Source organism: Klebsiella sp. 2-CIP_Kleb. (genome assembly GCF_050378715.1).
GTDB lineage: Bacteria > Pseudomonadota > Gammaproteobacteria > Enterobacterales > Enterobacteriaceae > Klebsiella > Klebsiella quasipneumoniae.
Genome location: NZ_JBNRLG010000008.1, coordinates 1 through 52782, shown reverse-complemented (window position 1 = coordinate 52782; position 52782 = coordinate 1). Strand labels below are relative to the sequence as shown.

Here is a 52782-nt window from a genome sequence, read left to right as displayed (position 1 = left end):
GTTGATCAGGATAATATCCCGACTGGTCAGGCCCACTTCGTCCAGCTGGCTGCGGGAAAGGGCGTTAATGACGGAGGGTGAACCGGCGAGCTGACGAGCGTATTGGGTGATCTGCGCCAGACGACGGTTGCTCTCGCGCGAAGAGTCGGGCCCCGGCAGGGGCGCCAGGCGGGCGGCATAGTGGTTACACAACCGCTGGACGCCGTAGACCTGGGCGACGGTGAGCGCAGTGCTCAGGCGATCGTAGGCGGTAAAGGTTTGCAGGCGGCTCACCGCCACCTGGTCGGGAAACAGCCGCTCGGCCAGCTGGCGCGCGGGGCGTAGCCAGCCTGCGTGGGCGTGTAGCCAGGCGTCCGGCAGCGTCAGGTCCAGCAAAAAGCGGTCTTCAACATGGGCGGCTTCAGGGACGAGCGGCAGGACATCCACCGGGCAGATTGTTGACTGGGTTTCGTGATACCAGTGGTTTTTGCCATTCACGCGGCGTGGCTCCATGGGCTTTCCTTGTTCGGTATGTGGCGAACCGCCGTTCCGCGGATCGTTTATGCAGAACTATCCTGGCGTAACCCGGAAGCAGGAGAAAATATTGATACGTGCTAACAAATAGCCGATTGGAATAACAGGGGGTGCACAAGGCCTCGGAAGGGAGAGCCCTCCTCACCGGGGCGAGGAGGGTAAGGAACTTATTTCAGTTCCAGCTCGTTCATGGCGGCGATGCTGAACCCGCCATCAACGTGAACGACTTCACCGGAGATACCCGCAGACAGGTTGGAGCACAGGAAGGCTGCGCTGTTACCCACGTCTTCAATGGTGACGGTGCGACGGATCGGGGTGACCGCTTCGCAGTGCGCCAGCATTTTACGGAAATCTTTGATACCGGACGCGGCCAGGGTACGGATCGGACCGGCGGAGATAGCGTTGACGCGAACGCCTTCCGGACCCATCGCGTTCGCCATATAGCGCACGTTAGCTTCCAGAGAGGCTTTCGCCAGACCCATGACGTTGTAGTTCGGGATCGCGCGCTCGGCGCCCAGGTAGGAGAGCGTCAGCAGAGCAGAGCCCGGGTTCAGCATTGTGCGGCAGGCTTTGGCCATCGCCACGAAGCTGTAGGCGCTGATGTCGTGCGCGATTTTGAAACCTTCGCGGGTGACCGCGTTGACGTAGTCGCCGTCTAACTGGTCAGCCGGGGCATAACCGATAGAGTGGACGAAACCATCGAATTTTGGCCAGACTTTTTCCAGCTCGGTGAACAGCGCGGTGATGCTCTCGTCTTCAGCAACGTCGCACGGCAGCACAATGTCAGAACCCAGCGCGGCAGCAAACTCTTCAACGCGACCTTTCAGTTTTTCATTCTGATAGGTGAATGCCAGTTCCGCGCCTTCGCGGTGCATTGCCTGCGCAATACCGTAGGCGATGGACAGTTTGCTGGCGACGCCAGTGATCAAAATGCGCTTACCGGAAAGAAAACCCATAGCTTTAATCCTTATCGTTATTGCTTATTTTTACTTTAACAATCATAACGTTAACATTGTTATTTCAAAATAACTCAAATTTAGCCAGGAATTATATCCCACTGACGACCCCTTGTGTCACGATATTTTTCAGCCGGCCCGCGCCGCGCGGGGCAAAAGCCGATCGTGATGGTTCAAGTATACCCTTTTCTCAGCTGATTATTTGAGCGCAATCGTTGCCAGCAGGAGGCGCCCATCGGCACCGAGAGGCCGCAGCTCGCCCGGGGCGTTGCCGCGCCAGCAGAGACCGCTGCCGGCGGCGCAGCGCCGCCCGGCCAGATCCCACTCCCCCTGCAGCACATAAGCGACGCCTTCGGTGGCCGCTCGCTGCCGGTCGCTCACCACTTCAACCTTCGCTGAGGCTCGACCCCGCTGGGTCATGACATTGAAGTCCAGTCCAGGCTCAACGATCCCGACGCTGGACAGCTCCCATTCGCCGGGGAATGCCCACGGCTGCCAGAGCGCCAGCGGATGGTCGATCTCCTCCCCGCGCAGCCGTAGCGGTTGCCCCGCCAGCAGGACGATCGTCCGGTCGACCCCGGGAAAGGGGGAGAAAGGGCCATCGGCCTGCAGGGTGGCAATGCTCGCGCGCCAGAGAAAAGGGGCATCTACGGAAGGAACGGCGATAATTTCCCGCGTGGCGCCGGCACCGTTCTTCCACGGCGTGACGGGTAAAGTAGCGTAATCAAAATACGTGATCATAGTTTGCTCGGCGGAAATCTGGAGTGGATAGTATTTGTTACACGCTTGTCTCAATGTGCTTACAAATTATTTACAACAGGGCTCACAAATCCATCATTGAGCGCGTGTGCGTGTTTGTCAATGCTTGTATATACATGAGCAGTCATCTGCGAATTATCTTATCGCCGTGACCAGAGCCATCATGACAAAACGCGATCGGGAGAATGAAAATGCAACAGCGTATTACTTTCCGCCAGGCCTGCCTGGTCACCCTGTTTTCGGGGCTACTGCTGTCTGGTGGCTCAACATACGCTAAAGAGTGGAAATCGATCACCATCGCTACGGAAGGCGGCTATGAGCCCTGGAATCTGACGCTTCCCGGAGGGAAACTCAGCGGCTTCGAGCCCGAGCTAATGGCGAATTTATGCCAGCGAATGCAGATCGAATGCAAACTGGTGGTGCAGAACTGGGATGGCATGATTGCCGGACTTAACGCCGGAAAATATGACGTGATCATGGATGCTATCGTCGTCACCCCAGAGCGTTCGAAGGTAGTGGCGTTTACCCAGGCATACGCTGCCACGCCGGCCTCTTTCATTGCGGTAAAAGGGTCGCTGCTACCGCCGTCCCCGGCGGTCAAACTTCATGATGATGAGAAAGAGATTCAGGCGGCGATTGCGCCTCTGCGCGCGGCGTTGAAAGGGAAAACCATCGGCATCGCTTCCGGCACCGTCTACACCCCGTTTATTGATAAGTATTTCAAGGATATCGCTGACGTCCGGGAATATAACAACTCAGCGGATGCGATCCTCGACCTGCAGGCTGAGCGCATCGATGCGGTGTTTGATGATATTACCTTTGCCAACACCACCCTGTCGCGTCCGGAGAATAGCAATCTGGCATTGAGCGGTCCGCTGATGAGCGGCCCAATCTGGGGAGGCGGTGAGGCGATGGGTGTGCGCCTTACCGATACCGATCTCAAAGCGAAACTGGATAGCGCCATTCAGGCGGCGCTGGCCGATGGGACGGTAAAAAAACTGAGTGAGAAATGGTTTAAAAGCGACGTGACTCCCTGAGCGAGGCAACCATGTTAAATCTTCTGAGTTTGGGTGAAAACGGGTGGGGGACGCTGATCCTCAGCGCAACGCTGACCACGTTGCTGCTGTCGCTTGCAGCGCTGGCCGTCGGTGCGGGCGTGGGCGGCGTCATCGCCGCCGCAAAATTGTCCCGGCACGCGCCAGCGCGCTGGTTCGGCGCCGCCTGGTCGGTGGTATTCCGCGGTATCCCTGAATTACTGGTGATCTATCTGTTCTATTTTGGCGGCTCAGGGATGATTTCATGGCTGGGCCGCCTGTTTGGCGCAGACGGCTTTATTGAGGTGCCGCCATTTCTGATTGGCGCCCTGGCGATTGGTTTGATCTCCTCCTCGTATCAGGCGGAAGTCTACCGTGCTGCTCGCCTGGCGTTGATGCCCGGTGAAGTGGAGGCAGCTACCGCCATTGGCATGCCGCGCTGGCGGATCCTGCAGCGCATCCTGCTGCCGCAGATTGTCCGTTATTCGCTGCCGGGGTTGTCCAACGTCTGGCAGATGAGCCTCAAAGATTCGGCGCTGGTATCAGTGACCGGGATGGTTGAATTGATGCGCGCCAGCCAGATTGCCGCTGGCTCTACCCGCGATTATTTCCTGTTCTATCTCATCGGCGGCGGTTGCTATTTGATCCTGACGCTGCTCTCTAACCGCGCGTTTACCCGGGCGGAGAGCCATCTGAACCGCGCCTGGCTGCGTCGCAGCGCCGCGCAGGCGTAAGGAGCCTGTATGATTATCGATTTTGCCTTCCTCGGTGAGACGTTGTTGAAGCTCGGCGCGGCGCTGCCGGTGACGCTGGGGCTCTTTATCTGCTCTTTTATGCTTGGCGGCGTGCTGGCCCTTGGCGTTCTGGCGCTGCGAATGAGCCGCTGGCCACTGGCAAGCGGCTTCGCCAAAGGCTATATCCTCATCTTTCGCGGCTCGCCATTGCTGATCCAGTTGTTTCTCATTTATTACGGGCTGGGTCAGTTTGGGGTGATCCGCCACAGTTTCCTGTGGCCGCTGCTGCGCGAACCCTTCATCTGCGCCGTTCTGGCGCTGGCGCTCTGTACGGCGGCCTATACCGCGGAAATTCTGCGCGGCGGGTTGCTGGCGATACCGCCGGGCCAGATTGAAGCCGGCCAGGCTTGCGGTATGTCGCGCTGGCTGCTGCTGCGGCGGATCATTGCCCCGGTGATGCTGCGCTATGCGCTGCCAGCCTACTCCACGGAGGCCATTTTGTTGGTCAAGTCGACGGCGCTGGCAAGCCTGGTGACCGTCTGGGACGTCACGGGGGTGGCCCAACAGATTATTCAGCGTACCTACCGGACGATGGAGGTATTTCTCTGCGCGGCGGCCATCTACCTGCTGCTCAATTTCATCATTGTGCAGTTGTACGCCCTGCTTGAACGGCGTTTAACCCCGCATACCAGGCCAAATCCGGCGACCGTGTCGCTCAAGCCGATAACCAAAGGAGAGTAAGATGCTCGATTCACGTCCGGTGACCTTATCGGTCAGCGATATTCATAAGTCCTTTGGCTCCCTGGATGTCCTGAAGGGGATCACCATCCAGGCGCAGCAGGGCGATGTGATTTCGATCCTTGGCGCCAGCGGCTCCGGTAAAAGTACGCTGCTGCGCTGCGTTAACCTGCTGGAAACGCCCGATGCCGGAGTGGTCAGCGTCGGCGGGGAGACGATTGAAATGAAACACCACGCTCGCGGGCATCGGCTGGCGGCGAATCCCCGGCAGATAGAGCGCCTGCGCTCGCGGCTGGGGATGGTCTTCCAAAGTTTTAACCTGTGGTCGCATATGACGGTCCTGCAGAATGTCATTGAGGGGCCGCATTATGTGCTCAAACGCGATAAACGGACCTGCATTGAACAGGCCGAGCAGCTGCTGGAGCGGGTGGGGATGTTGAACCGAAAGGATTTTTATCCGGCGCAGCTCTCCGGCGGCCAGCAGCAGCGCGTGGCGATAGCCCGCGCGCTGGCGATGGAGCCGGACGTCATGCTCTTTGATGAACCCACCTCAGCGCTGGATCCTGAACTGGTCGGCGAGGTGCTAAAGGTGATGCGCAGCCTGGCGGAGGAGGGACGGACGATGCTGGTGGTCACCCACGAGCTGGGATTCGCCCGCCATGTCTCCAACCGGGTGGTCTTTATGCACCAGGGGACGATTGACTGCGACGGCGCGCCTGAGGCGCTGTTTGGCAGCCAGGGATCCGCGCGCTTTAAGCAATTTATCTCCAGCCATCAACAGCCAGGACAGGTCGTATGAAAATGATCCAGTGGGGCGATGCGCCGATACGCTGGCAGGAGGTGGCTTGCGTCGCCCGGGGTGAGGCGACCTTGAGCCTCAGCGACAGCGCCTGGGCGCGTATCGCGCAAGGACGGGCGATCGTCCAGCATATCGTTAAAGCCGGCCAGGTAGCCTATGGGATCAATACCGGGCTGGGGGCGCTGTGCAATATTACGTTGCCGGAAGCGCAGCTGCACCAGCTGTCGCGCAATACGTTGCTCAGCCATGCCTGCGGGGTGGGACCGTTGCTGGAGGTCGCCCCAACCCGGGCAATTATGTGCGCCGCGGTGGCCAATTTCAGCCACGGTAAATCCGGGATCTCCGCCGGGATAGTGCAGCAACTGTTGGCGTTTTTGCAGCATGGCGTCACCCCTCAGGTGCCCTCCCAGGGGTCAGTTGGCTATTTAACGCATATGGCGCATATTGGCCTGGCCCTGATGGGGGTTGGCGATGTGCTGTGGCAGGGGCGAACGTGGCCTGCGGCAGAGGTCCTGTCGCAGCTGAATCTGCAGCCCATCGCGCCGGGAGCGAAAGAGGGGCTGAGTCTGGTCAACGGTACGCCGTGCATGACCGGTCTGGCCTGTCTGGCGTTAGACGACGCCGAGCGCTTAATGGACTGGGCCGATGTAACCGGCGCGATGAGCTTTGAAGCGCTGCGCGGCCAGCTTGTGGCATTCGATGCCGAGATCCTGGCGCTGAAAGCCAGCCCCGGTATCCAGACCAGCGGCCAGCGGCTGCGTGAGCTGCTGGCGGACAGCCCTCTGCTGGCCGAAAGTCAAGGACTTCGCACCCAGGATGCGCTAAGCCTTCGCTCGATGCCTCAGGTGCATGGCGCCTGCCGCGATCAGTTTAGCCACGCGCAGACGCAGATAAATATCGAACTCAACGCCTGTACCGATAATCCGCTGATCCTGGGGACCGTTGAGCAGTGGCGGGTGGTCTCCCAGGCGCATCCGCACGGCGAATCAGTGGCAATGGCCTGCGATTTGCTGGCCATTGCCATGGCAGAGCTGGGCGCTATCGCTGAACGACGCCTTGACCGGCTGGTGAATCCTCTGGTGAGCGGGCTGCCGGCGTTCCTGGTCGCCCGACCGGGCGTGAATTCAGGGATGATGATTGCCCAGTACGTCGCCGCGTCGTTGTGCGCGGAAAACAAGCAGCTGGCGCAGCCAGCGGTGCTGGATAATTTTGTTACCTCGGCGTTGCAGGAGGATCATTTAAGTCTGGGCACCAGCGCTGCGCTGAAACTGCAGCGCCTGCTGGGCAACCTCTATCAGATCCTCGGCATCGAATATTTACTCGCTGCCCAGGGGCTCGATTTTCACGAGCCGCAGAAGCTGGCCGCGGGCACGCGCCGGGCGCGAGACCTGCTGCGCGAAAGCGTGCCTGGCTGGGAGGACGATCGTTGGCTGGCGCCGGACATTGCCAGCGCGGTGGCCATCCTTAAGCGAACCGCTGGCCACGCGCCGGCGTGAGGTCAGCGGGCGAGGTGAATGAGACGACGCTATTTGCCGTCTTTGCGCCAGGCGTCGGCGGTGAGAGCCTCACCGAAATGGCCGGCAATCAGACGTCGGGTCAGGTCGTGCAGCGGTGAGGCCAGCACATCGGCGGTGCTGCCGCGCTCAACCACTTCCCCGTTATGCATCACCAGCACCTGATCGCTGATGTGCTTCATCATGCCCAGGTGCTGGGTGACATAGATGTAGGAGATGCCCTGTTTCTCCTGCAGCTCCAGCATCAGGTTGATGAGCTGGGAGCGCATCGACATATCCAGCGAGGCCAGCGCCTCATCGCAGACGATGACCTTCGGGCGCAGGATCAGCGCCCGGGCGAGGCCAAGACGCTGCTTCTGACCCGGGGCCAGCATATGGGGATAGTAGCTGACGTGGTCCGGCAGCAGGCCGACCATGCGCAGGGTGTCGATGATCTGCTTCTGTCGCGCTTCGGCGTCGAGATCGGTATTCAGCCGCAGCGGAAAATCGAGGATCTGCGAGATGCGCTGGCGCGGGTTTAGCGACGTCGACGGATCCTGAAAGATCATGCGAATTTTCTGGCTGCGGTAGGAGTAATCCCCGAAGGTCAACGGATGGTCGTCGATCAGCACCTCGCCGCTGGTGGGCTCCACCATGCCCGCCAGCATCTTCGCGAGGGTGGATTTTCCGGAGCCATTCTCGCCGATAATCGCCAGCGTCTGCCGTTCGCGCAGGGTAAAACTCAGCGGCTTAACCGCCTCCACCGTCTGGCGGTGAAACCAGCCGGTGCGGTAGCGAAAGGTCTTACTGAGTTGGCGCACTTCCAGCAATGTTTCGACCATTTCACTCTTTCTCCATGTTCAGCGGGAAATGACAGGCGTACAGGTGATTGCGCACCCCGGTAAGACGCGGCGTTTCAATACACTCGCGCTGGGCGTACGGGCAGCGGGGCCCCAGCCGGCAGCCGATGGGCAGCTGCTCCAGCAGCGGGATCGCCCCCGGCAGGGTGTTGAGGCGGCTTTTATGCGGCATGGCGCTGCCAAAATCCGGGATCGCGCGGATTAACGCCTGGGTGTAGGGGTGATGCGGCAGGGTGATCAGCTCTTCACTGGGCCCGCTCTCCACCGTCTGCCCGCAGTACATGACGTTGATTTTATCCGCCCATTTGCTGAGCATCTGCAGGTCGTGGCTGATCAGCAAAATGGTGGTGTTGTTGTTCTGGTTGAGCCGCGTCAGCAGGCGGATAATCTGCGCCTGAGTCGTTGGTTCCATGGCGTTGGTCGGTTCATCGGCGATCAGCAGGCGCGGCTGGTTGGCCAGGGCGATGGCAATCATCACCTTCTGGCACTCGCCTTCGGTCAGCTGATAGGGGAAGCTGCGCATGGCGTCTTTGTGATCTTTAATTCCGACGCGGTGCAACAGCTCGATGGCCCGACGCTTGCGCCAGCCCAGCCGCTGCCACCAGCGCCCTTTGTAGGTCCAGCCGGGGATACTCTGGATCAGCTGCTGGCCGATGCGCTCAGAGGGATCGAGGCACGACTGCGGCTCCTGGAAAATCATTGACACGTTGTGGCCGATCAGCTTTCGGCGCTCGCGGTTCGACAGCCGCAGCAGGTCGATGTCGTCGAAGCGCATGCGGTCGGCCGTGACCCGCCAGTTGTCCTTTGTCACGCCGCAGATAGCTTTGGCGATCAGGCTCTTTCCGGAGCCGGATTCCCCGACCAGGCCACGGATTTCGCCTTCGGTCAGGGTCAGGCTGACGCGATCGACGGCTTTCACCCAGCCTTCGTTGGTTTTAAATTCGATGGTTAAGTGACGAATATCGAGTAACGGCATTATTCTACCCCGGCAATGATCGCCCGGCGAATACCGTCGCCCAGCAGGTTGACCAGCAGTACGCTGAGCATAATCGCGGCCCCGGGCAGCATCACGGTCCACGGCGCAACATAGATAAGCTCCAGCGCATCGCCCAGCATCGCTCCCCATTCCGGCGAAGGCAGCTGAGCGCCGAGGTCAAGAAAGCCCAGCGCGGCGATATCCAGAATAGCCATCGACAGGGCGCGGGTGATCTCGGTCACCAGGCCGGAGGCGATATTGGGCAGAATGGCGAACAACAGAATATTCAGCGTCGACGCCCCGTCGAGGCGGGCGGCGATGATGTACTCTTTCTCCAGCTCATCGTGGACCATGCTGTAGACGGAACGCACCATCCGCGGCAGCAGCGCCAGCCAGACGGCAAACATCGCATGGCTGAGGTGCGGCCCGGCAAAGGCGACGACGATGATGGCCAGCAGTAGCGAGGGGATGGAGAGCAGGGTATCGAGGATATGGTTCATCACCGCCGAGCGCAGGCCGTGGGTCGATCCGGCAATGACGCCCAGCACCAGGCCAAACAGCGTGGCGCCGAGGGTGACGACAAAAGCGCCGCCGACGGTCGGCGCCGCGCCGCTCAGTAGCCGGCTGAGCACATCGCGCCCCAGGTCATCGGTCCCGAGGAAGAAAGAGACTTCGCCATAGCGCGACCACGATGGCGGCAGCAGCTGGTAGCCGAGGAACTGCTGGTCGATGCCGTAGGGGGCGAACCAGCCGCCGAAGACGCAGAGCAGCAGCAGCCCCGCGCAGCCGTACAGGCCGATCATCGCCGTGGTGTCGCCATAGAATTTACGCCATACGGTGCGCAGCGCGCCGGGCGGACGCTTTTCCAGATAAACGCTATCGTAGGGCATATGAATCCGTTTTAAGTTTGTTAGTCATGCTTTAAGTCTTTTCAAAAATCCCGCTAATACCAACACCTTGCCAGCATTGAGTGCTTTAATTTTGTGTGTTCTGCATTGATTTGAAGGTTATCAATTTAACCAAAATGTGTACACTGATGTGTATATCATCTTCCGGAGTGTACACATTGCTTACCGACACAAAATTAAGAAAAGCTCTTGGCAAAAAGAGAGACCAGATCGAGGTCATATCGGACGCCCATGGTCTGAATGTCCGGTTGTCTACTTCCGGCAGTATAACATTCTTTTACCGCTACAGATGGAACGGGAAAGCCGCTCAGCTAACGATTGGCGATTATCCCACCACCTCCTTATCTCAAGCTCGCGAACGTAGACAGCAGTTCAGGGCCTGGTTGACAGAAGGACTCGATCCGAGACGGCAAACAGTTCTGGAGAAACAGAAAAAAGTCGAAGCGCTCACCGTTAAAGAGGCTTTCGATTACTGGGAAAAGTATTACTGCATCCCCGAAGGTCTTGTGAAAATCAAGGTTAACCGACGGGACTTCAATAACCATATAGCGCCTGTGCTGGGGAACATGATTGTTGATCAGACCACTAAAGCGCACTGGCTTAACCTTTTTGATGGCATGGGGCGAAGAGTTGTCACTGGTCAGATGCTTGGGCTGATGCAGCGTACGTTCCGTTTTTGCTCCAATCGAGGGGTAATTAATGTGAACCCAATTGAGAGCCTTAGGCGCTCTGACGTAGGTCTCACAGCATCCGTCAAAGATCGCAGATTGAGTGATGAGGAAATCAAAACAGTTTGGAACATCCTTCCTGAAATGAAGTACCGACAACAACTGATAATGAAGTTTCTCATCATGACTGGCTGCCGGAGTACAGAGATCAGGACAGCAAGATGGGAGTGGTTCGATTTCCATGAGCAAACGTGGACCATTCCGGCAAGCGATTATAAAACCGGGAAATCGGTCAGAAGGGCACTTCCCGAGGCAGTAGTAAGAATGATGTTAGCAGAGAAGGAAACGTCAGTTTCAAAACACGTTGTGACACTGTCACGCTACAGGGGGCCAGAAGATGACCGACCGCCACTACAACCAAACGTCGCTCTGTTTTCTGCTCAGATTATAGCTAAAACAGGCATGAAACCCTGGTCTCTCCATGACCTCAGGCGAACAGTGGCGACACGCCTTTCTGAATTAGGTGCGCCGCCACATGTTGTGGAAAAACTGCTTGGCCATCATATGGCAGGTGTCATGGCACGTTATAACCTGCATGATTATCTGGATGATCAGCGTCACTGGCTTGCTGTTTGGCAGGATCACCTTGAGAAGCTGGTTGGTCAGCCTCTGGTTTGATCCCCACGTTATCCTCCCAGGCCAGCAGGTCTGAAAGTCTCCACCTTTTAGGACTGCCATTTATTTTAGGCTGCGGGAATGGCTGAGCAAAGTAAGAGGGCATCCGGGATGGGGTGCTCCAGAAATAGAGTGTGCTGCGCGATATTTTGTATCTGGACAGAACGTCATCGGTTATCAAAATTTCATCTGATTTATGAGATGTATTAGTCATAAAAACCCCTTAGTTACATTGTCCAGGCAGATGGTGTAGCCGGCGCGCGCAGCTCATGGCTGTGGCCACATAGCTACTTTTTCTGTTAACAACTTCTACAGTGATCTTTGAGCCTTGAACCACCACCGTATAAGTTCTCTTTGTTTTCTGTCGCCCGTAGGCTCCATAAAGCTCAACGTGTTTTGCCAGTGCCGCATCGCACGCCTGGCGGCCCAGAGGGGAGTGTCTGCTTCGGTTAATCAATCGCATATACATTCCTTTATCGGGAGAGTTTCCCCTCCCAATCTGGTTAACCCACGTATTCCGGTTTCATGTCGTCCAGGGCGATGCGGAACTGGTCATACAGTTCATCACCGAGGTGGCGGCGCGATGAGGTCAGGGTGCTTTCTGCCTTCGCGAATAACGCTTCGGCTTCCGGATCCCCCGGGTTAGGAAGTGAATTTATGGCGGCCTCAACTTTGTTCTTCGCATCAACAAGGTAGTAGCGTTTAACCGCCTTACTCTTCAGTTCGGTATACAAAGCAGTACCCAGCAGAGCTTTCTGTGATTCGATGTCTACACGAATGGCTTTGGCCTGGTCCACTGAGTCAGCTGTATCAATCCGCTCTCGGAGTTCGTGAGCAACAGAGTCAACGTTAGATGCAGGCTCTTGCGTGCTGGTGGAATCGCCAACGGAGTGTGTTATCTCATTTAGCGTGACCTTTTCTGTCTGCGCCGGGTTGATAACCCTTTCTTCGCGTTCGTCAATTTCATCGGCGGTATAGACCCCGAGGATCACATCCGGGCAGTACAGTCGCGCCCAACGTTTAACGGCGAGATAGGCCAGTTGCTGACGGGGGTCGCTCGCCCACAGTGTAGAGTTGCGGACTTGTGCCTGCGAAAGCATCAGCACAAGCTCGCGAGGTTCTGATTCTCCTTTGAGCGTTGCCCAGGCGCGGACGCCCACGCCAGCTTCATCTTGCAAATCCCAGCCCGGGGCGATGTAGTCGTTACCTTTGCCGCTGGTTTTTTTAATGAAGCGGCCAACGATATTTTCCCATGCACCAAACCATTCAAAATGGATCCGGTCTTTGGTTGGAGCCATGGTGTTAATTACCGCATTCACCAGTTGTGCCTCATAGCCAAGCACACCGGAGTTACCCACGATGAAGGTTTTCTGTGCCACTGCAAACGGATCCATACCCCAACGCGCTGCCTGCATCACTACAGCCATGCACGCATCTGGTTTCCCGCGATAATGCTCAGGCACGAAGTTTCCACTATTGGCCATTACTTCCGAGAGCGTGCGCAGGCGGTTGAACAATTCACCGTTCGTCAGGATAGAAACGTTATCGATCTTCTGGGTCTGGTTTTCAGTAGTTGCGACTAAATTGGACATTGTTATTCCCCCTTATGCCTGTACGCGCAGCGCTTCGAGACGGCGCATATCAAAATCGTTAAGTTCTTCGGTGTAGTCTTCGGTAATCGGCGCCGGCCATTCGCCAGTGTCGAAACCGTTCGCGATGGCACGCATTGCTTTGCGATATTCCAGCATGCCGAGTTCCAGCAGTTCTTCGGATGCCTCGATGATGGCGATCCAGTGGTAGTTCTCGTCTTTGTTGACGAATATCCAGAAGAACTGGTCAAGGGCTGCGGTTTCGCAGTACATAGCCGCGCTCAGGTGGTAATCGCGCTCGATGATTTCCCGGTGCAGCTTCGCGCGCAGGCCTTCCTGCTTAATGTTCCACATACTGATGGTTTTCAGGTCCGCACCAATGCGCAGGCCGCCCATGTCTATCTCAAGGTCAGGGCGCACGCGAACTTCCAGCCCGGTTTCCTCATCAATGCCGAAATAGCTCACCTCGACGGCACGGCTCGGGTGCGTCAACAACTTGCCAGCGGTCGGGTGATTCAACAGTGCTTTCTGAATGGCCAGTGCCGTAGCCAGCTGCTGGCGGGTAACCAGCACTTTTCCTTCCGGGTTCTCGCGCCATGCATCCAGCAGCTCGTCGGCAAACACGGCATCCGGTTTTACCGATTTCACGGCCTGAATCAGATCGGCCTTTGTGCCAGAGACTTTCAGGGGCTGCGCCTTCTGTGCTTCCTGAGCAACCATGTCAGGATTAATAAGCGCCAGCTGTTCCAGTAAGGCATCGCGGCCACCGCTGGTTTTCACTTGGGCGGGCAGGGTGGCGTTGTATTCTTTGATGCAGGCCTTCATTGCGGTGGCGGTTTGCTTCTGACCGTCTTCAATGCGCTGGAACTCAGCAGGTAAAGACATATAACCCTGGCCGGTTTCTTCAACTGATGTACCCAAGGGGACCTGGGCGGGCAGGTTCGCGTTGTATTCCTCCAGGAATCTTTTGATGTCATCTGCGCTGAGTAAAACCGGAAGCCCGTTGTTGTATTCGTCGATAAATGCGCGGATCGTCGCCGTAGTGGTGAAGGCGCCTTCCGGGATTTCCGGCTCGATACTGAATTCTTTTTCCAGCTGATCAGGCTGCAGCGCCAGTGCATGCACCAGATTTCCCATATCCAGAACAGGGGAGCGTACCTTCTGGATGGTCTTGGATACGTGGCGCACCTCGAAATACATCAGCGATACCCGCGCATCTTTAACCATCGTGGAGCTGATGCCGTTAGCGGCGTGGTAGACCTCATTTGGCACGCCTTCATATCGACCTGGCTCGAAATACTCCGGCCATGCTGACGCTGCTTGTTCAACATCTTCCTCATCATCACTGTGAGCATTCTCAGAAACCTGGCTTTTCAGCACTTCGGCGGTAAGATCCGGGCAGCGTTCAGCCAGTATTTCGCTCATGTTCACGGCAGTTGTTTGCGCAGGAGGTTCATCAGCGCCTTCGCCTGTTGATACCGCATTATCATTTTCGTCTTCGACCGGCTGAGCCGTTTCCATCTGCACATCGCTGGTGGTTTCCCCGGAATTAGCTGGATGTAATTTTTCTTCTGCAGCGCGCTGGCGCGCCTGGTCCACGATAGAAAGTGCTGGTGCTGGCTGGCTATCCATCAGACCATCAATCGAAAAAACACCATTGCCCATGTTTGAAACTTCAGGCTGTTTGGGTTTGGTCAGGTCTTCGGTTATCCACTTCGGATCCGTGGGGTCACTGATGCCTTCGACATATTCGCCACGTTCGGCGGCCAGAACCTGATTAGCGTCAGGGTGTTTCTTTTGAGCTTCTTTCACCAGTTCGGTGCCAATTACCTGAAAGTCAGTTGGGAGAGTTTCCAGGTCAGGGACACCTTCATCTCCATCGATAGCCTTTTTCACAGCGTCCAAAGTGACGGCGGCAGATGAAACATGACCAGCTTTTACAAGCGTCTCAGTAGAAGGGGCGTCATGCTTATGCTCGGTCAGGTTCGCATTGATATAGGTCTGCAGACTTACCGGGAAATGGTGAATATCGCTGGTGGCGCCACGAATAAGAGCAAAAATGGCAGCGCGGGAATAATCCAGGATGCCTGCAACCTTGCGCAGCGCTGCAGACCATTCCTTGAACGGACTTTCTTTCTTCTGGACGATCTCTTTGGCCCGGCGGTGAATTGATGCCGGGAAATTGTAGATATCGAAATCCATCGGCATTGTGGCCAGGGCTATTTCAACATCGAGCGTATCGAGGGTATGGGTGTAGTCAGGATTACGATCGGTTTTATTGCCGCCGCCAGCATTCGTACCTGCATCAGTTTTCATAACTGAAGTAATGCAGTTACCGGCAGCCCATTCCCTGGTGAGAATGCCGCGGTCGATCGCGTTAGTGGCAAACCACAGCTTTGCAAACTGGATACGCTTGCCGAGCTCATGCCGCTTCCCTTCCGGGAAGACTTTTTTATTGGCACTGGTGAATTTCCAGAGCGCCGGCATATCGTATTTTTTGATTTCAGGGACATTCTCGGCGGCCAGGATCAGGTCCTGGACGGCCGCATTATCAGTGTCCATTTCAAGAGCTGACAGCTCCTGCCGGTGAGGCATGCTGATATGATAAACATGACGTTCTTCAGCCATGTACTGCGCCAGCAACTGAGCGCGAAAGGGGAGTTCTGCCACGTTAAAAAGCGCGCTGGAATCGTCCTGGTATTCATCACTACCGAAAGTTTCCACGGTCTCATCTTGTACCGAGTCGATAGGCGTATTGGCATCAACCAGCTCGCCAGTAACGGCTCCGGCATCATCGATGTGATGATTCGCAGGCGCCTGACCGGGTTTCAGAGCCCAGGTGCGACCATCGTCGCCGAGCTGGTAGCGTTCGCACCATGAGTAATCGAGAACACCTTCCGCCGGCAGGTCATTGAATACCGGGAAATCGGTGCGAATAGGTTTTTGATAGTCTTTGCCACGGCCTGTTTCGATCCCAGCGTCTTCGAGATCGACGTCCAACTGCAGAAGGGCGCGAGCTTCTGATTTATTAGTGCGCCAGATTACGGCATCAGCTTTACCCGATTTTTGAGTCGCTTTTATCAGATAAAAATATTCCATGTGATAGCCTCTATTTTGGATGTAGAATCCCCCGGGCCATTGGTAGCGCCCATTCAGGGTGGTCATTGGTTTTGGTAATTTCCGGTGTAACTTTGGTCGGTGGCACCGGACGTACAGCCCGCTTCGGCGGGTTTACGTTAGCTTTCGTGCGCCATCTGGTCGTAAGAGGCGCAGCGTTCAGAGCAGTACTCTTTTTCTTTCCGTGCGAGCTGGTTCCCCTGGAGGTATAACAGGGTGCTTACCACTGGTTTTCCCTCGATTGCTTTACGGCAGTAACCGCATTTCTTCTGCATTCTTCCCCCTACATTTGCACCGTGAACCCTGCCGGATGCTCGTCCAGTACACCTTTCAGCGGATAACATTCAGCTTTCACGTGTTGCTCTTCTGCAGCTGCCTTGCAGTCATTCTCAGTGTCGTAAACGCCGAGCAGGACATCCTGATTACCGCCCGTCAGCATGCTGACGGTGAGAACCAGGGCAAACATCGTGCTCATGAAGGGTCTCCTTTTTGCGCGAGCATGTACACACCCGGCGGATGAAAGCTGACAGCGGACTTAAGCGAACAGCCTGCTGACGAGCGGGTTTGCGTGCGAAATCAATCATAGAAATAACTCCCTCAGTGCGCTGATAAACGCGATCCAGATGAAGAGTCCAATTACTGCCGAAATGACCATGGCTCTGATGCCTTGTTTACTCATTTCAACCTCTGCCTTGTCGCCGGCCAGCGGAACGTTTACCACCTGACAACAATGCGTTTGTTGTCGATGTGATAAATAATGCAACATAAAGTTTCGGTTGTAAAGTGAGTATGAAAGTATTTATTTCGCTGGCGGGCAAAAAAAATGGCACCGCAAAGGTGCCATTGGTTGGAGGGGGTTACGTTTTCTATTTTTTTTGATTGTTTATGAGGTCGTAGACGTCGTTCTTAAGCAACTCGATATCGTGCAGGACACCTTTGGTGTGAAGGATAAGACGCAACTTCTCGGACTCAGGAAGTTGGTTAAAGAGCGAGAGTATCATTAGCTCCTTTTCGTCCAGGTCACGATTTGATGATAACGTCTGATCAGGCTTATCATCAGTTTCATCTGAGGGAAGAAAGAACCAGTGCTCTGGTTTTCCTGTTGCTGCAGCAAGCCGCTTTAACCTCTCACCACTCGCAACACTTTTCCCTTTAGCCCAATTTTGCACAGCAGTGTGCGAGAGCATGACCTTCTTGGCTAGATCGGATTTATTCCAGCCATTTTCAGTCATGACTTGTTGAATTCTTTTGGCAAAAACTGGGTAAGTGATCTCATTCATAAGTGCATTTTACAACCTAAGGTTTCACTCAGCACTAAAACAATTTCTTTCGTTTGTTGAAACGTAAACTTTCGTCATGTATGCTTCTCTCGATCAAACCAAGGAGAGCACATGAACAAAGAGACGCAACAAAAAATCAGTAAGGCAGCATCTCGTGCCTGTATCGGAAAGCACTTTGGCATCAGCGGTCAGGCTGTTGGTAAGTGGATTTACGAGAATGGAGTGCCTCAAAAACGCATCGTCCCACTATGCCGTTTTCTTAACTGGGAAGTAACGCCTCATGAAATTGATCCTGAGGCGTACCCAAACCCAACTGACGGCCTGCCGAAACAGGAAGGCTGAACATGCAAACACTTCCCTTTCAACAAAATACCGGATTCAACACCGGCGCTCTGATAAAGCGAAATCAACAGAAAGAGGCAGATCACGACGCAATTCGTTCTGCCGTTCGCGCCTGGGCTGCCGCTGAGGGCCAGGATGTTGTGTCGGCACATATCATCGATGAGTGGCGCCAGCAGGGTGGCGAGGAGATCGCGTTCCCTGATGATATCAGCCGTGCCCGACAGAAGCTTTTTCGCTACCTGGACAACCCGGCCGAGTCTGAGCGCTATCGCGAGTACGTTCGCCTTCTTACCCCGGCAATCATGGCCGTTCTTCCGCTGGAGTTCCGACATCGTCTGATGCCTCAGGACGATATTTTGTCGCGCCTGTCTTCGGCCATGAAGGAATGCGCTGAAGCAAAGCAGGCGGTGATGCTGAACGCGCCAGAGCACCAGAAACTGAAGGAAGTAAGCGAGGGGATTACGTCACTTTTCAGGCTAATGCCCGAGCAGACAGGAGCGCTGATGACGATCGTGAGCTCAATGCTCGGCGTGATGTAAGCGGGGTATCCATGAATCACATCGAATTTATTGAGAAGAACGTCCGCGAGGAACTCCTTCGCCTGGGCTTCACGCAAGCAGTGGCTCAGGGGGGGGATACCAGGCGGTCGATATGTACAAGCGGATGTCACAGGCAAGCCGCAAAGGGGGAATGTTTGACGATGTTATGCGATACGCAAAGTTATGGGCAGAGAAGCAGACCAGCGCAGCTGAACGTCGGGAAGCAAAGCGCAAAGTGCGAAAGGGCGGCGACCAGGCTGGGTTGTTCTGAAAGGGTGAAGACTGTTGTGCGCCAACACAGCCAGTCTTCGGGGTGTGAAAAAAGGGCTCTTAGTTCACGGAGTGAGTATGTCAAATACCGCTGAAGTTATCAATTTTCCGATTAAAACCGAGCGTTCGGGAGGTCAAATGGCCGACCTGGCTAACGGGTATACCAAGATCGCAAACGAGATACAGAAGCTCAAGCCGCGTCTGCGGATGTCAGGTCGTGAGTGGCAGTGTCTTGAGGCTGTTATCTGGCTTACCTATGGATGGAACAAGAAGCAGGACCGAGTAACAAACACGGTGATTGCTGAGCTGACAGACCTCGGAGAGTCGCATATTTCCGACACAATCAAATCTCTCGCGGAGCGGAAAATTATCATCGCTCATAAGCAGGGGGTGATGAAAATTGTCGGTATAAATACTGAGCTATCTGAGTGGATTTTAGACAAGCCGAAAACGGGAAAACTCTTCCCGGAATCGGGAAAAGTGTTACCGAAAACGGGAAAACCTTTCCCGGAAACGGGAGACACCCAATACAAGAACAAGAACAATAGTAAAAGATCTTCTTCGTCTCGGAATTCTAAAGAATCCCGAAACGAGGAAACTTTTAAGTTTCTCTCTCGTCATCCAGAAGCGGCCGATGGGATTTATACCCCTGCAGGTAAATCCTGGGGAACAGCTGACGACCTCAAAGCCGCGCGATGGATTTTCGATAAAGCCCTCACCGTGAATGCCTCCCTCTCAGAGCCGAACTGGGTTGAATGGGCGAATGCCATCCGCCTGATGCGCCTGCAGGACAAGCGCACGCACTATGAAATCTGCGAACTGTTCAAGTGGGCAAATGAGGACGGTTTTTGGCAGGGAAACATCCTCTGCCCCTCAAAACTACGTAAGAAGTGGGACCAACTCACAACTCAACGCCTGCGCAGCCATGGCCCATCAAAAACCAAATCAGGCGCCAGTGCGCTGGACAATACCGACTGGATCGACGGGGTACTCGAATGAAATCTATCGCAGAAAGCATGCATAACTTCGACCGGGACAACTTCCAGCGAGTAGCTGCCGGGCTTCCGGAAATGCAGGACGAGCAGGCAGTAAAGCGCCAGGCAGCCAAGACTGCGGAGATCTTCAACGAGCTGTTCCGCCAGCTGCTTGCCGTATTCCCGGTCCTGGCCAACAAATCTGTGGAAGACCTCAACGAGATGCGTCGCCAGTGGTTGTTGGCGTTCAAAGAGAACAGGATCACCACAGTTGAGCAGATTAACGCAGGAATGCGGGTTGCGCGCAAACAGGAAAAACCCTTCATGCCGTCGCCGGGGCAGTTCGTAGCCTGGTGTCGTTCTGAGGAAGTGGTTGCGGCTGGTCTTCCTGACGTGAACGAGCTGATGGACATGGTTTATCGCTACTGCCGAACCCGAGGACTTTACCCTGATGCTGAATCCTATCCGTGGGAACGTAATGAGCATTACTGGCTGGTTACGGGGCTGTATACCGACATGCGCGCAAATGCACTGAGCGATTCCGAACTGCGCCGTAAAGCTTCTGATGAGCTGCTGCGTATGGTTCGTCGCATGAATGCCGGGGAAGTGATTCCCGAGCCGGTTAAACAGATCCCAAAGCTTGGCGGACGTCCGCTGAGCAACGAACAGGGCTTAAACAAAATCGCGGAAATCCGCGCGAAATTCGGTTTAGGCAGAGGGCGGAATCATGGCTAGAGCATTGTCAGCAGTTGAGCGCAGAGAGTACGTCCGCGCAGTGATTCGGATCACCAGGCATCAGGGGCGACTCACGACCGCCGAGGCAATGAAAAAACTGGGGCTGAGCCGCGCTACTGTCCAACGGTATTTTTCCGAAGCACAAGCGACCGGCGAGGTTGTCCGGCATGGTCGTTTGGGGCTGTTCCGCGATCAGCGGGCCGTCATCGACTTTGACATGAAGCGTTTTGGCCTGGTGCCGAAAGTTGCTGTTGGGATGAATTACAGCCTGCTTGGCAGTCCTGTTTTTCAGCGAGTTTTAGATGTTCAAGAGGCTATTCATGGCTAAGAATTCAATCGATGTATACGGTGCCAGCGGCAAAACAAACGTGCTCAATTTCGAGCCTGAAAACCTGCACCTGGTCACCGATAAGACCCACCCACTTTACGATGAACGTGTACACCTGCCGCTCGAGGAAGGGATGGTACTGAACATTGCGGAGCTGGGTGTACTGGAGCCGATCATCGTCTGGAAAGACCCTGAAACGGGGCTCACCTGCGTAGTTGTTGGCCGTCAGCGCGTTAAACATACCCTTGAGGCAAATAAACTACGTCTGAAAGAAGGCAAAGATCCACTGCTTGTTCCCGGAGTCGTTAAGCGCGGATCAGCAAATCAGATGGCTAAATACATGGTCAGCGAAAACGAAATTCGCCGTCCTGATACACCGCTGGGCCGGGCTAAAAAAATGTCAGACGCGCTCGACCGCGGGCTAGATGAGGACGACATTGCGGTGTTGTTTGGCTGCAGCGTTCAGACCGTTCGAGCAACGCTCTCCCTCCTCGATGCTACTCAGGCCGTCAGGGAAGCGGTGGAGGCTGGCACAGTCACCGTTACCCAGGCGCGTCAGCTGGCATCGCTTAAACCAGAAGAGCAGCGGGATAAGGTCTCTGAAATCGAAGCGGCAATTGCTGGCGCAACCGGCCATGAAAGAGCCCGGCGTCAGCGTCAGATCCTCGGTGATGCAAAGCCTCGCCTGAAAACCCGCAAAGAAATCACAAAAGCCCTGGAATCTGCCGATGGTGAGTATGCGAGCGCACTCCGTTGGGTGCTTGGGGAGGCCGTATGACAATTATCAAAACCCATACAGGCACCGTGATCACCAAAGACGGTCCGCAGGTAAAAAAACTGCACCAGACAGAGCGGATGTGGGTCGTCGGCAAAAACGAGTTTTACCACAAAGAAACCGGGCGCCGTCACTTTGCAGAAAATACGCGCCGCCGGTTGTTGTTGGAAACGATTGAGGCGATAGGTGGTTCACATGACTGAACACGTCGAAAAATACACAAACAAGGCTATAGAAATCATTGCCGACTATATCCAGCGCACTAACAAGAAAAACGAGCAGTTGCAGGAAGCGAAGGTGCGCTTGGATAAAAAAATCGCTCTGTTCGCAGACGATGAGAACTGCAACACAAACAGGCTGATGTCCGTATTTTTACCAGCAATGACCAGCCATACCCGAGATGGCTTTTTCGAAGAGATAGCAGCGGCGTTAGAAGGAGCCAACCAATGACCAAATATGAATTACTCGACTCAAAAATAATGAGCAAAATTGATGCGCATCCTATGCCATTTTCCAGCCTGTACGTCATGGATGTAGCAGAAGAATGCAGCCGCATCGCAAAGGATGAGAATAAGCCAGAACCTTTCCGCATTCTCGATCGCCGGCTTCAGGCGTTACGTAAATCTGGAAAAATCCGCAGTACATCCAAAGGCTGGGTGAGGGCTTAACTAATGACCAGCAAATTAACCAGAGAGCGCCTGCAGGAAATCGCTGAAGATGGATTCCTGAAGCATGGCGAAAGCAAAGAACTGGCCCGTATGGCGCTGGCCGAAAAGGCCAGCGAGCCGGTGATATTGTACCGGGAGCGCAATCCCTACAACGGCTTAACCACAGGCTGGCAAGAGCTTACCGAAAACGAGTTCTCATTCCTCAAAGAGAATGCCGGGGAAAATGCAGAGTTCCTCACGCTCTATCGCCACGCGCAGCCAGCGCCGGTAATACCTGATTTCAAAAAACTGGCTCGCGAACTGGTTGTTAATCTCGTCGATTGCGGCGGACTGGATGAAGGGGTGAAAGAGAAGTATCTGGAGTGGGTGGAAAAAACCTGCCGCGCCGCCATGCTCGCAACCGCCCCGCAGGAGGCATCAGATTTGACGTAATAGCCGATAAATCATTGTCTGTCGCATGTTTTTATTCAAACCAAATGCTAATGTGGTCAGCATAAATGGGCAGCTGCCTACTATGCGGAGGATTTATGGAAGTCGATTTTTTGCTTATAGGAAAAGGTCTAACAGGGCAAATTAAACGGTATGATTATCCAAGAGATAAATTAAGGGTTACTGAGTTAACGGTTGAGTCTGCCAATGAGCCAGTTATAGTTAGACCAGTCCTAGTGTTTGACGTTATTCAACATAAGTTTGATGGGAAAACATATGCAGTTGCCATCGGGGCATCAACAGATTCAGTACAGATTAATGCTCTTATTGACAGGTTAAAACCTCAACCCATACCCGAAAGTTTGCTTATGAAAGGCGACCCTTACGAACAAAAATAAATTATAACCCCCTCCATCAACCGAGGGGGGTATGTCGAAGTGGAGCATTGCAGACAAACCGAAAGACGAGCAGAACAAGGTTAACGTTGACCTTGCGTTATCCGGCGTTGCATGCAAAATGCGTATTAGTGAGCTCTGGACGTATGGAAAACAACAGTTGGTATCGTTTATGAAAAAAACATCACTTCTGGTTTGTGCTTCCCTTATATCAACCGTGGTGTTTGCTCTTGATAATAAACAAGAAATAGCACCTTCGCGTATAAGTTGTCCCACGCCAGTGATGCCAGTCAAGGCTCAGGCAATGAGAACTGAAGGGCGTGTCGATTATGCAGCATGGGTTAATGATAAAGGCGAAGTGTACTCAGTAGACATTAAGGGCGATGAGGTTTTCTTCAGGGAAACTGAGGTTGCTATTAAAAAGTGTAAGTTTGTGCCAGGCCATCCAGGAGTATATCGGGATACAATAAAATTTAGTCTGGTAAAACCTTGAAAAGGGCGTTTAACGTCTAATCTCCCCCATGGGGTAACTCCGCTTCATGCTAAAGTGGTGGTAAGGGCCAATCTGCCGTAGATTTGCCTGAAAAAAGTATTGCAGCATGATAAAACCCGCTTTGGCGGGATTTTTGTTTCTGTTGTTTCAGACTAACCTCCTATCTCTCCCAAAAATGGCTGTTGACTTCTTTCTTGTTATTTGGTATTTGCGATTGCTGGGTAAAGTTACTTTTGCAGTAGTGTGATGAGCTGTACCTGTTGCCCTAAGAAAAGTTACTTTTTGGCAGTTGGTAAAACACTTTTACCGGCGAAGGGAAAAAGTAACTTTTGGGAGGGGGAGGCTGCAAAACACTTTTGTGTAACTATAAAAGTTGGTATCAAGGCTGTGTTTTTATTTTAAGCAACCTAATAGGTTCGTTTACCATGATTAACAACGTCAAATGTTCTCGGGTTGTCATCAAACAATTTTTTAGGTTGTTTTCTTATCTGACAAAACAATTTGTTTTATTGCTTGTGTAATTCGATGCTCATTTGTCACTATAGATGTTTCGCGGCTATTTGTGTTTATTTAAAACACATGTCACTTTAAGGTATGTTGTTGTGTTTGTTGTGTTTTAATTTTTTTTGAAATATTTCTTGATGTATTTATGTGTTGTGATATTAATTAGGTTGTGTAATGCTTGTATCGATGTCGTTTCATTTCCTTGGGGCGTTTGTGTTTGTTTGAATGATTTCATTGGGTCAGGCTTGTGATTTTTAGGAGATTTATGGGTTTAACTCGGTAACAGTTAATCAATATATGGAGGTGATGTGGTTAAACGTGTTAAAAGGCGTGAATTGTTCTATGTTGTAAGCAAATGTCGTTCGAAGAAAAGGGTAATTAGAGGTGTTGAACCAATTAGTAAAAGAGTTTTTTTGGCCACTATAACAGATGGAAGCGGCACTGTAGTGTGTTCATTTCGATTAGAAGCTAATGAGCGGTATATTTTTTCTAATCTGAAAGGTGAGGTCTCTACGAGAAAATTAACACATGATGAGCATCATTGGTCAAGAGCAACCCTGGTAGAAATAATTCAGGAAATGAATTCTAAAATTGACTCTTAACAGCTAGCTACATCATACTTGCAGTGCTGGTCTGAACAACCAGCCACCTGACAGTAATGCGCCACCGGAGAACGTGATGGCGCAGCTTCACTTAATAAAACAGTCTCAAGGTATCCTGATCCCCGCGACGCCGGAGACCAGTGATTTTCTGCAATCAAAATGCAAGCTCGGATCCGTTCTGGAAGCCGATTATAAGCTTGTCCGCAATCCGGCGTTTCACCGCCGTTACTTTGCTTTACTCAATCTCGGCTTTGAATATTGGGAACCTACCGGCGGGGCGATTTCGTCTAACGAGCGCAGGCTTATCACAGGTTACGCCAAATACCTTGCTGCATATGGCGGGAGTGAATCGGCGTTGCTTGATGCCGCCGGGCAATATCTCGACCGGATAGCTGAGAAGCGATCCGGCTATATCAGTATTTGCAAATCCTTCGATGCTTACCGGGCGTGGGTCATCGTTGAAGCCGGCCACTATGACGTCATACAGCTGCCGGACGGCACGCTGAAAAAACACCCTCGCAGCATTTCTTTCGCAAGCATGGACGAATGCGAGTTCCAGGAACTGTACAAAGCATCGCTGGATGTTCTCTGGCGTTGGATCCTCTCTCGTTCATTCAACAGCCTGCAGGAAGCTGAGAACGCCGCCAACCAGCTTTTAAGCTTCGCGGGGTGATGCCGATGAAACACTCATGGTTTCACCATCTCGAATGCACAACGCAGCAGGCCGACGAATTGGTAGCGAGATATCGTCAGCGGGGCGTAAAGGTCGAACGAAGCTTAAACCCTGACTTTATGACATGGACCGTCAGCGCGCAGCTGGTGGAGGACAAAAATCCGCCTCGGCCAGACTCTCGCTGGCGCAACAGAATGTGGGGGTGAGTATGGCGAACCTTCGCAAAGCGGCCCGAGGTCGCGAATGTACAGTGCGGATCCCTGGTTACTGCAACGGCAACCCGGAAACCAGCGTGTTGGCGCATTACCGCCTGGCGGGTACGTGCGGCACAGGATGCAAGCCTGACGATACTCAGACGGCGATCGCCTGCAACGGGTGCCATGACGTAATCGACGGCAGAACTAAAACCACCGATTTCACCTACGACGAATTGCGCCTGATGCACGCGGAGGGGGTAATGCGCACCCTGGAAATCTGGCGGAAAGAGGGACTCATTAAATCATGAAAATCTACGATATCACGCCCATCGGCAAACCCAGGATGACCAGAGCTGATAAGTGGAAGCAGCGTCCGGCGGTAATGCGCTACCGGGCATTCTGCGATGAGGTCCGTCTGAAGAACGTTGCTATGACGGAGCAGGGCGGACACATAACCTTCGTGGTTCCCATGCCAAAGAGCTGGAGCCAGAAGAAGCGAGTAACGATGAACGGACAGGCACACCAGCAGAAACCAGACGCCGATAACATGATCAAAGCGCTGATGGATGCTCTGTTTACTGATGACGCACATATCTGGGACTTTCGTGTAACAAAAGTCTGGGGTGAATCCGGACAAATTTTAATTTCTGATATCGGAGAAGTGGCCGCATGAAACTGGAAGCATCGTTAAAGCATTTCAGCCCGCAGGGGATGCATATCAGCGACGACGTGAAAAGCACATCGCCGAATCGACTGACCGGAACAGATGTTATGGCGGCCATCGGTACCACCAGCAGTCGTGCGCGCTTCGGCCTTGCCGCTTTCCTCGGAAAGGCTGGTATCAGCAAAACGGACGAACAGCTTGCAATTCAGGCGCTGGCGCAGTTTGCCATCAAAAACGCTCCTAAAAATGTCCGCAAAGCCGCTGGTGACAAGCTCGGCGCCTGCATGTTGACGCTGGCGCAATTTGCCTTTGCGGAATACTCACGTTCGGCGGCCACCAGAGCAACGTGTCAAAGCTGCAGCGGTACCGGCTTTATTTCCCGCCATGAAGATGTAATTAAGCACCCCGGTATTTTCGATGCTGACGGTGTCGAAGTGAAGGCCCCAAAGATTAGAAATGAACTGGTGAAAAGGGTCTGTGGAGTGTGCGGAGGAAAGAAAGTGATCCATGCGCGATGCAGGTGTAGTGGTAAAGGGGAGGTCTTAGATCGCAAAGCGACCAAAGAACTTGGCGCACCGGTTTTCAAAACATGTGAACGCTGCTCTGGTAATGGCTTCTCTGTTGTACCCTCTGCGACGGTACACCGCGCCATTCTGAAGCGTCTCCCGGATCTCCATCAGTCTTCGTGGTCACGCAACTGGAAGCCGTTCTATGAAGGGCTGGTGGATATGCTTCACAAAGGAGAGAGACAGGCAGCGGCTGAATTTGAGAAGGCGACCATTTATTGATGTGATCGAAACAGATGGCGGCAAATTTTTGCACGATAGAGTTGACTTTGCATAAAATTGTCCTGTATTATTCTAATCATGGATACGTACATCCAAATGAAACTGATTCTGAACCCTGCCAACCGGCGGGGTTTTGCTTTTCTGGGGGAAGCGATGCAGCAGCCATATTTTTTTAACCCTGGCATGACCACTCAACAGCTTGAAGACTGGCTTGGGCAACAGAAAATCTATCTTGCCCACTTCAACCGTCTGATAGCAGAAAAAGCCGCTCTTGAGGAGCGACTGAGTCAGATCTCTGCGGAGATTGGGCGAGTCGCTACTGGTAGCTTTGAAGGAATACTGAGTTTTCCCTGGGATCCCAGTCCTCTTGTGGAAAATCCTCAACAGGATAGTGGCCAGTCGGCAGATTGAGTGACGCCAGGACAGCGGCAGCATCTTCTGACATATAACTGGGCTTTAGTTGACTGGCAATGATAAAGAGACAGTCGTTTAGCGAGAGTCTTCTAATCTCTTCAGGTTTCCACTTGGTCATTTCGAAGATAAGGTGATGAAGAGCCTTATCGTTATCAAGATAATAATAATCCGATGAAAAATGTTTCCTGTACTCATCGAGAATACATTCAAGAGTGAATATTTGTCCTATTCGATACCAAACCTGCCTGGCTCTGTAACTGTGTGAGTCTGCCAGTAATGTTTGGGGGAAGTTGTTATTTTGACAAACCCGGGACTTGATTACCTGTAAAAGGTCTGAGTACTTACTCATATTTTCACCAGTTGATGTTTTAATCATTTGCGAATCAATTTTATCAAAGAGAAAAACAAGCCGCTACACGCTGATAACATCAGGCTGGGCGGTTATGGTGAGCCGATACCTCAGACAAGCAGAGTATTGAAACCAGAAAGACTGAATGTTAAATTTCTGGTGTGGTGAATCCCCCTATGCGGAGGGGCATTGCCAGTCTGATATGTTTTTTTGCGCATTGCGAGTCGTCTGTGGACTGGCGGCGACTTACCGGGAGGCACCCGGCACCACACCTAATAAAAAATGATGATAGCTGTAAGGCCCACTTCGGTGGGCTTTTTCTTTGGGCAAAAAAAAAGCCCGCATGGTTTCATGCAGGCAAGGCAGTTACATTTAGATTTTGTCCCGGTATATGTTTTTTTGTCCGGAAGTCGAAAGATACTGTCTCGAATACATTTTGTAAATAACGGATTCAAATCACAAGGCCATGCATTTGCATGGCTTTTTTATTATCAGGTCCCGCAGGAATCATCATCGACACGCTTCGTTGTTAAATCCAGCCTGACGGGCCTGACCCTTTTCAAACACACAGCTTCCCGATCTTCCATCGGAGGCGGTAACTATGGCTAAACGTATGCAAGACAAAGAGAGCATTGCCGGGATGTCCTGGCTGGTTCTGCTGATCATTGCTTGCTGGGGTGGACTTGTCCGCTACCTGATAGATGTGAAGCAGAGCAAGGCAACATGGAGCTTGATCAATGCTCTTGCCCAAATGGTGGTTTCAGGGTTTACCGGCGTTATTGCTGGCCTGGTGAGCATTGAAAGCGGACTGAGCATTTACATGATACTGGCCACTTCCGGAATTAGCGGGGCAATGGGTTCTGTTGCTTTGACCTATTTATGGGAACGCATTACCGGAGTTAAGGCGCCATGACAGCAGATCAGATTATCGAGGGGATCCTCGGCAAGGAGGGTGGTTATGTCGATCATCCGTCGGATAAAGGCGGGCCGACCCGCTGGGGCATCACGCAGACCACCGCCCGTGCACATGGCTACACCGGTGATATGCGGAACCTGCCCAGGGAAACAGCAAAGCAAATCCTGCTGAGCGATTACTGGACCGGCCCCCGGTTTGACCAGGTGGCAGCTCTATCTACGTTACTGGCAGATGAGCTTTGCGACACTGGCGTGAACATGGGGCCATCTGTAGCCAGTAAGTTTTTCCAGCGCTGGCTGACCGCAATGAATATGCGCGGAAAGCTGTATCCCGATCTGATTCCGGATGGTGCCATTGGTCCCCGAACCATCACCGCGCTTAAGGGATACCTTTCCGCCCGCGGGAAAGAGGGTGAACAGGTTCTGTTGCGTGCGCTGAACTGCAGCCAGGGTGCCAGATACCTCGAACTGGCGGAGGGCCGCGAAGCCAACGAGGATTTTCTCTACGGCTGGGTTAAGGAGCGTGTCCTGTGAAGATGATCATTTTCGCTTTGCTTGTGCTGGTGGCTGTGCTCGTTCTGTTACTTCTGCGCAAATTTACCCGGCTGGAGTTCGTAGGGCATGCCAGCTTGCTGCTGAAAACGTGGTCTGTAAAGCTGGGAGCTATCGGCGCGCTGGTTGGTGTATGGGCGCAGTCGTTCCCGGATGCTGCGCTGCACGCCTGGGCGGTGCTGCCGCCGGATATCAAAAACATCCTGCCGCCAAACATCGTTGCGTTGATTAGCCCTGCGCTGGTGGTGCTGGCCGTACTATCGCAATACGTACGCCAGCCAGCATTGAAAGAAAAGGCCGACGAACTGAAGGAGCAGCAATGAGCTTTGAAATTATCGCGGGACTGGTGGTCGTCATCCTGGGTGCTATTGCTGGCGCGTTCGGCATTGGTCATGCTCGCGGGGCCAGTAAGGCGAAAGCTAAAGCTGATCAGCAACGTACCGAAGAGAACGCCGCTGCTACTGTCGCCGCGGCAGAACGCCGTGCTGAAGTCACGAAAGGGGCCAGTGATGTACAGCAGACTGTTAGCCATATGCCTGATGACGATGTTGATCGGGAGCTGCGCGAGCACTTTACCCGCCCCGGTAGTCGTTGATACGGCCTGCAGCTGGGTGCGGATCATCTACCTGACCGACCACGATATCGACGTGCTGGATATGCAGACCAAGCGTGACATTCTGGCGCACAACAAATCGGTACAGGCCAACTGTCCGAAATTATGACTAACCACGGCCTCGCAATAGCGGGGCTTTTTATTACCAGAAGCAGGAGAAGAAGCATGTTAACAGTAAAAGTGATGTCACCAGATGGTGGCGAAGAAATTCATTGTGGCCTGAGTGTTGGTTTCAACCCCAACCAGCAGAGTATTGCCGTATCGGGAATGGACCAGAACGTATTCCTGAAGCAGGGAGAGGTTGCCTATGTGATGAACGCAAACGGCAAGACCATTTCCCGTTACGAACACAGGGTCCAGCAGTAGGCATTACAGAAGCTCCTGAGCTAGGGGCTTCGATAATGCTAAACCGAAGAATCGGGTTAAAGCCTGATAAAAAACCCCGTGGAGGAAATCCCAAAACTACGGGGTGCTGAACAGCCAATGGCGGATTGTAGCCACATAGTTGGTTTATTATCTACTGGTTGAGAATAAAACTGAGAGCCTAGAAGGCTTGAGAGTGGCTCATCCCTGAGCTCACGGGTAGAACGGCAGACTTTGTCATGGCAGAGCAAAGTCATAAGTTAGTTTAGGTAACATTTCGGATATAACAAGCGTAGCGGGCGTGTATCAATTAGCGGAGTTCAGCAACTGAGGAATCGAGCATTCACTGAGTGCCATAGATAATGCTATAGTTCACCAGGAAAAGCAGATTGCATGCTGTCATGAGATGCAGTTCATATTTTGAACGTCAGGGTTAAGTCAGTAGTGAATATAACTATTAATAGTGGATTATTTGGTTATTTGTTTTTGTTATTAACTATGTGGCCAGTTTTTATAACACTGTGTCTGGCAATGTCCATAGCATTTTACGGAGTGTTAATGAAGAAGGCTGCGCTTGCGTGGCTGATTGCCGCTTTATTTTTTGGCATTCTTGGGGGGCTGCATGGGTATTGACTCTCTGATATTGAGGTTATTTCGACGTCTGTAAGGATCCATAGCTGCCGTCATCCATCGAATTCATGTATGCTGATAAGGATTTTTAAAGGAAAAGGAATGGATGATGAATACCCATAAGCTTCTGGATACATACATGTTAGTTGGTACCGGTCTTTCTCGCGTCAAATATGAGATTTTTTCAGGAGATGAAGGATCATATGCGTTTATTACGATTTATGCATATGAGCCTCATTTCCATATTAAGGGCCATGATTCCTTAAAGTTAGACGAAGCTGTTGATGTCAGATCTCAGATCGAAGGGCATTTTGCAGATAGCTACCAGTAGCCAAACCATTTATCTGAATCTACAGCCCCGTTTGTGCGGGGCTTTTTATTGCGCCTCGAATGCTAAGTAGTAACCAATGCCACCGTTAATTCCTCCGCATGTCGTAAGCGCGGATGTGCAAGCATAATTACGGACCGCTCAGGCTGCTGCGACAAGCACCGCAATGACGGTTGACAGCAATTCAAGGGCATAAGAGTGACTCCCTCGGATAGTGGGAAAGCATTACAGAAGCTATTCTGCCGAGTGGTTTCTATAATATTTCCCACATCGCACAGAGGTAAGACATGGCAGACATCACAACATCCGAGCAAATCCGGCTGGATCTCATCAAGAAAGTTAACTACGACACCGCAGCGGCCAAGTTGGCCATTGACTGGGTTGGTGATAGCAATCTGAAAGCTGAGCTATTCGCTGACTCTTTCGAACGTGTCTTCACTGAAAGTGAGATTGTCTCGAAGACCCGTAAGGCAATCCAGGAAGCGACCGAAGCGCTGGCGCTGTTTGATACCGGCGCAGAGCAGGCGAGCTAAGGCATTACAGTTGGTGCCTATGGAATTGTCGTTTCTCGTTCAGGAAAGGAGGTATCGACTGAGACCTCCTGATACGAATAGGCCCTGAAAAGGGCCTGCTGTTATTACCGCAAACCCGGGCCATGTGAGAATCCGCCGCCAGGACCACCACCATGCCCACCGCCAGGACCTCCCGGAGGCAAAATACATCCTGAAAGAGACAGCGCACCGCAGATAACAAAAACAGCAAGCATAATTCTTTTCATAATTACTCCTGAACTAAAGAGCCTTAATTCCAAAACATAAAAGTGAATATTTTATGGAGAATCAGTAATTCCTTTTTCTCCCTCACGTTAAATAGGAATAATCCATGGCAAAACCGGACTGGGGCGAGCTTCAGCGACGGTTCCTGTCCGATCATGCCGCAACCGGCGTATCACCGAAGGATTGGTGTGAAGCGCAGGGACTGAATTACGCTACTGCCCGCCGATACATCAAGAAACCCACTGCGCAAACTGCGCAAAAACCTGCGCAGAAGAAACTGCGCACTGCGCAAAAGGAAAAGTGCGCAGAAGAGCTGGTGGATGATGATGGCCTCACCGATCAGCAACGTTTATTTGTCGCAGAATACCTGAAGGACCACAACGCCACGCAGGCCGCTATCCGTGCCGGGTACAGCAAGAAGACTGCTGAACAAATTGGCTATCAGCTGCTTCAGAAAACTTCAGTTGCGCAGGCCATTGCGCAGCAGCAGAAAGCATCCATTGTGCGCACGCTTGGCAGCGCTGATGAAGTGCTTGAGCAGATGTGGCGGCTGGCAACATTCGACGCCAACCAACTTTCTCAGTATCGCCGCGGGAGCTGCCGTTACTGCTGGGGCTTCGGTCACCAGTATCAATGGCGCGATGCGGTTGAGTTCGAAGAGAAGCTGGCTGAGGCTTTAGCGAAGAAAGGGAAAGAGCCAAACGACAGAGGCGGCTACGGTTACGACCATACCAGCTCGCCTAACCCGAAATGTCCTCGCTGTAATGGTGATGGCATCGGCCAGCCTTTCTTCGCCGATACGCGCAAGCTGGCGCCTGATGCTGCACTTGCCTATTCCGGCGTTAAGCTCGGAAAGAACGGTGTGGAGATAACCGCTATCAGCCGCGAACGAATGTTCGAGGCGGTGATGAAGCGTCTCGGACTGGCTGATAGTGAATTCGCCCAGCGTCTACAGCAGATTGAAATCGAGCGCCGGCAACTGGAGATCGACCAGCTTCGACAGGAGATAGCCCTGGATAAAAACCCGACGGGATTTGAAGAGGATTATCAACTTCAGCCAATAACTCCCGATGAGGAACCTCCAGATGATCCAATCCTCTAGCAGCGATGCTGTCAGCCTGACACCGAAACAGGCAAATATTTACGTCTGGGGATGGCAGCGCTCAGCGCGTTTCAGGGATGCTGTATGCGGTCGCCGGTTTGGCAAAACATTCCTGGGCAAAGCGGAAATGCGCAGGGCTGCCAGACTGGCGCAGAAATGGAAAGTCAGTGTAGAGGATGAAATCTGGTATTGCGCACCCACACAAAAACAGGCAAAGCGTGTTTTCTGGCGAAGGCTGAAACAATCCATACCTCCACACTGGCGGGCATCGAAGCCGAACGAGACAGAATTATCCATCACTCTTAAAAGCGGACACATAATGCGATGCGTCGGGTTGAATAACTACGATGATTTGCGTGGGTCTGGCTTATTTTTCGTGCTGGTGGATGAATGGGCTGATTGCCCGTATGCAGCATGGGAGGAAGTATTGCGCCCGATGCTGTCGACTTGTCGGTATATCGTAAATGGTGTGCAGTTTATAGGTGGACATGCTCTCCGGATTGGCACACCCAAGGGATTTAACCATTGCTATGATTCATGGCTTGCCGGACAGGACAACCGAGAGCCTGACCATAAAAGCTGGCTTTATACTTCGGTGGATGGTGGAAATGTTCCGCCAGAAGAACTGGAAGCAGCTCGCCGGCGAATGGATCCCAGAACGTTCAGGCAGGAATATGAAGCTTCGTTCGAAAACTATCAGGGCGTTGTCTATTACTGCTTTGATCGCCGTAAAAATCATACTGATGAAACCGTTAAACCAGGTGAAGCGCTGCATATCGGTATGGACTTTAACGTTGGGAAAATGGCGGCAGTGGTTTATGTTCTGCGTGATGGGCTTCCCCGGGCGGTAGATGAGTTCATGGATGTATTTGATACTCCGGCAATGATTGAAGCGATTAAGACGCGGTACGAGGAAGGGAAGCACACAATCAATATCTATCCCGATGCTTCAGGTAAAAACAGGAAGTCCAGTAACGCCAGCGAGTCGGATATTTCTCTGCTCTATGATGCTGGATTCTCTGTGCTGGTTAATGACAGCAACCCGGCAGTAAGGGACCGAATAAACGCTGTCAACTCAATGCTGTGCAATACCTACGGCGAGCGCAGGATGATGGTTAACACGGTAACTTGCCCGAAATTCACTCAGTGCCTAGAGCGACAGGTCTATAACGATAAAGGCGAGCCAGATAAGAAAGGCGGCTTTGACCACGGCAATGATGGCGGTGGTTATCCAATCGTGTACCTGTTCCCTGTCAACGCTACAGCGTTCGATATCACCCTCGATACGACATTCTGATATGGCCAATAATGATATTACTTACGTCCGCCCTGAGGTCAGGGCGGCGATGCCCGTGTGGAAAAAAATTCGTGACGTGTGCAAAGGGGCTGATGCTGTAAAGGCTGCAGGAAACGAATACCTCCCTTTTCTGGATCCGTCCGATAAGTCTGCACGCAATAAAAAGCGCAATGCCGATTACATTCAGCGCGCCGTTTTCTACGCGATAACGGGCAATACAAAAGTGGGTTTGCTGGGGCTGGCATTCCGAAAAGACCCTACCATGACCGCGCCGGATAAGCTGAATTATCTTCGTGATAACGCCGATGGTGCTGGTGCCAGTATCTATCAGCAGTCCCAGCAGGTTACAGAAAATATTCTGGAAGCCGCGCGCGAGGGGCTGTATACGGATTATGCGGCTGGGACTGATGAGGCGATCATACTTCGTTATCAGGCGGAAAGCATCATTAACTGGCGCACCAAACGCATCAATGGACGTGATCAACTGGTGCTGGTGGTTTTACGCGAATGCATGGAAAAGGAAGATGGTTTTGCGTACGAGGATGAAATCCAGTATCGCGAACTGGCTCTGGAGAACGGAAAGTTTGTCTGCCGGGTATGGCGAAAGTCAGCTGACGCAGGCTCTTTTTCCGTCGCTTCCGAGTATCATCCTAAGCCAAAAGGTGAGGATTTCTGGGATGAGATCCCCTTTACCTTCGTTGGTGCGCAGAATAATGATCCCACCATCGACGAGTCGCCTTTAGCCCCCCTCGTTGAAATTAACCTTGGCCATTATCGTAATTCGGCAGATTACGAAGACAGCGTATTTTTCTGCGGTCAGGTTCAGCCGGTGATTTCCGGTCTTGATACCGCCTGGCGTGACTGGCTGCAGGATAAGGGAATTCGTGTCGGTTCTCGTTCTCCATTTCTGCTGCCGAAGGAGGGGCGTTTTACCTATGCTCAGGCGCAACCAAACACCCTGGCTAAAGAGGCGATGGACAGTAAGCGTGATTATTCTGTTCAGCTTGGCGCCCGGCTTATCGAGCAGAACGGCGCGGTTAAAACCGCCACGCAATCCAGCGGCGAGCAAACCGCATCCACATCGGTGCTCGGCATTTGCGTTTCCAATGTCTCGGAGGCCTATACGCTGGCGCTCGGCTGGTGCGCCAGATATCTCGGCATAAAAGGCGAGGAATACCGTTACAGCATCAATCAGGAGTTTATCGCCAAAGTCGCTGAATCCGGCATGGTAACGGCAATCGTCAATGCCTGGCAGTCCGGTGCGATTCGCGACACGGATATGGTCAGAGCTCTGCAGAGGCTTGACCTGATAGATCCCGCTGACGACCCTGTAACTGTCATTGACGCTATTCGTAACGGCTCGCCTAACCTGATTGGTGGCAATAATGGCAACGGCGAATGACAAACTACGGGATGAATCCTTAGCCCACGCTATATGGGTTAGTCGCTATAGCACCGGCGTTGCCAACAGGATGATAAAAGTTCTGAATGACAGCGACGCCGAACTTACCGCAAGGTTGCTGGTGGCTATTGATACGCTGGACGCTGAGAGCTTTACCGTTTCTAGGCTGGAAGCGTTACTGGTCAGTGTCAGGGCCATAAACAAGGATGCCATACAGTCCATGTATGCAGCCCTCTCTACCGAGCTGCAGGAGCTGGCGAAGCATGAGGCCAGTTTTCAGATGAGCCTCTTCCAGTTTGCCATTCCCGACGATGTTCTGGCTCTTCATCCACTGGTTGGCATCTCCCCGGATGCAGTTTATGCCGCGGCGATGGCGCGTCCATTTCAGGGGCGGTTGCTAAGCGAATGGGCCAGCAACCTCGAAGCTGATCGTATGGCGCGCATATCCAATACGGTGCGGCAGGGTTTTCTCCTGGGCGATACGCATGAGCAGATCGCAAAAAAGGTTCGTGGACATGCTAACCGCGGCTACCAGGATGGTGCGCTTCAGATGAGCCGGGCCAATGCGGCCAGCATAGCGAAAACAGCAGTAGGGCATCTTGCATCAACAGCAAGACAAAGCTTTGCGTCGGCGAACGACGAAATTCTGAAGGGTAAGCAGTGGTTATCCACTTTGGATAACCGGACATCAAAGGATTGTCGGATCCGCGACCGCCTCAAGTACACGCTGGATAACAAACCGATAGGGCACAAGGTGCCTTATTTGCAGGGACCGGGGAAAATCCACTTTTGCTGTCGTAGCACCGAAACATACATACTGAAATCGTCCGAGGAATTGGGTATCAAAGTCGGCGAAATCAAGGACAGCTCGCGCGCCAGTATGGATGGACAGGTTCCGGCTGATACGACTTACCAGGACTGGTTCTCCCGGCAGTCGTTCACGCGACAAGCTGAGATTGTCGGAGAAACGCGCGCCAGGCTGATTCGTGATGGCGGCATGTCTCCCGATGAGTTCTACAACGACAGGGGCGAGTGGCTGACGCTTGACCAATTGCGCAACCTTGACGCGCAGGCGTTTAAGGATGCCAGAGTGTGATAGAGTAAATTCGTGGTGAATGCAGGATGCTGACCTGCGCGCCAAAGCGTCCCGTGAGAAACGGGCAAGCCGGAAACCAGACTCACTTCGGTGAGTCCCCGCCGTTCTGAAGTATCAGAATGCCGTGGCAGCATCGGCCACCACACCTAATTGTATTGTCAGTGGCTAGGGTCGCTCCCGAAAAGCTGAATCGTCACCGCCTACCACCAATAACCCGACAAGCAACGAGACGAGGTTGTTATGGATTCACAAAAACAAAGAGACCTTATTGCAAGCCTGTATGAAGAGCTGGTAATCGCAAGAGGGCTCATTAAAGAGATTTGCACAGTGCGAAGCATTGCAGAGCCAAAGTCTTCTTTGCAGAGAATGGATAAAGCCATTAAAGATGCAAAAGAATACATGCTAGAAAATAGCTAAATGAAGAGGTCGCCTTAGCGCGGCTTCTTTATTATCTGAAATTTACAACAGGCTGCCTAAGGGCGGCCTTTTTTATTGGGCCAGGCCCACAGTTACTATCCCAAGGGGACAACATGCTTATTCGTAACATGCTCATTAAATATTATTCGGCAGCTGGTGGTGAAGGTGGTGATGGCGGTGGCTCCGGTAGTGGTGCGCCCGAGATTACGCCGGAAATCCAAAAGCTGATCGATGAGCAGGTCAGTGCTCAGGTTTCAGGCCTGAAAAATAAAAATAGTGAGTTACTCGGTAAGCTCAAAGAGTCCACTGAGTCGCTTAAGCGTTTTGAAGGTATCGATCCTGACGCGGTGAAAACTATTCTCCAGCGTTTCTCTGATGATGAAGAGGCGCAACTGATCGCCGCCGGGAAAATTGACGAGGTACTGGATAAACGCACTGAGCGGCTACGTGCTGATGTTGATAAGCAAATCAAAGCCGCTAATGAACGCGCTGAAAAGGCGGAAGCGTTCTCCAACAAATTCCGTGATCGTGTCCTGGGTGATGCTATCCGCAGCGCAGCGCTTAAGGCTGGCGCGCTGCCAGAAGCATCCGACGATCTGATTCTTCGTGCTAAAGGCACATTCCAGCTCAACGACGAAGGCGAGGCCGTAGCAGTTGATGCAAATGGCGATGTTCTGTTCGGTAAAGACGGCAAAACTCCGCTCACCCCGGTTGAGTGGGCTGAATCTCTGAAAGAGACGGCCCCGCACCTGTTCCCGCGCGCCGAAGGCTCCGGGGCTGGTGGTCATAAACCCGGTGGCGGTGGCGGTAGTCTGAAACGTTCAGAAATGAGCTCAAGCGACAAAGCGGACTACATCCGCAAACATGGCCAGCAGGCCTATCTCAAATTGCCTAAGTAAGGACTAATCAATGCCTACGACCGTAAACAGTGACCTGATTATCTATGACGACCTCGCGCAGACTGCGTTTCTTGAGCGTCGCCAGGATAATCTGGAAGTCTTCAACGCCGCTTCAAACGGCGCAATCATTCTCGACAACGAACTGATCGAGGGTGATTTTCGCAAGCGCACCTTCTATAAAGTTGGTGGTTCTATCGAATCGCGCAACGTTAACTCCACCGACCCGGTAACGGGTAAAAAAATCGGTGCCGGTGAATCTGTCAGCGTTAAGGCGCCGTGGAAATACGGCCCGTATGAAACCACGGAGGAGGCGTTTAAACGTCGGGGTCGCGACGTTAGCGAATTCTCCGAGGTGATCGGCGTCGACGTCGCTGATGCAACGCTTGAAGGTTATATCAAGTATGCCCTACAGGGTCTTGTTGCAGCCATTGGCGCAAATGCTGACATGACGGTATCCGCGGATATTGCCACTGATGGTAAGAAAACGCTGACCCGTGGCCTGCGTAAATACGGCGATAAATTTAACCGTGTTGCGCTGTTCGTTATGCATTCCACGACCTATTTCGACATTGTTGATCAGGCTATCGACAACAAAATTTACGAAGAAGCTGGCGTGGTGGTTTATGGCGGACAGCCAGGCACGTTGGGTAAACCGGTGCTGGTAACTGACACCATGCCAGTTGATGCGATTTTGGGGCTGGTGGCCGGCGCGGTATCCGTAACGGAATCACAGGCTCCGGGCTTCCGTTCCTACGATATCAACGACCAGGAAAACCTTGCCATTGGCTATCGCGCAGAGGGTACGGTTAACGTTGAACTGCTGGGTTACAGCTGGGATGAGACGAAGGGCGCTAACCCAGACCTGACCAAAATCGGCACCGGAGCGAACTGGAAGAAACATTTCACCAGTAACAAATCCACTGCAGGCGTACTGATTAAGCTGGAAGCCCCTGCGGGGGAGTAACCCTGTCAGTGGATAAAACTTCCGCAACTGCTGACAGTACCGACGCGGTGACCGTTTCGCTCAAGTACACCAGAAATGGTGCAGGAGTCTCCGGCGCATCTGTGGCGTGGACGTCTACAGGCGGCACACTAAGTGCTTCGACGTCACAGACAGGGTCTGCTGGTGGCTCGACGGTGAAACTCACCTCTGCTACGGCCGGCTCCTTCACGGTGACGGCTACCGTTGACGGCGTGGTGAAAACAACTGAAGCGATCGCGTTCACTGCTCCAGCGGGAGGTTAACTGACGGGGCGAAAGCCCCGTTTCTTTTGGTGAGGATCCGATGACCGTTTATATAACAATCCAGGACGTTGACGAGTTGCTGGGGGATACCTGGGCTGCCGCCGACAAAAAGGTTAAAGCCGTGCTCCAGGCAAACACCTGGATGACGGCGCTTAACCTTCAGGATATCGACCCGGAGCATATTCCTGAAGAAGTTAAGCAAGCCGGAGCGTTTATCGCTTCCGTAGCCGCTGCAGGCAATCTGTATCAGCAAAAAACAGATTCCGGCGTGGTGACGAGCAAAAGCGTTGAGGCCGACGATGTGAAGGTTTCCCGCACTTTTGCCGAGCTTTCAACCACCAGCACTGAATTACTCGATCCTGATTTGCAGCTGGCGCTGGATATGCTCAAACCGTGGATGATTAACCCTTTCCAGACGTTCTTTGTGAGGGCGTGATATGTCCGATTTGAAGGTGGTCCCATTTCAAAAGCCCAGCCATCACAACCTCGATAACGACCAGGTTATTCGCCTGCTGAAACAGGCTCTGGAGCGAGCCGAAAACGGCGGCTGCCACAGTGTCGCAGTGATACTGCTTGATGATGAGGGTAACGCGATTGATTGCTGGCATAACGGTGGACGCCCCTATGTGATGGTTGGCGCTATGGAGTCGCTTAAAACCGACTTTATCCATGCTCATATTGAGCGGCGGTAAGGGGGTAACATGCAAAATCCATATGTGCATTATGCCGGCGACGGGCTCGGTCCCCGCGATGTGTTTGTGAATGGAAACCCGATCAGACATGTCGTTTACGCAAACCAGGCAAAGGGTGTTGTAGAGTTTGCTCCGCTCCCGCTGCGGGTTAAGCGCAATGGCAAAATTTATACCCGCAAACTCCACGGTACAGTGATCGTTAAACCTCAGCAGCGTATTGGTGGGTGCAATGGGCATTCGTGACGAGCTGCAAACCGAAGTCGCCGCGGCATTCGATACCGACCTGCAGGATGCCGTTAAGGATTTCACTGGGTCATATACCGTTCGGGGTGCCTGGGACCCGGTGACGGAAACCGGCACTGAAACGCATGTGACTTACTCGGGGCGTGGAGTGCTGGCGCGCTATAAGCTGCGCCGTATCGATGGCGTTAACATTCTGCATGGTGATGTGAAGCTAACCGCACTGGTTAACGAGGTGACTGATAAGCCGGCCGTCGGGCATATCATCACCGCACCAGATCCGATTACGGGTGAGCTTCAGCGCTACGAGGTCATCACCGCTTCTTCCGACTCTGCTGGCGTTGCGTACTCCATTCAACTGCGGAGAGCGTAATATGGCTAAGGGCTGGAACATCGACCCGGCGGCATTCGCCGGGCTAGTGGAAGACGATGTGAGGTTACGGCAGAGAACCATCGCCATTCAGCTGCTGAATGAAATTGTTCAACGGTCGCCGGTAGGAAACCCGGAGCTGTGGGCCATCAACGCGACCGCGGTTCAATACAACAAAGCTGTTGGGGAATGGAACGAATCTCTTTATGCCGATCCTGCCAACCTGACAAAGACGGGCCGTCTCAGAAAAAAAGTCCGTGTTAATGACAGCATGGATATCAGGCGGCCGGCTGAGTATCGCGCAGGAACCTTCAGGGCATCGCATTTTGTCAGCATCGGCGAACCTAATCATTCCGTCCCGACCGAACCGGATCCGCGCGGGACAATGACGTTTCTTAATGGCAAAAATATCATTGACCAGGCGCCAGCCTACTCGGTGATTTACATCCAGTCGAACCTGCCTTACTCCGTGCCTCTGGAGAATGGCCACTCAACGCAAGCGCCGACAGGCGTCTATGCCGTCTCGTTTAATGGTGTGATTCAGGCCTACAAATGACCTTCACAGAAATCAGAAACGCTGTCATTTCCCGAATGGCGGCACAGACCGCTATTGCCTCTGATGCGGTGGATTATCCCAATGGCCCGGTATTTGACCCCAGTAACCGCGATATCTGGGCCCGCCTAACCAACATTGCTGGGCAGGCTGGCGCAACTGAGATCGGGGATGGGCCGGTCGTCCACAGGACGGGCTTGCTCATCATTCAGCTGTTTGTTCCGGTCGGTTCCGGGACGTTGCTAATCTCCCGAACGGCCGATCAGCTAACGGAGCTATTCGAGTTTAAGGACGACGGAAAGCTAAGTTATTTCGCTGTATCTGCTGTGCCGGCGGGTGAGACCGATGGCTGGTTACAGCTCAATCTTCAAATTCCTTATCGCGCTCTGTAGCGCACAAAAAACAGGAGGCTCCTGTGAGCTCAGGTGCAAAAGTAGTAGCCGCGTTTATTCGCGAGACAACGCCAGGAATCACGCCTACAGCAGGGGCGTGGAACCTGCTGCGTCGTTCTTCATTTGGTCTGAAACCAACGCAGAACACCAACGACAATGACGAAATCGCTAGTGACCGCATGGCGCAGGGCGTTTCACGTGGCACAGTGGATGTCGGCGGCGATGTCGGCACGCGGTTTCGCTGGAACCAGCATGATGATTTTCTTGCCAGCTGCTTCGGTTCCGAATGGCTAAATAACGTGCTGACGATGGGTAATGGTCGCATTACGTTCTCCGTGGCGACTTTTGCCAGTGATGTGGGGATCGCCCAGATTGCCCGCGGTTGCCAGGTTGGCACCTTCCAGATGGAAATCCCGGCCGATGGTGATATCACCGCAACCGTTACGTTTGCAGGGCTGGACTGGGAGACGAAGGGGGACGATACCAGCTATTTCACCACGCCGGTTGATTTAGCGGGGGCCCTGCGCTACTCCTTCAAGGAGGTCACGAACATCCGGCTAAATGGTGTTGATGGCGGGACAGGTTTCTGCGTCGACACCTTCAACATCCAGTTCAACAACAATATGCAGACTCAGCGCTGCATCGGTACCGGTTCGGCATTCGCCGGCGCAAACATTCCGACAACCTTTACCCCGTCAGGTCAAATCACGCTGTCATGGTCAAAGGCTGCATGGGAGGTTTACAAAAAAACGTTCACCGGCGAAACGGTGCCGTTTAGCTTCACCCTGGAGAACGCTGAAGGCGCCTATACCTTCGATTTCCCGGAAGTGCAGATCTCCGGCGACTGGCCGGATGCGGGGAGCACTGACATTGTTCAGGTTCAGCTGGATATCACCGCGGCCAATACTCCGCCGACGATTACGCGCGTGCCTAAAGTGCCGGCGACGGCAATCAGTGTTGCGCCAGCCACTTCAACTGGGGCCGTGGGTTCTACTGTGACGTTAACCGCCACGCTTACGCCAGCTGATTCAACTGATACCGTCCAGTGGACGTCATCGGATCCGACTATCGCCAGTGTGGTTTCTACCGGGCAGAAAACAGCGAAGGTCACGCGTAACGCAGCCGGTACTGCAATCATCACTGGTAAGGCCCGCACCTTTACCGCAACGTCTGAAATCACCGTTACCGCGCCTTAATTTACCTGGCCCGTTCTGCAGTCATCGCGGATCGGGCTTTTTTGGGAGTCTTTATGCTGATTATTTCTTCTCAAATTGATTTGAACGGAGAACGCTGGTTTTTCCCTTTCAAAAAGCCAGCAGGAAGTAAAAAGAAATTCACGCCGGAAGACGAGGCGCTATTTAAACTCCGTCTGCTGGTGGCCAGTAGCGAGAATCCACAATACCGCTCACGCAATGCGCTGGTGCGGCGCCATATCGACAAAATGGACGCGAGCTACCAGGTCGGTACGGATGCTTTCGATCTCGCCAGTGTGGGCGAGATCGACTCGGTTGATGATCTTCTCATCGACAATTGCGCGCGCTTTCTTCTGAAAGACTGGGAAGGCGTGGGGGAACTGGTGGATGGTACGGAGACGGCGGTAGCGTATACACCGGAGCGTGGTGTTGCGTTACTGAAGCAAAACCCCTCTCTGTACTGGCTTATTCTGGCTGAGGCGGCGAATATTGCTCAGGGTAAGGAGCAGCAGACTCAGGAAACCGTAAAAAAGCCATAGAGGCCCAAAAGTGGCTAAAGGAATTCGCCGGCGAGCAGGGCGAGAAAGCAAAGTGGCGCAGGGAGAAGCTAAATCTCCCGCCCATTCCGGAGCCTGAAATCGATGCAGTCACTGGGGAGATCCTCAACGCTTACGCCATGATATCGCGCGGCAGGAAGTATGCCGGCATGGCCGGAGTGCCGCTCCCTCTATCCCTGAACGATATTGAGTTTTACCTGGCATCGCGCACCATCCTGATCGACCGCATTGAGTTTGACGCAGCGATACTGGCTCTTGATGATGCCTGGAGGGCTGAGTGGGCAGAGGCACAGAAACGTGCAGCGGATAAGAAAGGAAGCAACTGACCTACCATTAATGGTGGTCCATGCTCCTGAAAGTCGATGATAGGATGTTTCCGATTGCAATCAAAGGAAACATATAATGAAAAAAGTCATCGCTTTGGCGCTTGGAGCGCTGTTACTTTCTGGTTGTACAGTACGTGTTGCAGATTTGACTGTGGCGAGTACTAAAAATTACAACCTCAATGGGGGTAAGTTCTATAAAGGGAAACGTGTAACAGCAGAAGATAGCTATCCGGTTATCATCTTCCCTCTTGGCATCCCGAACGTTAAAACAGCCGCTGATCGAGCGATTGAAAAAGATCGCTGTGCAGTTGGTCTGTCTGACGTAGTTGTCACTCAACTTAACCACTCCTTCCTGTTCGGTAAGATTGGTCTGCGTGTTGAGGGTAATCTTGTGATTGACCGCAGCCTGCCGGGTTGTGAGAACGCAAGCTGAATGATAAAGCCACCATCGGGTGGCTTTTTAATTTATGGGGTAGACAAGTGAAGATTATTGGATACTTAGCGATTGTAATAGGGGTGATCTTTGCTGTATCGGCGCTATTTATGGATGTGACAGTAGCGACAAGCGGTGGCTATAGGGTTAACAATCTTGGATTAATGTCATCGCGCCAAAATTATATGATATTTGGAGGTTTCGTAGCCATCGCAGGTATCATTATTGCTCTGGTGGGAGATAAGCTAAAAGCGTCCGGAACTTCAGTCAAATGCCCTTACTGCGCAGAATTAATAAATTCCGAAGCGGTGAAGTGAAAGCATTGCGGGAGTGATGTAACTCCTTTGAAGAAAATAGCTAACACTGACAATACTGGAGCTAGTGATAGGCTGGCTGATGTAAATGTAAAGTTAATCGCTGGAATTGCAATTACTGTCTTTGCGGTGATTATCGTAACAATAATGTTTTACCGCCAATGAAGTAAAGACCCGACAGTTTCAAAAAGTTCCAACCTCGCTTTGGCGGGGTTTTTTATTGCCCGGAGAAAAGCACGTGACAGAACAAACCTCCCGCCTGGCCATTATTATTGACAGCTCTGGGGCAGAAAAGCAGGCTGACAATCTCGCAACTGCACTTGTAAAAATGACGCAGGCAGGTGAACGTGCTGCCACCAGTGCAGGGAAAGTGACAAAGGCCACTGATGAAGAAAAACAGTCACTTTCTGAACTTTTAGATCGTATCGACCCGGTAAACGCCGCCCTGAACAAACTGGATAAACAACAGCAGGATCTTGCGAAATTCAAATCCAAGGGGATGGTAGATACCGATACATTCGATCTTTATTCAAAGAAAATCGAGGAAACACGAAACAGGCTAACAGGATTTCGCGACGACCTTGGTAAAACCGGCCAATCCGCCGCCCAGACCGCCTATGCCATGCGCATGATCCCGGCGCAGATGACTGACATTATCGTCGGCTTATCTACGGGTCAGTCGCCGTTTATGGTGCTTATGCAGCAGGGCGGGCAGTTGAAAGATATGTTCGGCGGTATTGGCCCCGCGATTAAAGGTGTTGGCGGGTATGTGCTGGGGTTGATTAATCCTGTCACTCTGGCTGCCGCGGCTGTCGGTGTTCTTGGGCTGGCCTATTACAAAGGCTCTCAGGAGCAGGGCGAGTTCTATAAGTCACTGACCCTTAACGGTAATCTGGTTGGTAAAACCACCGGGCAACTAGCAGATATGGCCGCTCGGGTTTCAGTAGTTGCCAACTCAACTACTGGCGTGACCGCAGCCACACTGAACCAGATAGTTTCATCCGGGAAAGTGGCTGCAGAGTCATTGGAACGAGTAACAACTGCCGTGGTTGAAATCAGTGAAGCCACAGGCATCGCCACTGAAAAGCTGGTGGGTGATTTCAACGACATTGCTGCTGACCCGGTTGCAGCCATTACCAAACTTAACGACCAGTACCACTTTCTGACACTGGCAACCTACAACCAGATTAAAGCACTGCAGGATGAAGGTAATCAGCAGGATGCTGCACGGGTGGCTACTGATGCTTACGCCAATGCCATGCAGCAGCGTGCGAACGATATTCATCAGAATTTGGGGATTCTTGAACGTGCTTGGGACTCGCTTGCTAAAACGGCTAAAGGAGCATGGGATGCCATGCTTGATATAGGTCGCGAGCAAACCGGCACCGAGCGGATCTCTCAAATTCGTAAGGAATTAGATTGGATAGATAAGGCTGCAGGCGGGAAGCTATTTTTTGGTGGAAGAAAGGCTGAGCTCGAAGATGAGCTAAATAATCTGCAATCTCAAATCACAACAGAAGGCGTTTTAACTGAAATAATCAGTAGTCATGACAAAGCTGAACAGCAAAGAATTAAAACGCAGCAGGAAGCAGATCGCGTTAACCAGCAATATCTGAGCAATGCGGATAAGCGCAATAAAGCCATTAAGCAGCAAAGCGAGTTCCTGAAGGCAGGCGCAATTACTGCAGAGCAATATTCAAAAAATGTTTCTCGTATTAACGAGATGTACAAAGATCCGAAACCACCCAAGACGCCAAAGAGTAAAGCATATACCGAGGACGCAGCAACCCGGCTGCTTGATCAGATAAACCAGCAGACAGCTGCTTTGCAGTCCCAGCTGGATGCCAGTGACAAGCTTAACAGCGCAACCCAGGCGCGGGTAAAGTTCGAACAGCAAATTGCTGACCTCAAGTCTAAAACGCAGCTCACAGCCGACCAGAAGTCGATTCTTTCCCGTTCAGATGAAATCCTCCAGGCGTATAAGCAGCAGGAGGCACTGCAAAATTCCGTAAAAACCCTGGACGATTACCGGAAGATGCAGGAACAGGTAAAGACGAAGGATGAGCGGACCAACGATCTGCTTAAAACCCGTCTTGAACTGCTGGAGAAGGCCAAAGCAACGGGGCAACTTAAACCCGGTGAATATGAAAAAACGCGGGCAGATATTTATCAAAACACCGATATGCAACTGCCCTCGACGGTTCGTAATGTTGTAGGAAACCTGACACCCACAGGAGGGCGACTCTCTGGAACTTTTGAGGGGATGCAGGGGCAAATCAACGAATATGACCAGGCTCAGCAAGAGCTCCAACGCTGGCTGGCAGCTCAGGAGGAAGCTTATGCGAAGGCCGGTGAAATAACTGCCGAGGGTGAGGCCAGAATGACCTCTATTCGTCAACGTGCGGCGGATGCAAATCAGGTCATAGAGGCTCAGAAAAACACCATCATATCTGCGGCCACGCAGTCCTTGTTTGACAGTACCGCCGACATCATGCGAACGGGGTTTGGTGAGCAATCGGCAATCTACAAGGTCGCTTTTGCTGCGAGCAAGGCATTCGCTATCGCGGACTCGATGGTGAAAATCCAGCAGGCTATAGCAAGCGGTGCAGTAAGCGCGCCTTATCCGGCCAACATCATCGCTATGGCCTCAATCGCTGCGCAGACCGCCAGTATCGTCTCAAATATTCAGGCTGTTTCAGGCGTTGGCTTCGCCTCCGGCGGTTACACAGGCCCCGGTGGTAAGTATCAGCCCGCGGGTATTGTTCACAAAGGAGAGTATGTCTTCGACCAGGCGTCAACGAACCGGATCGGCGTGTCTCAGCTTGAGGCACTTCGAAATGGCCAACCGCTTGATGCAACTCTGGGGCGCACAGGGTTTGGTACTGGTGTTCAGAACGTTAACAGCGATAACCGTAGGCAAACAACTGTACACGCGCCGATTAATCAGGAGTTTCATCTCCAGGGTATTACTCCGGAGCAGTTGAGCGCTACACTCAATCAGAATAATCGACAGCTTTCCAGGCAGTTAAAAGGTGAACTCACAAAAGAGGTTACCATGCCACAAGGGGCTTTTGGCAACGCTCTAAAAGGAAACTATACACGACACGGTCCTAGGTAAGCTAAACTGCATTAGCTGAGACTTGATTAGGTAGGTAAGTCTAACAATCTGAGTAGGTGCAAGAAAACACAAGGATCTTATTAATGGAAGCGTTGTTAACATTTACATTTAAAGACTTTATAGCTTTTATGATTCCTCTTTTTATTGGCGGACTTATCTTCAATAGGAGACGTAAACGTAAGGAGGTCCGAGTGAAGCTTTCATTTCTTTGGCTTGTTTTGATAGTCGGTGGAATTCTTGAAATATGCGATGACATCTACACAACTTATTCCTATAGGCATAATCACTTATATAATAATGATACGCTTACAACCGTGTTTAACTATGATTTTTCAAAAATTGTTTTTTGTGGGATTTTGATTTTTGTTTCTATTGCGCTTCTTCTTCAGGAGTTGCTTTTAAACAAGCAGTCACATTGACGTATATTGCCTGTCGGCACATTGCCTTTTTTTATTTTGATATGGGGCTGTGCCGAAACAATGTAAGCTCCCACTAAAGCCAATGAAATTAATGTATTGATAATGCTGTTTTTTATTTATTTTAGCTCTTAAGGTGAGTTGATAAATATATCACCTTGTGTGTTTGTGTCGATTTAATAAGATTTTTATCTTCATTAATCTGAACCAAAAAATCAGAGATTTCTTCGATTCCATCGTGCTTTATTCTGAAATGAATACCCTCCTGAGGTTAATGGTGAAATTTTATTCGAGATACTTTACCGGGAGACTGCATGACTGATATCTACTACCCACATGGCTATCTTCCAATGCCACTGCAGGAAGGATACGGATTCCAGCCTGTAAGCCCGTTAAAACGAACCCAGCTAACCACCGGCCGCGCGCGACAACGCCGGGCATATACGTCAACTCCTACTCAGGCCAGTGTGTCATGGTTTATGGAGACCGACGGTCAGGCTCAGCTGTTTGAAGCCTGGTATAGGGAAAAAATAACGGATGGCGCTGACTGGTTTTTTATGAAGCTACAAACCCCGCTGGGGGTGGAGTTTTATAAATGTCGGTTCACTGATATCTATGAGGGGCCAACACTGGTGGCGCCGATTTACTGGAAGTTCACAGCGACACTAGAACTCTGGAAACGACCTGTTTTGCCTGATGGATGGGGCGATTTTCCTGACTTCATTGTGAACAGCGATATTCTTGATCTTGCAGTTAACAGGGAGTGGCCTGAAGCATGACAAGACTTAACAGGCTGTATGCCAGCAGCGGGCCGGAGGTGATCATTGAAACGCTGCAGATCACCGTTGGCTCAGATGTTCACTATCTGTGCCAGGGGTATGAGGATATTACGGCGACGACGGAGAGCGGCGATACCGTAACGTTTACCGCCTGCGCGATTGACATTGCGCTGCCGGCGCGCAACGCGGACGGTACGCAAGATTTGAAATTCGCCCTGTGCAATGTTGATGGTGTTGTGTCCACGACGATCCGCAATGCCCTGGCTAACAGGTTGTCTGCATCGCTGACATACCGCAGTTTTATCTCCACGGATTTAGCCGCGCCTGCGGCGGTACCGTATACGCTGAAAATCAAGTCGGGTTACTGGACGGCAACAGAGGTTCAGATCACTGCGGGCTATATGAATGTCCTCGATATGGCCTGGCCGCGTTACCGCTACACGCTACCTGTATTCCCCGGACTGCGTTATATCAGCTAAGGAATCCCAATGTTTACACCTGATAAATACCGTTCTGTTAAATGGCAGAAGGGCGGTAGAGCCTACCCGCTACTTGACTGCTTTGGCATTGTGAACGAGATACGCCGCGATTTGGGCTTGCCTCTCTGGCCTGATTTTGCCGGGGTCACGAAAGACGACGGCGGCCTCGACCGGGAGGCGCGTCAAATGATGCTTACCCTGGAGCGCTGTGCCCCCTGCGAAGGGGCTGGCGTGGCTTGCTATTCCGGCTCAGCCGTCACCCATGTGGGGATTGTCGTCAGTATTGATGGCCTGCTGCATGTGGCGGAATGCAATCCAGGCTCTAACGTAACGTTTCTGCCGTTAGCGCGGTTTAAGCGGCGATTTGTCAAAGTGGAGTTCTGGCAATGACCATTCGTTTTTACCCGTCCCGGCTTCCCGGTGAGCCTCTCGAAACGCATGAGCATGGCGTAACCAGCCTTCGAAACTGGCTGGCGGTGAATGTTGAAGGTTACGAGGATCGGGATGTACCGCCGTTAACCATTGAGGTTGACGGTCTGTCTATTCCGCCAGGCGAGTGGGCTACTTGCGTGATCCACCCTGAAAGTGATGTCCGGCTTTATCCGGTGCCCTTCGGGCTGGAGGCCGCCACCATCGCGTGGATAGGTGTCGGTATCTCCGTTGCTGCAGCAGCTTATTCGCTGTTTATGATGAGCAGTATCGATACGGGAGGCTATACATCATCCACAGGGCGCAGTCTCGACCTGAACCCAGCGAAGGCAAATACCGCAAAGCTGGGTGATCCGATTCGCGAGGTGTTTGGCCGGGTGCGTATCTACCCAGATTATGTGGTGCAGCCTGTGACCCGGTTCGACGCTGCTGATCCTACGAAAATGCGCGTCCAGATGCTGCTGTGTCTCGGTGTCGGTGAACTGATTTATACCAATGGTGATATCCGGGTTGGCAGTACGCCAGCTTCAACGCTGCCGGGATTCAGCATCACCTATTTTCCGCCCGGCGCGGATGTTTCCGGCGATGAGCGCAGCGAGAACTGGTTCAACTCGACAGAGGTCGGTGGAACATCAAGCGGAACAGGGCTGGACATGGCCCAGACCTCACCTGATTCCGACGATATTATCGCTGACAGCATGACGGTTTCTGGTGCATCCGTAACGTTTACAGGCCTTGATACGGATGATGGTGACGATGACGACGAGGACGATAATTCTCTTCCGGACAGCTGGGTAACGGGGGCCATAGTTGAAATTAAGGCGCCGACAAATTATCTGATCTCCACCTCTTCTGGTTACAGTGTTTTTGCCAGCTCGTTGCTTACCGAACTTGCTCCCGTAGCGGGTATGCCGGTGACGCTGAGTTTCAACAGTGTCGATTATGACCTCGTCATTGCGTCCTATACCCCGGGTCAGGACGCGGTGCCCGGCGAGGGTGGCAGCGCGGCAAAAATTCAGGCCAGTGCGGCTCCTGTCACCTACGACTTTTCGACCAGCTCAAGTACGTTCATGATCACATGGCAGGGCACCACCTATACGGTGTCGCTGGTAGCGAACTACATCTCGATGTCGGGACTGCTGGCAGCTATCACCGAGGGGCTCACTGGCTCCGGCCTGGTCGCACGGGACAACGGCGGTACCGTACTGATAACCGAGGCGGCCAGTCCTTACGTGGGCGGGGCAATCATATCCTCCTCGCTGCCTGCAGCCGTTTTCGGTGATGCCCCCGTTTACACCTCCGGCACGGCATCAACTGGCGGCAGCCCGGCGGTAACGGCAAACGTGACGCTTGCGTATAACAGCACTACGGGAACCGCATTCTCGGGCATGCCTGAAGGTGTGCAACGGCTTTCACTTGCTCACCGCGGGAATGAGTACCAGATCGTCTCTGCCGACGGCACAACGGCAACAGTGGCGCGCCTGGTTAATGGGTCCGTTGATGAGTCGTGGCCGGGATTCACCGCCAGGACGATGATCGACTATGAGGCCACTGGTCTTAACGACACGCTGAGCTGGCTGGGGCCGTTCCTGGTTTGCCCTGAAAATGAGACCGTCGATATGTTCGAGGTGAATTTCTCTTTCCCGAACGGTATTTGCGGCTTTGACAGTAAGGGCAAAAAACGGATCCGCCACGTTGAGTGGGAGATACAGTATCGCGTCTACGGTTCCGGTTCGGGGTGGGTGAGTCACCAGGGCGAGTATGCGCTGAAAAACGTCAACGGGCTGGGTTTTACTGAGCGGATCACGCTCAGTTCTCCGGGGCTGGTGGAAGTTCGCTGTCGTCGGCGCAATGAGCAGGGCTCAAACAACGCCAGGGATTCGATGTACTGGCAGGCACTGCGTGGGCGACTGCTGACACGACCTTCATCCTATCCCGGCGTGTCGCTGATGGCGGTGACCGTTGAGACGGGCGGGAAGCTGGCGGCTCAGTCGGACCGCCGCGTAAACGTTGTGGCCACGCGGTCCTATGACTCAGGAACGGCCAGAACCATTTCGGGGGCGCTGCTGCATGTCGGGAGCTCGCTGAAGCTGGAGATGGACGTCGATACCATCAACGCGCTGGAGTCCGCGTACTGGACGCCACGGGGCGAAAATTTCGATTTCGCCACCGGCGACAGTATCTCGGCGCTGGAAATGCTGCAGATGATAGCCAACGCCGGGAAGTCACGTTTTGTGCTGAGTGATGGCCTGGCGACGGTCAACCGTGAGGGGATTAAGCCCTGGACCGGCGTGATCACTCCGCATGAGATGGTGGAAGAGCTGCGGAGCGGATTTACCGTACCGTCCGACGATGATTTTGATGGTGTCGACGTGACGTACATCAACGGCGTCACCTGGGCAGAGGAGACCGTTAAATGCCGGACGCCGGACAATCCCACGCCGGTGAAAATCGAGGCCTACAAACTCGATGGTGTACTGAATCAGGATCACGCCTACCAGATCGGGATGCGCCGCCTGATGAAATACCTGCAGCAGCGGGTGACGTTCCAGACAACTACCGAGCTGGACGCGCTGTGCTACAACACGGGCGATCGCATCGTGCTCACGGATGATATTCCGGGTAACAACACGATTTCCTGTCTGGTGGAGGCGATGACAACGGCGGATGGCGTGACAACCTTCACCGTTACGGAGCCGCTGGACTGGTCTTTCGAAAACCCCCGTGCGCTGATCCGCTATCAGGATGGCTCTGCATCCGGTCTGATGGTGGCGAGCAGAGTGGGGGATTATCAGTTGTCCGTTCCCCATCTGAGTGATTTTGATGACCCATTGAAGATTGACCAGACTTCACCAGCTATTGAGCCAGTCCGCCTGGTGTTCTGCGGCTCAACGCGTCATGTCTATGACGCCATTGTTGAGGAGATTGCCCCACAATCAGACGGGACGTGTCAGGTTACCGCCAAAGAGTACCGCGCGTCATTCTATGACTACGACAACGCCAGTTATCCCGGCAACATTGCATAAAACAGAAATAACTCTCAACAACCCGCTTCGGCGGGTTTTTTTGTTATAGGGCGACTATGAGCACATATAAAACGAAAAATCCTTTAGGTTCCGCCGCCGTAAAGGACCTGTACGATAACGCTGAAAACGTGGATAAATTCGTTAACGACAGGACAAAAGAGGAGTTAGAGGACCGGTTAGGTGTGCTTCGCAAAACCTGGCACGGCATGGAGATGATCTTCAGCCGCTTTATCGACTACATCACTGGTCGCGGCGAGCAGGTAGTTGCAGCTATCGGCTGGCAGGAGCTTGGCAACTGGGCTGTTGGTCTGGCTGTAGATAATCGCCAGCAAATCGTCTACTACAATGGCTCCTGGTACAAATACCTTGGTGAGCTTGAGCACCTCATTGCCGGGGATTCTCCTGAGAACGATGGCGGTGTATGGTCGGCTGCAAACCCTACAGGGAAATGGTCGAACATCGGTGACGCGGCTCTTCGCTCAAACCTGGGTTCAAGCGAACCTGGGTTTGGAGCGGATATGTCTATGACGACAATTGGTAAAACAGTCGGAGATATCGTCAGGTCGCCATACATTATTACCGGGCATGCCAG

General features: G+C 52.8%; 69 protein-coding genes and 1 pseudogene (1 of these 70 only partly in view). 57 read left to right on the top strand and 13 right to left on the bottom strand.

What is annotated here, in order from left to right:
* The 3 genes from ACQUTP_RS21985 to ACQUTP_RS21975 form a co-directional block, all read right to left on the bottom strand.
* On the bottom strand, positions 1-492 hold the 5' portion of the coding sequence (locus tag ACQUTP_RS21985) for a CMD domain-containing protein (RefSeq protein WP_004203887.1). 666 nt of this gene lie to the left of the window's left edge; the window shows 492 of its 1158 coding nt (coding positions 1-492); it begins with the start codon at positions 490-492; the stop codon falls past the left edge of the window.
* Between the two features lie 188 nt (positions 493-680).
* Entirely contained in the window at positions 681-1469 is a 789-nt protein-coding gene (gene fabI / locus ACQUTP_RS21980; RefSeq protein ID WP_004203888.1) for an enoyl-ACP reductase FabI, read from the bottom strand.
* Between the two features lie 198 nt (positions 1470-1667).
* The gene (locus tag ACQUTP_RS21975) at positions 1668-2210 is read right to left on the bottom strand and encodes a HutD/Ves family protein (protein WP_060657070.1); all 543 of its coding nucleotides are present in this window, start codon (positions 2208-2210) and stop codon (positions 1668-1670) included.
* A gap of 209 nt (positions 2211-2419) precedes the next feature.
* Between ACQUTP_RS21975 and ACQUTP_RS21970 the strand changes: the two genes are divergently transcribed.
* The 5 genes from ACQUTP_RS21970 to ACQUTP_RS21950 are packed head-to-tail and all read left to right on the top strand — an operon-like array spanning position 2420 to position 7029.
* A complete protein-coding gene (locus ACQUTP_RS21970; protein WP_004203890.1) occupies positions 2420-3265 on the top strand; it encodes a transporter substrate-binding domain-containing protein in 846 nt (281 codons plus the stop codon).
* 11 nt (positions 3266-3276) lie between these two features.
* Entirely contained in the window at positions 3277-3996 is a 720-nt protein-coding gene (locus ACQUTP_RS21965) for an ABC transporter permease (RefSeq protein WP_004203892.1), read from the top strand.
* A gap of 9 nt (positions 3997-4005) precedes the next feature.
* Entirely contained in the window at positions 4006-4737 is a 732-nt protein-coding gene (locus ACQUTP_RS21960; protein ID WP_004203893.1) for an ABC transporter permease, read from the top strand.
* Position 4738: 1 nt separating this feature from the next.
* The gene (locus tag ACQUTP_RS21955; protein WP_428902450.1) at positions 4739-5533 is read left to right on the top strand and encodes an ABC transporter ATP-binding protein; all 795 of its coding nucleotides are present in this window, start codon (positions 4739-4741) and stop codon (positions 5531-5533) included.
* Positions 5530-7029, top strand: a complete 1500-nt coding sequence (locus ACQUTP_RS21950) for an HAL/PAL/TAL family ammonia-lyase (protein WP_023318042.1) — start codon at positions 5530-5532, stop codon at positions 7027-7029. Before ACQUTP_RS21955 ends, ACQUTP_RS21950 begins: the two co-directional genes overlap by 4 nt.
* 29 nt (positions 7030-7058) lie before the next feature.
* On the opposite strand, the gene sapF is transcribed toward ACQUTP_RS21950, so the two are convergent.
* From sapF to sapC, 3 genes are read right to left on the bottom strand one after another with little or no spacing between them, the layout of a single operon-like run.
* Complete coding sequence (gene sapF, locus ACQUTP_RS21945; protein ID WP_004203898.1) at positions 7059-7868, bottom strand: putrescine export ABC transporter ATP-binding protein SapF; 810 nt, start codon at positions 7866-7868, stop codon at positions 7059-7061.
* Position 7869: 1 nt separating this feature from the next.
* A complete protein-coding gene (gene sapD / locus ACQUTP_RS21940) occupies positions 7870-8862 on the bottom strand; it encodes a putrescine export ABC transporter ATP-binding protein SapD (protein ID WP_004203899.1) in 993 nt (330 codons plus the stop codon).
* Positions 8862-9752, bottom strand: coding sequence for a putrescine export ABC transporter permease SapC (sapC, locus tag ACQUTP_RS21935; RefSeq protein WP_004151901.1), 891 nt, complete (start codon positions 9750-9752; stop codon positions 8862-8864). Before sapC ends, sapD begins: the two co-directional genes overlap by 1 nt.
* 146 nt (positions 9753-9898) lie before the next feature.
* On the opposite strand from sapC, the gene ACQUTP_RS21930 reads away from it, so the two are divergent.
* The gene (locus ACQUTP_RS21930; protein ID WP_023300902.1) at positions 9899-11116 is read left to right on the top strand and encodes a tyrosine-type recombinase/integrase; all 1218 of its coding nucleotides are present in this window, start codon (positions 9899-9901) and stop codon (positions 11114-11116) included.
* A gap of 220 nt (positions 11117-11336) precedes the next feature.
* Here the strand turns inward: ACQUTP_RS21930 and ACQUTP_RS21925 are convergent, their stop codons facing one another.
* The 6 genes from ACQUTP_RS21925 to ACQUTP_RS21900 all read right to left on the bottom strand — a co-directional run bounded on the left by ACQUTP_RS21925 (position 11337) and on the right by ACQUTP_RS21900 (position 17099).
* A complete protein-coding gene (locus tag ACQUTP_RS21925) occupies positions 11337-11576 on the bottom strand; it encodes a DUF4060 family protein (RefSeq protein WP_022631172.1) in 240 nt (79 codons plus the stop codon).
* Between the two features lie 40 nt (positions 11577-11616).
* Positions 11617-12705 carry a RecT family recombinase gene (locus ACQUTP_RS21920; protein ID WP_065804455.1) on the bottom strand — a complete coding sequence of 363 codons (1089 nt, stop codon included), beginning with the start codon at positions 12703-12705 and terminating at the stop codon, positions 11617-11619.
* Positions 12706-12717: 12 nt separating this feature from the next.
* A complete protein-coding gene (locus ACQUTP_RS21915) occupies positions 12718-15801 on the bottom strand; it encodes a RecE family exodeoxyribonuclease (RefSeq protein WP_428902451.1) in 3084 nt (1027 codons plus the stop codon).
* A gap of 137 nt (positions 15802-15938) precedes the next feature.
* Positions 15939-16094, bottom strand: a complete 156-nt coding sequence (locus ACQUTP_RS21910; RefSeq protein WP_012967861.1) for a YdaE family protein — start codon at positions 16092-16094, stop codon at positions 15939-15941.
* An 8-nt stretch (positions 16095-16102) separates the two neighbouring features.
* Positions 16103-16294: a YebW family protein gene (locus tag ACQUTP_RS21905; protein ID WP_004179600.1), complete on the bottom strand. Its 192-nt coding sequence runs from the start codon at positions 16292-16294 to the stop codon at positions 16103-16105.
* Positions 16295-16685: 391 nt separating this feature from the next.
* Complete coding sequence (locus ACQUTP_RS21900) at positions 16686-17099, bottom strand: helix-turn-helix domain-containing protein (protein ID WP_043875424.1); 414 nt, start codon at positions 17097-17099, stop codon at positions 16686-16688.
* Between the two features lie 111 nt (positions 17100-17210).
* Here ACQUTP_RS21900 and ACQUTP_RS21895 point away from each other — a divergent pair, with 111 nt between their 5' ends.
* The 18 genes from ACQUTP_RS21895 to ACQUTP_RS21810 all read left to right on the top strand — a co-directional run bounded on the left by ACQUTP_RS21895 (position 17211) and on the right by ACQUTP_RS21810 (position 26886).
* Positions 17211-17441 (top strand): helix-turn-helix domain-containing protein, encoded by a 231-nt coding sequence (locus ACQUTP_RS21895; protein WP_023341332.1) that lies wholly within the window; start codon positions 17211-17213, stop codon positions 17439-17441.
* A 2-nt stretch (positions 17442-17443) separates the two neighbouring features.
* Positions 17444-17980, top strand: coding sequence for a toxin YdaT domain-containing protein (locus ACQUTP_RS21890; RefSeq protein ID WP_065804457.1), 537 nt, complete (start codon positions 17444-17446; stop codon positions 17978-17980).
* 348 nt (positions 17981-18328) lie between these two features.
* The gene (locus ACQUTP_RS21885) at positions 18329-19249 is read left to right on the top strand and encodes a replication protein (RefSeq protein WP_065804458.1); all 921 of its coding nucleotides are present in this window, start codon (positions 18329-18331) and stop codon (positions 19247-19249) included.
* A complete protein-coding gene (locus ACQUTP_RS21880) occupies positions 19246-19959 on the top strand; it encodes a replication protein P (RefSeq protein ID WP_065804459.1) in 714 nt (237 codons plus the stop codon). Before ACQUTP_RS21885 ends, ACQUTP_RS21880 begins: the two co-directional genes overlap by 4 nt.
* Positions 19952-20287: a DUF977 family protein gene (locus ACQUTP_RS21875; protein ID WP_065804460.1), complete on the top strand. Its 336-nt coding sequence runs from the start codon at positions 19952-19954 to the stop codon at positions 20285-20287. The genes ACQUTP_RS21880 and ACQUTP_RS21875 overlap by 8 nt, the downstream gene beginning before the upstream one ends.
* Positions 20280-21065 (top strand): ParB/RepB/Spo0J family partition protein, encoded by a 786-nt coding sequence (locus ACQUTP_RS21870; protein WP_032413659.1) that lies wholly within the window; start codon positions 20280-20282, stop codon positions 21063-21065. The genes ACQUTP_RS21875 and ACQUTP_RS21870 overlap by 8 nt, the downstream gene beginning before the upstream one ends.
* Positions 21062-21265, top strand: coding sequence for a hypothetical protein (locus ACQUTP_RS21865; protein WP_064145489.1), 204 nt, complete (start codon positions 21062-21064; stop codon positions 21263-21265). Before ACQUTP_RS21870 ends, ACQUTP_RS21865 begins: the two co-directional genes overlap by 4 nt.
* Positions 21258-21512, top strand: coding sequence for a hypothetical protein (locus ACQUTP_RS21860; RefSeq protein ID WP_020804604.1), 255 nt, complete (start codon positions 21258-21260; stop codon positions 21510-21512). Before ACQUTP_RS21865 ends, ACQUTP_RS21860 begins: the two co-directional genes overlap by 8 nt.
* Positions 21509-21730 (top strand): hypothetical protein, encoded by a 222-nt coding sequence (locus tag ACQUTP_RS21855; RefSeq protein ID WP_020804600.1) that lies wholly within the window; start codon positions 21509-21511, stop codon positions 21728-21730. The genes ACQUTP_RS21860 and ACQUTP_RS21855 overlap by 4 nt, the downstream gene beginning before the upstream one ends.
* Before the next feature lie 3 nt (positions 21731-21733).
* Positions 21734-22162, top strand: a complete 429-nt coding sequence (locus tag ACQUTP_RS21850) for a hypothetical protein (RefSeq protein WP_020804596.1) — start codon at positions 21734-21736, stop codon at positions 22160-22162.
* 95 nt (positions 22163-22257) lie between these two features.
* The gene (locus tag ACQUTP_RS21845) at positions 22258-22557 is read left to right on the top strand and encodes a hypothetical protein (protein WP_032413665.1); all 300 of its coding nucleotides are present in this window, start codon (positions 22258-22260) and stop codon (positions 22555-22557) included.
* 31 nt (positions 22558-22588) lie between these two features.
* A complete protein-coding gene (locus ACQUTP_RS21840) occupies positions 22589-23047 on the top strand; it encodes a hypothetical protein (protein ID WP_428902452.1) in 459 nt (152 codons plus the stop codon).
* 1182 nt (positions 23048-24229) lie between these two features.
* Positions 24230-24826: a DUF1367 family protein gene (locus ACQUTP_RS21835; RefSeq protein WP_065804461.1), complete on the top strand. Its 597-nt coding sequence runs from the start codon at positions 24230-24232 to the stop codon at positions 24824-24826.
* Entirely contained in the window at positions 24826-25032 is a 207-nt protein-coding gene (locus ACQUTP_RS21830) for a hypothetical protein (protein ID WP_032422218.1), read from the top strand. The genes ACQUTP_RS21835 and ACQUTP_RS21830 overlap by 1 nt, the downstream gene beginning before the upstream one ends.
* Positions 25033-25034: 2 nt before the next feature.
* The gene (locus ACQUTP_RS21825; protein ID WP_065804462.1) at positions 25035-25331 is read left to right on the top strand and encodes a DUF1364 domain-containing protein; all 297 of its coding nucleotides are present in this window, start codon (positions 25035-25037) and stop codon (positions 25329-25331) included.
* Entirely contained in the window at positions 25328-25696 is a 369-nt protein-coding gene (locus ACQUTP_RS21820; protein ID WP_023286285.1) for a RusA family crossover junction endodeoxyribonuclease, read from the top strand. Before ACQUTP_RS21825 ends, ACQUTP_RS21820 begins: the two co-directional genes overlap by 4 nt.
* Positions 25693-26475: an antitermination protein gene (locus tag ACQUTP_RS21815; protein WP_022631482.1), complete on the top strand. Its 783-nt coding sequence runs from the start codon at positions 25693-25695 to the stop codon at positions 26473-26475. The genes ACQUTP_RS21820 and ACQUTP_RS21815 overlap by 4 nt, the downstream gene beginning before the upstream one ends.
* A 153-nt stretch (positions 26476-26628) precedes the next feature.
* Positions 26629-26886 (top strand): hypothetical protein, encoded by a 258-nt coding sequence (locus ACQUTP_RS21810; RefSeq protein WP_031281242.1) that lies wholly within the window; start codon positions 26629-26631, stop codon positions 26884-26886.
* Here the strand turns inward: ACQUTP_RS21810 and ACQUTP_RS21805 are convergent.
* The gene (locus tag ACQUTP_RS21805; protein WP_032416155.1) at positions 26792-27238 is read right to left on the bottom strand and encodes an ECs1072 family phage-associated protein; all 447 of its coding nucleotides are present in this window, start codon (positions 27236-27238) and stop codon (positions 26792-26794) included. The genes ACQUTP_RS21810 and ACQUTP_RS21805 overlap by 95 nt on opposite strands.
* A gap of 613 nt (positions 27239-27851) precedes the next feature.
* On the opposite strand from ACQUTP_RS21805, the gene ACQUTP_RS21800 reads away from it, so the two are divergent.
* From ACQUTP_RS21800 to ACQUTP_RS21640, 33 genes and pseudogenes are all read left to right on the top strand, one after another.
* Positions 27852-28151: a phage holin family protein gene (locus ACQUTP_RS21800; protein ID WP_031281240.1), complete on the top strand. Its 300-nt coding sequence runs from the start codon at positions 27852-27854 to the stop codon at positions 28149-28151.
* A complete protein-coding gene (locus ACQUTP_RS21795) occupies positions 28148-28687 on the top strand; it encodes a glycoside hydrolase family 108 protein (protein WP_004184488.1) in 540 nt (179 codons plus the stop codon). Before ACQUTP_RS21800 ends, ACQUTP_RS21795 begins: the two co-directional genes overlap by 4 nt.
* Complete coding sequence (locus ACQUTP_RS21790) at positions 28684-29028, top strand: hypothetical protein (protein ID WP_065804463.1); 345 nt, start codon at positions 28684-28686, stop codon at positions 29026-29028. The genes ACQUTP_RS21795 and ACQUTP_RS21790 overlap by 4 nt, the downstream gene beginning before the upstream one ends.
* The gene (locus ACQUTP_RS21785) at positions 29025-29300 is read left to right on the top strand and encodes a hypothetical protein (protein ID WP_065804464.1); all 276 of its coding nucleotides are present in this window, start codon (positions 29025-29027) and stop codon (positions 29298-29300) included. The genes ACQUTP_RS21790 and ACQUTP_RS21785 overlap by 4 nt, the downstream gene beginning before the upstream one ends.
* A 183-nt stretch (positions 29301-29483) precedes the next feature.
* A complete protein-coding gene (locus tag ACQUTP_RS21780; protein ID WP_016831932.1) occupies positions 29484-29684 on the top strand; it encodes a hypothetical protein in 201 nt (66 codons plus the stop codon).
* Between the two features lie 766 nt (positions 29685-30450).
* Positions 30451-30642 carry a DNA gyrase subunit B gene (locus tag ACQUTP_RS21775; protein ID WP_223275389.1) on the top strand — a complete coding sequence of 64 codons (192 nt, stop codon included), beginning with the start codon at positions 30451-30453 and terminating at the stop codon, positions 30640-30642.
* A 284-nt stretch (positions 30643-30926) separates the two neighbouring features.
* Positions 30927-31172 carry a DUF2560 family protein gene (locus ACQUTP_RS21770; protein WP_065804465.1) on the top strand — a complete coding sequence of 82 codons (246 nt, stop codon included), beginning with the start codon at positions 30927-30929 and terminating at the stop codon, positions 31170-31172.
* Positions 31173-31521: 349 nt separating this feature from the next.
* On the top strand, positions 31522-32517 hold the full coding sequence (locus ACQUTP_RS21765) for a terminase small subunit (protein ID WP_023325165.1): 996 nt from the start codon (positions 31522-31524) through the stop codon (positions 32515-32517).
* On the top strand, positions 32501-33814 hold the full coding sequence (locus ACQUTP_RS21760; protein WP_016946682.1) for a terminase large subunit domain-containing protein: 1314 nt from the start codon (positions 32501-32503) through the stop codon (positions 33812-33814). Before ACQUTP_RS21765 ends, ACQUTP_RS21760 begins: the two co-directional genes overlap by 17 nt.
* Position 33815: 1 nt before the next feature.
* Entirely contained in the window at positions 33816-35216 is a 1401-nt protein-coding gene (locus ACQUTP_RS21755) for a DUF4055 domain-containing protein (RefSeq protein ID WP_040211034.1), read from the top strand.
* Positions 35200-36312: a phage minor head protein gene (locus ACQUTP_RS21750; RefSeq protein ID WP_428902453.1), complete on the top strand. Its 1113-nt coding sequence runs from the start codon at positions 35200-35202 to the stop codon at positions 36310-36312. Before ACQUTP_RS21755 ends, ACQUTP_RS21750 begins: the two co-directional genes overlap by 17 nt.
* 240 nt (positions 36313-36552) lie before the next feature.
* Complete coding sequence (locus ACQUTP_RS21745) at positions 36553-36729, top strand: hypothetical protein (protein WP_004227000.1); 177 nt, start codon at positions 36553-36555, stop codon at positions 36727-36729.
* 113 nt (positions 36730-36842) lie between these two features.
* The gene (locus ACQUTP_RS21740) at positions 36843-37628 is read left to right on the top strand and encodes a hypothetical protein (protein ID WP_016946679.1); all 786 of its coding nucleotides are present in this window, start codon (positions 36843-36845) and stop codon (positions 37626-37628) included.
* A 10-nt stretch (positions 37629-37638) separates the two neighbouring features.
* Complete coding sequence (locus tag ACQUTP_RS21735) at positions 37639-38592, top strand: major capsid protein (protein ID WP_004190653.1); 954 nt, start codon at positions 37639-37641, stop codon at positions 38590-38592.
* Positions 38593-38600: 8 nt separating this feature from the next.
* Positions 38601-38873 carry an Ig-like domain-containing protein gene (locus ACQUTP_RS21730; protein WP_151391665.1) on the top strand — a complete coding sequence of 91 codons (273 nt, stop codon included), beginning with the start codon at positions 38601-38603 and terminating at the stop codon, positions 38871-38873.
* A 40-nt stretch (positions 38874-38913) separates the two neighbouring features.
* Positions 38914-39309: a hypothetical protein gene (locus ACQUTP_RS21725; protein WP_004216825.1), complete on the top strand. Its 396-nt coding sequence runs from the start codon at positions 38914-38916 to the stop codon at positions 39307-39309.
* A gap of 1 nt (position 39310) precedes the next feature.
* The gene (locus ACQUTP_RS21720; protein WP_004190649.1) at positions 39311-39565 is read left to right on the top strand and encodes a hypothetical protein; all 255 of its coding nucleotides are present in this window, start codon (positions 39311-39313) and stop codon (positions 39563-39565) included.
* Between the two features lie 9 nt (positions 39566-39574).
* Positions 39575-39808 (top strand): hypothetical protein, encoded by a 234-nt coding sequence (locus tag ACQUTP_RS21715; RefSeq protein WP_428902454.1) that lies wholly within the window; start codon positions 39575-39577, stop codon positions 39806-39808.
* Complete coding sequence (locus ACQUTP_RS21710) at positions 39795-40178, top strand: hypothetical protein (RefSeq protein ID WP_031591826.1); 384 nt, start codon at positions 39795-39797, stop codon at positions 40176-40178. Before ACQUTP_RS21715 ends, ACQUTP_RS21710 begins: the two co-directional genes overlap by 14 nt.
* A 1-nt stretch (position 40179) precedes the next feature.
* A complete protein-coding gene (locus ACQUTP_RS21705; protein WP_004190641.1) occupies positions 40180-40731 on the top strand; it encodes a hypothetical protein in 552 nt (183 codons plus the stop codon).
* Positions 40728-41120, top strand: coding sequence for a phage tail terminator-like protein (locus ACQUTP_RS21700; RefSeq protein WP_004146196.1), 393 nt, complete (start codon positions 40728-40730; stop codon positions 41118-41120). The genes ACQUTP_RS21705 and ACQUTP_RS21700 overlap by 4 nt, the downstream gene beginning before the upstream one ends.
* Before the next feature lie 23 nt (positions 41121-41143).
* Positions 41144-42316: a phage tail tube protein gene (locus ACQUTP_RS21695; protein WP_065804467.1), complete on the top strand. Its 1173-nt coding sequence runs from the start codon at positions 41144-41146 to the stop codon at positions 42314-42316.
* Positions 42317-42369: 53 nt separating this feature from the next.
* The gene (locus tag ACQUTP_RS21690) at positions 42370-42852 is read left to right on the top strand and encodes a hypothetical protein (protein WP_004190637.1); all 483 of its coding nucleotides are present in this window, start codon (positions 42370-42372) and stop codon (positions 42850-42852) included.
* A gap of 167 nt (positions 42853-43019) precedes the next feature.
* Positions 43020-43196, top strand: a complete 177-nt coding sequence (locus ACQUTP_RS21685) for a hypothetical protein (RefSeq protein ID WP_102013631.1) — start codon at positions 43020-43022, stop codon at positions 43194-43196.
* Between the two features lie 76 nt (positions 43197-43272).
* Complete coding sequence (locus tag ACQUTP_RS21680) at positions 43273-43629, top strand: hypothetical protein (RefSeq protein ID WP_004217333.1); 357 nt, start codon at positions 43273-43275, stop codon at positions 43627-43629.
* Positions 43630-43676: 47 nt separating this feature from the next.
* On the top strand, positions 43677-43946 hold the full coding sequence (locus tag ACQUTP_RS21675) for a hypothetical protein (protein WP_228302527.1): 270 nt from the start codon (positions 43677-43679) through the stop codon (positions 43944-43946).
* 235 nt (positions 43947-44181) lie between these two features.
* Positions 44182-47061 (top strand): phage tail length tape measure family protein, encoded by a 2880-nt coding sequence (locus tag ACQUTP_RS21670; RefSeq protein WP_065804468.1) that lies wholly within the window; start codon positions 44182-44184, stop codon positions 47059-47061.
* An 83-nt stretch (positions 47062-47144) separates the two neighbouring features.
* Positions 47145-47480 (top strand): hypothetical protein, encoded by a 336-nt coding sequence (locus tag ACQUTP_RS21665; RefSeq protein ID WP_004184437.1) that lies wholly within the window; start codon positions 47145-47147, stop codon positions 47478-47480.
* A gap of 311 nt (positions 47481-47791) precedes the next feature.
* Entirely contained in the window at positions 47792-48256 is a 465-nt protein-coding gene (locus ACQUTP_RS21660) for a hypothetical protein (protein WP_065804469.1), read from the top strand.
* Positions 48253-48735, top strand: coding sequence for a DUF1833 family protein (locus ACQUTP_RS21655; RefSeq protein WP_023317177.1), 483 nt, complete (start codon positions 48253-48255; stop codon positions 48733-48735). Before ACQUTP_RS21660 ends, ACQUTP_RS21655 begins: the two co-directional genes overlap by 4 nt.
* Positions 48736-48744: 9 nt before the next feature.
* Positions 48745-49125 carry a hypothetical protein gene (locus tag ACQUTP_RS21650; protein ID WP_048978112.1) on the top strand — a complete coding sequence of 127 codons (381 nt, stop codon included), beginning with the start codon at positions 48745-48747 and terminating at the stop codon, positions 49123-49125.
* Entirely contained in the window at positions 49122-52190 is a 3069-nt protein-coding gene (locus tag ACQUTP_RS21645) for a host specificity factor TipJ family phage tail protein (protein WP_065804470.1), read from the top strand. Before ACQUTP_RS21650 ends, ACQUTP_RS21645 begins: the two co-directional genes overlap by 4 nt.
* A gap of 56 nt (positions 52191-52246) precedes the next feature.
* Positions 52247-52782 (top strand): annotated as a pseudogene (locus ACQUTP_RS21640) (hypothetical protein); the annotation flags it as partial.

What these genes read in the sequence shown, in the direction of transcription:
- sapD (WP_004203899.1), bottom strand. Translation starts at nt 8,862, where the DNA reads ATGCCGTTACTCGATATTCGTCACTTAACCATCGAATTTAAAACCAAC.
- ACQUTP_RS21880 (WP_065804459.1), top strand. Translation starts at nt 19,246, where the DNA reads ATGAAATCTATCGCAGAAAGCATGCATAACTTCGACCGGGACAACTTC.
- ACQUTP_RS21885 (WP_065804458.1), top strand. Translation starts at nt 18,329, where the DNA reads ATGTCAAATACCGCTGAAGTTATCAATTTTCCGATTAAAACCGAGCGT.
- ACQUTP_RS21735 (WP_004190653.1), top strand. Translation starts at nt 37,639, where the DNA reads ATGCCTACGACCGTAAACAGTGACCTGATTATCTATGACGACCTCGCG.
- ACQUTP_RS21930 (WP_023300902.1), top strand. Translation starts at nt 9,899, where the DNA reads ATGTGTATATCATCTTCCGGAGTGTACACATTGCTTACCGACACAAAA.
- ACQUTP_RS21710 (WP_031591826.1), top strand. Translation starts at nt 39,795, where the DNA reads ATGGGCATTCGTGACGAGCTGCAAACCGAAGTCGCCGCGGCATTCGAT.
- ACQUTP_RS21725 (WP_004216825.1), top strand. Translation starts at nt 38,914, where the DNA reads ATGACCGTTTATATAACAATCCAGGACGTTGACGAGTTGCTGGGGGAT.
- ACQUTP_RS21760 (WP_016946682.1), top strand. Translation starts at nt 32,501, where the DNA reads ATGATCCAATCCTCTAGCAGCGATGCTGTCAGCCTGACACCGAAACAG.
- ACQUTP_RS21975 (WP_060657070.1), bottom strand. Translation starts at nt 2,210, where the DNA reads ATGATCACGTATTTTGATTACGCTACTTTACCCGTCACGCCGTGGAAG.
- ACQUTP_RS21660 (WP_065804469.1), top strand. Translation starts at nt 47,792, where the DNA reads ATGACTGATATCTACTACCCACATGGCTATCTTCCAATGCCACTGCAG.
- ACQUTP_RS21655 (WP_023317177.1), top strand. Translation starts at nt 48,253, where the DNA reads ATGACAAGACTTAACAGGCTGTATGCCAGCAGCGGGCCGGAGGTGATC.
- ACQUTP_RS21870 (WP_032413659.1), top strand. Translation starts at nt 20,280, where the DNA reads ATGGCTAAGAATTCAATCGATGTATACGGTGCCAGCGGCAAAACAAAC.
- ACQUTP_RS21820 (WP_023286285.1), top strand. Translation starts at nt 25,328, where the DNA reads ATGAAAATCTACGATATCACGCCCATCGGCAAACCCAGGATGACCAGA.
- ACQUTP_RS21895 (WP_023341332.1), top strand. Translation starts at nt 17,211, where the DNA reads ATGAACAAAGAGACGCAACAAAAAATCAGTAAGGCAGCATCTCGTGCC.
- ACQUTP_RS21800 (WP_031281240.1), top strand. Translation starts at nt 27,852, where the DNA reads ATGCAAGACAAAGAGAGCATTGCCGGGATGTCCTGGCTGGTTCTGCTG.
- ACQUTP_RS21645 (WP_065804470.1), top strand. Translation starts at nt 49,122, where the DNA reads ATGACCATTCGTTTTTACCCGTCCCGGCTTCCCGGTGAGCCTCTCGAA.
- ACQUTP_RS21850 (WP_020804596.1), top strand. Translation starts at nt 21,734, where the DNA reads ATGACCAGCAAATTAACCAGAGAGCGCCTGCAGGAAATCGCTGAAGAT.
- ACQUTP_RS21815 (WP_022631482.1), top strand. Translation starts at nt 25,693, where the DNA reads ATGAAACTGGAAGCATCGTTAAAGCATTTCAGCCCGCAGGGGATGCAT.
- sapC (WP_004151901.1), bottom strand. Translation starts at nt 9,752, where the DNA reads ATGCCCTACGATAGCGTTTATCTGGAAAAGCGTCCGCCCGGCGCGCTG.
- ACQUTP_RS21770 (WP_065804465.1), top strand. Translation starts at nt 30,927, where the DNA reads ATGGCAGACATCACAACATCCGAGCAAATCCGGCTGGATCTCATCAAG.
- ACQUTP_RS21665 (WP_004184437.1), top strand. Translation starts at nt 47,145, where the DNA reads ATGGAAGCGTTGTTAACATTTACATTTAAAGACTTTATAGCTTTTATG.
- ACQUTP_RS21765 (WP_023325165.1), top strand. Translation starts at nt 31,522, where the DNA reads ATGGCAAAACCGGACTGGGGCGAGCTTCAGCGACGGTTCCTGTCCGAT.
- ACQUTP_RS21950 (WP_023318042.1), top strand. Translation starts at nt 5,530, where the DNA reads ATGAAAATGATCCAGTGGGGCGATGCGCCGATACGCTGGCAGGAGGTG.
- ACQUTP_RS21740 (WP_016946679.1), top strand. Translation starts at nt 36,843, where the DNA reads ATGCTTATTCGTAACATGCTCATTAAATATTATTCGGCAGCTGGTGGT.
- fabI (WP_004203888.1), bottom strand. Translation starts at nt 1,469, where the DNA reads ATGGGTTTTCTTTCCGGTAAGCGCATTTTGATCACTGGCGTCGCCAGC.
- ACQUTP_RS21690 (WP_004190637.1), top strand. Translation starts at nt 42,370, where the DNA reads ATGCTGATTATTTCTTCTCAAATTGATTTGAACGGAGAACGCTGGTTT.
- ACQUTP_RS21795 (WP_004184488.1), top strand. Translation starts at nt 28,148, where the DNA reads ATGACAGCAGATCAGATTATCGAGGGGATCCTCGGCAAGGAGGGTGGT.
- ACQUTP_RS21890 (WP_065804457.1), top strand. Translation starts at nt 17,444, where the DNA reads ATGCAAACACTTCCCTTTCAACAAAATACCGGATTCAACACCGGCGCT.
- ACQUTP_RS21775 (WP_223275389.1), top strand. Translation starts at nt 30,451, where the DNA reads ATGTTAGTTGGTACCGGTCTTTCTCGCGTCAAATATGAGATTTTTTCA.
- ACQUTP_RS21970 (WP_004203890.1), top strand. Translation starts at nt 2,420, where the DNA reads ATGCAACAGCGTATTACTTTCCGCCAGGCCTGCCTGGTCACCCTGTTT.
- ACQUTP_RS21840 (WP_428902452.1), top strand. Translation starts at nt 22,589, where the DNA reads ATGTCGAAGTGGAGCATTGCAGACAAACCGAAAGACGAGCAGAACAAG.
- ACQUTP_RS21920 (WP_065804455.1), bottom strand. Translation starts at nt 12,705, where the DNA reads ATGTCCAATTTAGTCGCAACTACTGAAAACCAGACCCAGAAGATCGAT.
- ACQUTP_RS21825 (WP_065804462.1), top strand. Translation starts at nt 25,035, where the DNA reads ATGGCGAACCTTCGCAAAGCGGCCCGAGGTCGCGAATGTACAGTGCGG.
- ACQUTP_RS21805 (WP_032416155.1), bottom strand. Translation starts at nt 27,238, where the DNA reads ATGAGTAAGTACTCAGACCTTTTACAGGTAATCAAGTCCCGGGTTTGT.
- ACQUTP_RS21755 (WP_040211034.1), top strand. Translation starts at nt 33,816, where the DNA reads ATGGCCAATAATGATATTACTTACGTCCGCCCTGAGGTCAGGGCGGCG.
- ACQUTP_RS21915 (WP_428902451.1), bottom strand. Translation starts at nt 15,801, where the DNA reads ATGGAATATTTTTATCTGATAAAAGCGACTCAAAAATCGGGTAAAGCT.
- ACQUTP_RS21810 (WP_031281242.1), top strand. Translation starts at nt 26,629, where the DNA reads ATGCAGCAGCCATATTTTTTTAACCCTGGCATGACCACTCAACAGCTT.
- sapF (WP_004203898.1), bottom strand. Translation starts at nt 7,868, where the DNA reads ATGGTCGAAACATTGCTGGAAGTGCGCCAACTCAGTAAGACCTTTCGC.
- ACQUTP_RS21845 (WP_032413665.1), top strand. Translation starts at nt 22,258, where the DNA reads ATGGAAGTCGATTTTTTGCTTATAGGAAAAGGTCTAACAGGGCAAATT.
- ACQUTP_RS21955 (WP_428902450.1), top strand. Translation starts at nt 4,739, where the DNA reads ATGCTCGATTCACGTCCGGTGACCTTATCGGTCAGCGATATTCATAAG.
- ACQUTP_RS21780 (WP_016831932.1), top strand. Translation starts at nt 29,484, where the DNA reads ATGTTAACAGTAAAAGTGATGTCACCAGATGGTGGCGAAGAAATTCAT.
- ACQUTP_RS21960 (WP_004203893.1), top strand. Translation starts at nt 4,006, where the DNA reads ATGATTATCGATTTTGCCTTCCTCGGTGAGACGTTGTTGAAGCTCGGC.
- ACQUTP_RS21745 (WP_004227000.1), top strand. Translation starts at nt 36,553, where the DNA reads ATGGATTCACAAAAACAAAGAGACCTTATTGCAAGCCTGTATGAAGAG.
- ACQUTP_RS21865 (WP_064145489.1), top strand. Translation starts at nt 21,062, where the DNA reads ATGACAATTATCAAAACCCATACAGGCACCGTGATCACCAAAGACGGT.
- ACQUTP_RS21855 (WP_020804600.1), top strand. Translation starts at nt 21,509, where the DNA reads ATGACCAAATATGAATTACTCGACTCAAAAATAATGAGCAAAATTGAT.
- ACQUTP_RS21680 (WP_004217333.1), top strand. Translation starts at nt 43,273, where the DNA reads ATGAAAAAAGTCATCGCTTTGGCGCTTGGAGCGCTGTTACTTTCTGGT.
- ACQUTP_RS21905 (WP_004179600.1), bottom strand. Translation starts at nt 16,294, where the DNA reads ATGAGCACGATGTTTGCCCTGGTTCTCACCGTCAGCATGCTGACGGGC.
- ACQUTP_RS21715 (WP_428902454.1), top strand. Translation starts at nt 39,575, where the DNA reads ATGCAAAATCCATATGTGCATTATGCCGGCGACGGGCTCGGTCCCCGC.
- ACQUTP_RS21965 (WP_004203892.1), top strand. Translation starts at nt 3,277, where the DNA reads ATGTTAAATCTTCTGAGTTTGGGTGAAAACGGGTGGGGGACGCTGATC.
- ACQUTP_RS21835 (WP_065804461.1), top strand. Translation starts at nt 24,230, where the DNA reads ATGGCGCAGCTTCACTTAATAAAACAGTCTCAAGGTATCCTGATCCCC.
- ACQUTP_RS21910 (WP_012967861.1), bottom strand. Translation starts at nt 16,094, where the DNA reads ATGCAGAAGAAATGCGGTTACTGCCGTAAAGCAATCGAGGGAAAACCA.
- ACQUTP_RS21925 (WP_022631172.1), bottom strand. Translation starts at nt 11,576, where the DNA reads ATGCGATTGATTAACCGAAGCAGACACTCCCCTCTGGGCCGCCAGGCG.
- ACQUTP_RS21900 (WP_043875424.1), bottom strand. Translation starts at nt 17,099, where the DNA reads ATGAATGAGATCACTTACCCAGTTTTTGCCAAAAGAATTCAACAAGTC.
- ACQUTP_RS21650 (WP_048978112.1), top strand. Translation starts at nt 48,745, where the DNA reads ATGTTTACACCTGATAAATACCGTTCTGTTAAATGGCAGAAGGGCGGT.
- ACQUTP_RS21685 (WP_102013631.1), top strand. Translation starts at nt 43,020, where the DNA reads ATGGCCGGAGTGCCGCTCCCTCTATCCCTGAACGATATTGAGTTTTAC.
- ACQUTP_RS21830 (WP_032422218.1), top strand. Translation starts at nt 24,826, where the DNA reads ATGCCGATGAAACACTCATGGTTTCACCATCTCGAATGCACAACGCAG.
- ACQUTP_RS21720 (WP_004190649.1), top strand. Translation starts at nt 39,311, where the DNA reads ATGTCCGATTTGAAGGTGGTCCCATTTCAAAAGCCCAGCCATCACAAC.
- ACQUTP_RS21875 (WP_065804460.1), top strand. Translation starts at nt 19,952, where the DNA reads ATGGCTAGAGCATTGTCAGCAGTTGAGCGCAGAGAGTACGTCCGCGCA.
- ACQUTP_RS21700 (WP_004146196.1), top strand. Translation starts at nt 40,728, where the DNA reads ATGACCTTCACAGAAATCAGAAACGCTGTCATTTCCCGAATGGCGGCA.
- ACQUTP_RS21705 (WP_004190641.1), top strand. Translation starts at nt 40,180, where the DNA reads ATGGCTAAGGGCTGGAACATCGACCCGGCGGCATTCGCCGGGCTAGTG.
- ACQUTP_RS21750 (WP_428902453.1), top strand. Translation starts at nt 35,200, where the DNA reads ATGGCAACGGCGAATGACAAACTACGGGATGAATCCTTAGCCCACGCT.
- ACQUTP_RS21860 (WP_020804604.1), top strand. Translation starts at nt 21,258, where the DNA reads ATGACTGAACACGTCGAAAAATACACAAACAAGGCTATAGAAATCATT.
- ACQUTP_RS21785 (WP_065804464.1), top strand. Translation starts at nt 29,025, where the DNA reads ATGAGCTTTGAAATTATCGCGGGACTGGTGGTCGTCATCCTGGGTGCT.